The organism is Aquabacterium sp., assembly GCF_049274795.1.
Classification (GTDB): Bacteria; Pseudomonadota; Gammaproteobacteria; order Burkholderiales; family Burkholderiaceae_C; genus Aquabacterium.
In genome coordinates this window covers 112,277-167,315 of sequence record NZ_JBASTH010000073.1, presented here as the reverse complement: position 1 = coordinate 167,315, position 55,039 = coordinate 112,277, and the positions used below count along the sequence as shown (strand labels likewise).

54 protein-coding genes and 1 pseudogene (2 of these 55 cut by a window edge) are annotated in these 55,039 nt (G+C 66.8%); 23 read left to right on the top strand and 32 right to left on the bottom strand.

The annotated features are described in order from the left end of the window. Both WAQ08_RS11775 and dbpA read right to left on the bottom strand, forming a co-directional pair. Positions 1-418, bottom strand: the 5' portion of a protein-coding gene (locus WAQ08_RS11775) for a diacylglycerol/lipid kinase family protein (protein ID WP_422191765.1). Its footprint begins 578 nt before the window's first position; only the first 418 of its 996 coding nucleotides appear in the window; the start codon lies at positions 416-418; its stop codon lies off the left edge, out of view. Positions 419-520: 102 nt separating this feature from the next. Next, complete coding sequence (gene dbpA, locus WAQ08_RS11770) at positions 521-2,026, bottom strand: ATP-dependent RNA helicase DbpA (RefSeq protein ID WP_422191764.1); 1,506 nt, start codon at positions 2,024-2,026, stop codon at positions 521-523. Positions 2,027-2,138: 112 nt separating this feature from the next. On the opposite strand from dbpA, the gene WAQ08_RS11765 reads away from it, so the two are divergent. Then, positions 2,139-3,101, top strand: coding sequence for a Tim44 domain-containing protein (locus WAQ08_RS11765; RefSeq protein WP_422191763.1), 963 nt, complete (start codon positions 2,139-2,141; stop codon positions 3,099-3,101). 277 nt (positions 3,102-3,378) lie between these two features. Here the strand turns inward: WAQ08_RS11765 and WAQ08_RS11760 are convergent, their stop codons facing one another. Together WAQ08_RS11760 and ppk2 are read right to left on the bottom strand one after the other, a co-directional pair. Next, the gene (locus WAQ08_RS11760) at positions 3,379-5,208 is read right to left on the bottom strand and encodes an ABC transporter ATP-binding protein (protein WP_422191762.1); all 1,830 of its coding nucleotides are present in this window, start codon (positions 5,206-5,208) and stop codon (positions 3,379-3,381) included. A gap of 114 nt (positions 5,209-5,322) precedes the next feature. Next, complete coding sequence (gene ppk2 / locus WAQ08_RS11755) at positions 5,323-6,237, bottom strand: polyphosphate kinase 2 (RefSeq protein ID WP_422191761.1); 915 nt, start codon at positions 6,235-6,237, stop codon at positions 5,323-5,325. 93 nt (positions 6,238-6,330) lie between these two features. Here ppk2 and WAQ08_RS11750 point away from each other — a divergent pair. After that, positions 6,331-6,807 (top strand): annotated as a pseudogene (locus WAQ08_RS11750) (NAD(P)H-dependent oxidoreductase); the annotation flags it as partial. A 56-nt stretch (positions 6,808-6,863) separates the two neighbouring features. Next, positions 6,864-7,745, top strand: a complete 882-nt coding sequence (locus WAQ08_RS11745) for an acyltransferase (RefSeq protein WP_422191760.1) — start codon at positions 6,864-6,866, stop codon at positions 7,743-7,745. Here the strand turns inward: WAQ08_RS11745 and WAQ08_RS11740 are convergent. From WAQ08_RS11740 to WAQ08_RS11730, 3 genes are all read right to left on the bottom strand, one after another. Next, a complete protein-coding gene (locus tag WAQ08_RS11740; RefSeq protein ID WP_422191759.1) occupies positions 7,717-8,499 on the bottom strand; it encodes a hypothetical protein in 783 nt (260 codons plus the stop codon). The genes WAQ08_RS11745 and WAQ08_RS11740 overlap by 29 nt on opposite strands. A gap of 14 nt (positions 8,500-8,513) precedes the next feature. Next, positions 8,514-9,278 (bottom strand): class II aldolase/adducin family protein, encoded by a 765-nt coding sequence (locus WAQ08_RS11735; RefSeq protein WP_422191758.1) that lies wholly within the window; start codon positions 9,276-9,278, stop codon positions 8,514-8,516. A gap of 73 nt (positions 9,279-9,351) precedes the next feature. Next, on the bottom strand, positions 9,352-9,897 hold the full coding sequence (locus WAQ08_RS11730; protein WP_422191757.1) for a TetR/AcrR family transcriptional regulator: 546 nt from the start codon (positions 9,895-9,897) through the stop codon (positions 9,352-9,354). Between the two features lie 296 nt (positions 9,898-10,193). Here WAQ08_RS11730 and WAQ08_RS11725 point away from each other — a divergent pair, with 296 nt between their 5' ends. The 3 genes from WAQ08_RS11725 (at position 10,194) to WAQ08_RS11715 (ending at position 14,017) form a co-directional block, all read left to right on the top strand. Further along, positions 10,194-12,020 (top strand): CocE/NonD family hydrolase, encoded by a 1,827-nt coding sequence (locus tag WAQ08_RS11725; protein WP_422191756.1) that lies wholly within the window; start codon positions 10,194-10,196, stop codon positions 12,018-12,020. Positions 12,021-12,112: 92 nt separating this feature from the next. Then, the gene (locus tag WAQ08_RS11720) at positions 12,113-13,480 is read left to right on the top strand and encodes a porin (RefSeq protein ID WP_422191755.1); all 1,368 of its coding nucleotides are present in this window, start codon (positions 12,113-12,115) and stop codon (positions 13,478-13,480) included. A gap of 120 nt (positions 13,481-13,600) precedes the next feature. Further along, positions 13,601-14,017, top strand: a complete 417-nt coding sequence (locus tag WAQ08_RS11715; RefSeq protein WP_422191754.1) for a hypothetical protein — start codon at positions 13,601-13,603, stop codon at positions 14,015-14,017. On the opposite strand, the gene WAQ08_RS11710 is transcribed toward WAQ08_RS11715, so the two are convergent. The 5 genes from WAQ08_RS11710 to WAQ08_RS11690 form a co-directional block, all read right to left on the bottom strand. After that, on the bottom strand, positions 13,977-15,278 hold the full coding sequence (locus WAQ08_RS11710) for a solute carrier family 23 protein (RefSeq protein WP_422191753.1): 1,302 nt from the start codon (positions 15,276-15,278) through the stop codon (positions 13,977-13,979). The genes WAQ08_RS11715 and WAQ08_RS11710 overlap by 41 nt on opposite strands. Positions 15,279-15,288: 10 nt before the next feature. After that, the gene (locus WAQ08_RS11705; protein ID WP_422191752.1) at positions 15,289-16,833 is read right to left on the bottom strand and encodes a malonate--CoA ligase; all 1,545 of its coding nucleotides are present in this window, start codon (positions 16,831-16,833) and stop codon (positions 15,289-15,291) included. Continuing rightward, entirely contained in the window at positions 16,830-17,696 is an 867-nt protein-coding gene (gene fghA / locus WAQ08_RS11700) for an S-formylglutathione hydrolase (protein ID WP_422191751.1), read from the bottom strand. The genes WAQ08_RS11705 and fghA overlap by 4 nt, the downstream gene beginning before the upstream one ends. Before the next feature lie 77 nt (positions 17,697-17,773). Further along, complete coding sequence (locus WAQ08_RS11695; RefSeq protein WP_422191750.1) at positions 17,774-18,892, bottom strand: S-(hydroxymethyl)glutathione dehydrogenase/class III alcohol dehydrogenase; 1,119 nt, start codon at positions 18,890-18,892, stop codon at positions 17,774-17,776. Positions 18,893-19,039: 147 nt separating this feature from the next. Then, positions 19,040-19,927: an ion transporter gene (locus tag WAQ08_RS11690; RefSeq protein WP_422191749.1), complete on the bottom strand. Its 888-nt coding sequence runs from the start codon at positions 19,925-19,927 to the stop codon at positions 19,040-19,042. 102 nt (positions 19,928-20,029) lie between these two features. Here WAQ08_RS11690 and WAQ08_RS11685 point away from each other — a divergent pair, with 102 nt between their 5' ends. Next, positions 20,030-20,569, top strand: coding sequence for a DUF302 domain-containing protein (locus tag WAQ08_RS11685; protein ID WP_422191748.1), 540 nt, complete (start codon positions 20,030-20,032; stop codon positions 20,567-20,569). An 85-nt stretch (positions 20,570-20,654) separates the two neighbouring features. On the opposite strand, the gene WAQ08_RS11680 is transcribed toward WAQ08_RS11685, so the two are convergent. Together WAQ08_RS11680 and WAQ08_RS11675 are read right to left on the bottom strand one after the other, a co-directional pair. Then, complete coding sequence (locus WAQ08_RS11680) at positions 20,655-22,307, bottom strand: acyl-CoA synthetase (RefSeq protein WP_422191747.1); 1,653 nt, start codon at positions 22,305-22,307, stop codon at positions 20,655-20,657. A 173-nt stretch (positions 22,308-22,480) separates the two neighbouring features. Then, positions 22,481-22,726, bottom strand: a complete 246-nt coding sequence (locus WAQ08_RS11675; protein WP_422191746.1) for an RNA-binding S4 domain-containing protein — start codon at positions 22,724-22,726, stop codon at positions 22,481-22,483. Positions 22,727-22,865: 139 nt separating this feature from the next. Here WAQ08_RS11675 and WAQ08_RS11670 point away from each other — a divergent pair, with 139 nt between their 5' ends. The 6 genes from WAQ08_RS11670 to WAQ08_RS11645 all read left to right on the top strand — a co-directional run bounded on the left by WAQ08_RS11670 (position 22,866) and on the right by WAQ08_RS11645 (position 28,362). After that, positions 22,866-23,207: a hypothetical protein gene (locus WAQ08_RS11670; RefSeq protein ID WP_422191745.1), complete on the top strand. Its 342-nt coding sequence runs from the start codon at positions 22,866-22,868 to the stop codon at positions 23,205-23,207. A gap of 2 nt (positions 23,208-23,209) precedes the next feature. Beyond that, entirely contained in the window at positions 23,210-24,682 is a 1,473-nt protein-coding gene (locus WAQ08_RS11665) for an aldehyde dehydrogenase family protein (RefSeq protein ID WP_422191744.1), read from the top strand. 139 nt (positions 24,683-24,821) lie between these two features. Further along, entirely contained in the window at positions 24,822-25,745 is a 924-nt protein-coding gene (locus WAQ08_RS11660) for a branched-chain amino acid ABC transporter permease (RefSeq protein WP_422191743.1), read from the top strand. A 15-nt stretch (positions 25,746-25,760) separates the two neighbouring features. Next, a complete protein-coding gene (locus tag WAQ08_RS11655) occupies positions 25,761-26,825 on the top strand; it encodes a branched-chain amino acid ABC transporter permease (RefSeq protein ID WP_422191742.1) in 1,065 nt (354 codons plus the stop codon). Next, positions 26,822-27,640 (top strand): ABC transporter ATP-binding protein, encoded by an 819-nt coding sequence (locus WAQ08_RS11650; RefSeq protein ID WP_422191741.1) that lies wholly within the window; start codon positions 26,822-26,824, stop codon positions 27,638-27,640. Before WAQ08_RS11655 ends, WAQ08_RS11650 begins: the two co-directional genes overlap by 4 nt. Next, on the top strand, positions 27,637-28,362 hold the full coding sequence (locus WAQ08_RS11645; RefSeq protein ID WP_422191740.1) for an ABC transporter ATP-binding protein: 726 nt from the start codon (positions 27,637-27,639) through the stop codon (positions 28,360-28,362). The genes WAQ08_RS11650 and WAQ08_RS11645 overlap by 4 nt, the downstream gene beginning before the upstream one ends. Positions 28,363-28,377: 15 nt before the next feature. On the opposite strand, the gene WAQ08_RS11640 is transcribed toward WAQ08_RS11645, so the two are convergent. From WAQ08_RS11640 to WAQ08_RS11630, 3 genes are read right to left on the bottom strand one after another with little or no spacing between them, the layout of a single operon-like run. Next, positions 28,378-29,181: a DUF817 domain-containing protein gene (locus WAQ08_RS11640; protein ID WP_422191778.1), complete on the bottom strand. Its 804-nt coding sequence runs from the start codon at positions 29,179-29,181 to the stop codon at positions 28,378-28,380. Positions 29,182-29,230: 49 nt separating this feature from the next. Beyond that, positions 29,231-30,016: a GNAT family N-acetyltransferase gene (locus tag WAQ08_RS11635; RefSeq protein WP_422191739.1), complete on the bottom strand. Its 786-nt coding sequence runs from the start codon at positions 30,014-30,016 to the stop codon at positions 29,231-29,233. 5 nt (positions 30,017-30,021) lie between these two features. Beyond that, the gene (locus WAQ08_RS11630) at positions 30,022-31,086 is read right to left on the bottom strand and encodes a CDP-6-deoxy-delta-3,4-glucoseen reductase (RefSeq protein WP_422191738.1); all 1,065 of its coding nucleotides are present in this window, start codon (positions 31,084-31,086) and stop codon (positions 30,022-30,024) included. Positions 31,087-31,144: 58 nt separating this feature from the next. On the opposite strand from WAQ08_RS11630, the gene WAQ08_RS11625 reads away from it, so the two are divergent. The 5 genes from WAQ08_RS11625 (at position 31,145) to WAQ08_RS11605 (ending at position 34,772) form a co-directional block, all read left to right on the top strand. Then, complete coding sequence (locus WAQ08_RS11625) at positions 31,145-32,059, top strand: NAD-dependent epimerase/dehydratase family protein (protein WP_422191737.1); 915 nt, start codon at positions 31,145-31,147, stop codon at positions 32,057-32,059. A gap of 108 nt (positions 32,060-32,167) precedes the next feature. Further along, a complete protein-coding gene (locus WAQ08_RS11620) occupies positions 32,168-33,160 on the top strand; it encodes an SGNH/GDSL hydrolase family protein (RefSeq protein ID WP_422191736.1) in 993 nt (330 codons plus the stop codon). 84 nt (positions 33,161-33,244) lie between these two features. Continuing rightward, complete coding sequence (locus WAQ08_RS11615) at positions 33,245-33,553, top strand: alkaline phosphatase PhoX (RefSeq protein ID WP_422191735.1); 309 nt, start codon at positions 33,245-33,247, stop codon at positions 33,551-33,553. Further along, complete coding sequence (locus WAQ08_RS11610; protein WP_422191734.1) at positions 33,507-34,046, top strand: alkaline phosphatase PhoX; 540 nt, start codon at positions 33,507-33,509, stop codon at positions 34,044-34,046. The genes WAQ08_RS11615 and WAQ08_RS11610 overlap by 47 nt, the downstream gene beginning before the upstream one ends. 99 nt (positions 34,047-34,145) lie before the next feature. Beyond that, positions 34,146-34,772 carry an FxDxF family PEP-CTERM protein gene (locus WAQ08_RS11605; protein ID WP_422191733.1) on the top strand — a complete coding sequence of 209 codons (627 nt, stop codon included), beginning with the start codon at positions 34,146-34,148 and terminating at the stop codon, positions 34,770-34,772. Positions 34,773-34,831: 59 nt separating this feature from the next. Here the strand turns inward: WAQ08_RS11605 and nth are convergent, their stop codons facing one another. The 12 genes from nth to WAQ08_RS11545 all read right to left on the bottom strand — a co-directional run bounded on the left by nth (position 34,832) and on the right by WAQ08_RS11545 (position 47,543). Further along, the gene (nth, locus tag WAQ08_RS11600; protein ID WP_422191777.1) at positions 34,832-35,476 is read right to left on the bottom strand and encodes an endonuclease III; all 645 of its coding nucleotides are present in this window, start codon (positions 35,474-35,476) and stop codon (positions 34,832-34,834) included. An 82-nt stretch (positions 35,477-35,558) separates the two neighbouring features. Next, the gene (locus WAQ08_RS11595) at positions 35,559-36,188 is read right to left on the bottom strand and encodes a DUF3617 domain-containing protein (RefSeq protein WP_422191732.1); all 630 of its coding nucleotides are present in this window, start codon (positions 36,186-36,188) and stop codon (positions 35,559-35,561) included. 100 nt (positions 36,189-36,288) lie between these two features. Continuing rightward, positions 36,289-36,816, bottom strand: coding sequence for a TPM domain-containing protein (locus WAQ08_RS11590; RefSeq protein ID WP_422191731.1), 528 nt, complete (start codon positions 36,814-36,816; stop codon positions 36,289-36,291). 8 nt (positions 36,817-36,824) lie between these two features. Beyond that, positions 36,825-37,745: a TPM domain-containing protein gene (locus WAQ08_RS11585; RefSeq protein ID WP_422191776.1), complete on the bottom strand. Its 921-nt coding sequence runs from the start codon at positions 37,743-37,745 to the stop codon at positions 36,825-36,827. Positions 37,746-37,801: 56 nt separating this feature from the next. After that, on the bottom strand, positions 37,802-38,422 hold the full coding sequence (locus WAQ08_RS11580; RefSeq protein ID WP_422191730.1) for a LemA family protein: 621 nt from the start codon (positions 38,420-38,422) through the stop codon (positions 37,802-37,804). Positions 38,423-38,550: 128 nt separating this feature from the next. Further along, positions 38,551-38,772, bottom strand: a complete 222-nt coding sequence (locus WAQ08_RS11575) for a hypothetical protein (protein ID WP_422191729.1) — start codon at positions 38,770-38,772, stop codon at positions 38,551-38,553. A gap of 195 nt (positions 38,773-38,967) precedes the next feature. After that, the gene (locus WAQ08_RS11570) at positions 38,968-40,050 is read right to left on the bottom strand and encodes an alkene reductase (protein WP_422191728.1); all 1,083 of its coding nucleotides are present in this window, start codon (positions 40,048-40,050) and stop codon (positions 38,968-38,970) included. A gap of 127 nt (positions 40,051-40,177) precedes the next feature. Beyond that, positions 40,178-40,960 (bottom strand): PEP-CTERM sorting domain-containing protein, encoded by a 783-nt coding sequence (locus tag WAQ08_RS11565; protein ID WP_422191727.1) that lies wholly within the window; start codon positions 40,958-40,960, stop codon positions 40,178-40,180. A gap of 38 nt (positions 40,961-40,998) precedes the next feature. Beyond that, the gene (locus WAQ08_RS11560; RefSeq protein WP_422191726.1) at positions 40,999-43,836 is read right to left on the bottom strand and encodes an ExeM/NucH family extracellular endonuclease; all 2,838 of its coding nucleotides are present in this window, start codon (positions 43,834-43,836) and stop codon (positions 40,999-41,001) included. Between the two features lie 148 nt (positions 43,837-43,984). Then, on the bottom strand, positions 43,985-44,653 hold the full coding sequence (rsxB, locus tag WAQ08_RS11555) for an electron transport complex subunit RsxB (protein WP_422191725.1): 669 nt from the start codon (positions 44,651-44,653) through the stop codon (positions 43,985-43,987). 151 nt (positions 44,654-44,804) lie between these two features. Then, complete coding sequence (locus tag WAQ08_RS11550; protein ID WP_422191724.1) at positions 44,805-46,097, bottom strand: polyhydroxyalkanoate depolymerase; 1,293 nt, start codon at positions 46,095-46,097, stop codon at positions 44,805-44,807. 243 nt (positions 46,098-46,340) lie between these two features. Beyond that, complete coding sequence (locus tag WAQ08_RS11545) at positions 46,341-47,543, bottom strand: amino acid aminotransferase (protein WP_422191723.1); 1,203 nt, start codon at positions 47,541-47,543, stop codon at positions 46,341-46,343. Positions 47,544-47,954: 411 nt separating this feature from the next. On the opposite strand from WAQ08_RS11545, the gene WAQ08_RS11540 reads away from it, so the two are divergent. From WAQ08_RS11540 to WAQ08_RS11520, 5 genes are all read left to right on the top strand, one after another. Continuing rightward, positions 47,955-48,848, top strand: a complete 894-nt coding sequence (locus tag WAQ08_RS11540; protein WP_422191722.1) for a phosphatase PAP2 family protein — start codon at positions 47,955-47,957, stop codon at positions 48,846-48,848. Positions 48,849-48,925: 77 nt separating this feature from the next. Continuing rightward, positions 48,926-50,572, top strand: a complete 1,647-nt coding sequence (locus WAQ08_RS11535; RefSeq protein WP_422191721.1) for an isovaleryl-CoA dehydrogenase — start codon at positions 48,926-48,928, stop codon at positions 50,570-50,572. Between the two features lie 155 nt (positions 50,573-50,727). Further along, entirely contained in the window at positions 50,728-51,027 is a 300-nt protein-coding gene (locus tag WAQ08_RS11530; protein ID WP_422191720.1) for an iron uptake protein, read from the top strand. A gap of 23 nt (positions 51,028-51,050) precedes the next feature. Then, entirely contained in the window at positions 51,051-52,724 is a 1,674-nt protein-coding gene (locus WAQ08_RS11525) for a PepSY-associated TM helix domain-containing protein (RefSeq protein WP_422191719.1), read from the top strand. Further along, a complete protein-coding gene (locus WAQ08_RS11520; RefSeq protein ID WP_422191718.1) occupies positions 52,717-53,040 on the top strand; it encodes a DUF3325 domain-containing protein in 324 nt (107 codons plus the stop codon). The genes WAQ08_RS11525 and WAQ08_RS11520 overlap by 8 nt, the downstream gene beginning before the upstream one ends. Positions 53,041-53,068: 28 nt before the next feature. Here WAQ08_RS11520 and WAQ08_RS11515 read toward each other — a convergent pair whose 3' ends face one another. The 3 genes from WAQ08_RS11515 to WAQ08_RS11505 form a co-directional block, all read right to left on the bottom strand. Continuing rightward, positions 53,069-53,824 (bottom strand): hypothetical protein, encoded by a 756-nt coding sequence (locus WAQ08_RS11515; protein ID WP_422191717.1) that lies wholly within the window; start codon positions 53,822-53,824, stop codon positions 53,069-53,071. A gap of 93 nt (positions 53,825-53,917) precedes the next feature. After that, positions 53,918-54,148, bottom strand: a complete 231-nt coding sequence (locus tag WAQ08_RS11510) for a hypothetical protein (protein WP_422191716.1) — start codon at positions 54,146-54,148, stop codon at positions 53,918-53,920. Between the two features lie 135 nt (positions 54,149-54,283). Next, a protein-coding gene (locus tag WAQ08_RS11505) for a galactose oxidase-like domain-containing protein (protein ID WP_422191715.1) crosses the window boundary here: on the bottom strand, positions 54,284-55,039 show its 3' portion. It continues 744 nt past the right edge of the window; 756 of the gene's 1,500 nt are visible here — the last part of the coding sequence; its start codon lies off the right edge, out of view; the stop codon is at positions 54,284-54,286.

Below are 55,039 nucleotides of genomic sequence, written 5' to 3'. Positions count from 1 at the left end.
TGTCGTTGACCAGCCCCACCTGCACCGGGTAGGCCTCGCGTGCGTTGAGCAGCAGGCGGATGGCCTCGGTGGCGTCGGTGGGGATGTGGTGGGTGCGCCCGAAGTAGTTGAAGGTGCCTTGCGGCAGCACCGCAAAGGCGCAGCCATGGCCCAGTGCGGCCTGCGCCACGGCGTTGATGGTGCCGTCGCCGCCGGCGGCGACGATCACGCCGTGGTGCTCCACGGCCTGCTTCACGGCGCGTTCGGCCACTTGTGTCAGGTTTTGGCCGGGCTCAATCATCCGGAAGAACACGCTGCGCCCGGCACGGTGCACCTCGTGCTCGATCACGCCCTTCACGGTCTGCGTGTCCTGGCTGCCGGAGGCCGCGTTCATCACGACGAACAGCGGGGCGTAACGGTGGATTTCGAACGGTTGCATGGTGATGCTGATCTCACCATGCAGGGGCCGCTCCGGGCCAGCCGGCAATGCCGCATCCTGCTGTAGGACGAGGCTGACAGGGGCAGCGGGGCGTGGGCTGCCTCAGGCGTCCTTGCCGTCGCGGATCACGTCTGCCAGCATGCGGGCCTTGACCTTCTTGCCCTTGACCTTCACCGAAGCCAGCTGGCGCAGCGCCTCTTGCGCGATGCCGCGCTCCACCGCCACATAGGTGTGGAAGTCGGTCACGTTGATCTTGCCGATGCGCGAGCCTTCCAGCCCGGCCTTGCCGGTGAGCGCGCCCAGCACGTCACCCGGGCGGATCTTTTCCTTGCGGCCACCCAGGATCTGGATGGTGACCATGGGCGGGCTCAGGGGCTCGCGGCTGGCAGGTGTCAGGCTGTCCAGCGGCTGCCAACTCACCTCGCGGCCCTGCAGCACCTCGATGCGGCCCACGCGGCCCATCTCGTCCATGCTGGCCAGGTTCAGGGCCAGGCCGTCCTGGCCAGCGCGGCCCGTGCGGCCGATGCGGTGGATGTGCACCTCGGCATCAGGGGTCACGTCCACGTTGATCACGGCTTCGAGCTGGGCGATGTCCAGGCCGCGCGCAGCCACGTCGGTGGCCACCAGCACGGACAGGCTCTTGTTGGCGAACTGCAGCAGCACCTGATCGCGCTCGCGCTGTTCCAGCTCGCCGTGCAGGGCCTGGGCCTCGATGCCCTCCGCACTGAGCACGTCGACCAGATCACGGCACTGCTGGCGGGTGTTGCAGAAAGCGATGGTATTGGCCGGGCGGTGATGGGCCAGCAGGCGCGAGACGGTGTGCAGGCGCTCGGTGTCGGCCACCTCGTACCAGAGCTCGCGGATGGTGCTGGCCTCGTGCACGGTCTGCACCTTGACCTCTTTCGGGTTCTTGAGGAACTGCTGGCTGAGCTTGCCGATGCCTTCCGGGTAGGTGGCCGAGAACAGCAGCGTCTGGCGCTCCTTGGGGCACTGGCGGGCCACGGCGACGATGTCGTCGAAGAAGCCCATGTCCAGCATGCGGTCGGCTTCGTCCAGCACCAGGGTGTTCAGGTTCGACAGGTCGAGCGTGCCGCGCTCGAGGTGGTCCATCAGGCGGCCGGGCGTGCCGACGACGATGTGCGCGCCGTGCGCCAGGCTGGCGATCTGCGGACGCATGGTGGCGCCGCCGCACAGGGTCAGGATCTTAATGTTGTTCTCGGCGCGGGCCAGGCGGCGGATCTCCTGCGCGACCTGATCGGCCAGCTCGCGGGTGGGGCACATCACCAGGGCCTGTACCGCGAACCAGCGGGGATTCAGCCGCGACAGCAGGGACAGCGCGAAGGCGGCGGTCTTGCCGCTGCCGGTCTTGGCCTGGGCGATCAGGTCGTGGCCGGCCAGTGCCAGCGGCAGGGCGGCGGCCTGGATGGGCGTCATGTGGTGCAGCCCCAGGGCCTGCAGGTTCTCCAGCAGGGTGGGGGCCAGGGGCAGGGCGCTGAAGGGCGTCTGCGAGGTGGCGGGGGAGGCTGGCGAGGGGGCGCCAGCAGCCTTGGCAGGGGGCTGGGCGGGGGCCGCGGCCTGGGAATTGCCCGGGTTGGAATCGGATTTCATGACCGAATTAGGCCTGAACTTTGAATATGAATGTAAACTGAACTTCGTTGGCGATATCGGATCACACTTCCGGTCAAAGCCACGATTGGTTTTCTACGACGGAGATTTCTTCTTGAAAAAATTTCTTCTTGCGGTGTCGCTGGCCCTGGTCGGACTGTCCACCACGGTGGTGTCCTTCGAGGTTGAGGCCAAGCGCCTTGGCAGTGGCCGCCCTGCCGGCATGCAGCGTCAGGCGCCTGATCGCGCCCCTGATGCCCCGCCGGCCAAGCCCGGCCAGCCCACCAACGCGAATGCCCCTGCGCAGAACGCGGCTCCGGCAGCGGCCGGCGCGGCTGCCAACGCGGGCAAGCGCTCCTGGATGGGCCCGATCGCCGGCCTCGCCGCCGGCTTGGGCATTGCCGCGCTGATGAGCCACCTGGGCATGGGTGAAGCCTTCGGCAACTTCCTGATGATGGCGCTGCTGGCGCTGGTCGCGGTGATCGCCATCCGCTTCCTGATGAACCGCTTCCGCCAGAACAACAACGGTGGTGCCGCCCGTGGCGCCGGCCCGCAGCTGGCGGGTGCCGGTGCGCCCTGGCCCCAGCAGGGCAACCAGGCCCGTTCGGCTGACAACCTGAGCCCGATGCAGCGTGAGGCCCAGCAGGCGTTCTCGCCGGCGGCTCCCGTGGCTGCTTCGGCAGGCCCGGCGGTGTCGGCTGTGCCCGCAGGGTTCGACGCGGCTGGTTTCGAGCGCATCGCCAAGATGATCTTCATCCGCCTGCAGGCCGCCAACGACGAGGCCAATGTCGAGGATCTGCGCAAGTTCACGACGCCGGAGCTGTTCGCGTCGCTGCGTCTGGATCTGCAGGAGCGTGGTCAGTCGGCTCAGCAGACCGATGTGATGCAGCTGGATGCGCAGCTGGTGGACACGGCCCAGGAGAACGGGCAGTGGATCGCTTCGGTGCGTTTCAGCGGGTTGATCCGCGAGGCGGCGGATCAGAATGCCGAGCCGTTCACCGAGCTGTGGCATCTGGTCAAGCCGGTCGAGGGTGACCGCGAGTGGGCGATTGCCGGGATCACGCCGCTGGAAGGTTGATCTTTCCCGGTTGATTGGCGCCTGAATGGGGCGGGGGATCCTTCGTGGATCTCCCCGCCCTTTCTTGTTTTTGGGGCGTTGGTTTGGTTCTTTGCCTTTTGCAGGTGGGTGCTTTGGCGGGGAGCGCGGGGCGGGGGCCAGCCACCCCCACATCCCGCGCCCCGCGTTGCCCCGACAAAGCGCCCCACCGACCGCAGGACTGTCAAGCAAGAAGGCGGAAAACAGGAGGTGGACGACGCAGGACCAGCAGAGACGCCTTCAGAAGGCGCCCGGTCCCTCAAGCCTCTTCGCCCAGGAACCCCCCACTCTGATGCGCCCACAGCCGCGCATACAGCCCGCCTCGGGCCAACAGCGCAGCATGATCTCCTTCTTCCACGATCCGCCCCTGATCCAGCACGATCAAGCGGTCCATCGCCGCGATCGTCGACAGCCGGTGCGCAATCGCCACCACCGTCTTGCCCTCCATCAGCCGGTACAGACTCGCCTGGATCGCCGCTTCAACTTCAGAATCCAGCGCACTCGTCGCCTCGTCCAACAACAGGATCGGCGCATCCTTGAGCATCACCCGCGCGATCGCGATCCGCTGCCGCTGCCCGCCCGACAGCTTCACCCCGCGCTCACCCACATGCGCGTCATACGCCACGCGCCCCTTCGGATCGCTCAACGTCTGGATGAAGTCATGCGCCTCCGCACGCCGCGCCGCCGCCTCCATGTGTTCATCGCTCGCATTGGGGCGCCCGTACAAGATGTTGTCGCGCACCGAACGGTGCAGCAGCGACGTGTCCTGCGTGACCATGCCGATCTGTGCGCGCAGGCTGTCCTGCGTGGCCTGGCTGATGTCCTGCCCATCGATCAGGATCCGCCCCTTCTCGACGTCGTAGAAGCGCAGCAGCAGGTTCACGATGGTGGATTTGCCCGCGCCCGAGCGCCCCACCAGCCCGATCTTCTCTCCCGGCCGGATGCGCAGCGAGAGCTCGTCCACCACCGTGCGCGTGCCGCCGTAGGCAAAGCTCACCTTGTCGAACACCACCTCGCCCTGTGTCACCGCCAGCGGCTGGGCGCCGGGCTTGTCCACCACCGTGTGCGGGCGTGACAGCGTGTTGATGCCGTCCTGCACCGTGCCCACGTGCTCGAACAGCGAGGCCACCTCCCACATCATCCAGTGCGAGATGCCGTTCAGGCGCAGCGCCATGGCGGTGGCGGCCGCCACCGCGCCCACGCCCACCTGGCCCTGCGTCCACAGCCACAAGGTGGCGCCGGCCGTGGACAGGATCAGCAGCATGCTCAAGCTGTGGTTGACCACCTCGAAGCCGCTGACCAAGCGCATCTGGCCGTGCACGGTCAGCATGAACTCGCGCATGGCCGAGCGGGCATAGTCCGCCTCGCGCCGCCCGTGCGAGAACAGCTTGACGGTGGCGATGTTGGTGTACGCATCGGTGATGCGGCCCGTCATCAGCGAGCGCGCATCGGCCTGCGCGCGGGCGCGCGTGGCCAGGCGCGGCACGAAGTACCACACGGCCAGCGCGTACAGCACCAGCCAGCCGATGAAGGGCAGCAGCAGCCAGGCATCGAAGCTGCCCACCACGGCCGTCATCGTCACGAAGTAGATGACGACGAACACCAGGATGTCCATCACGATCATCACCGTGTCGCGCACCGCCAGCGCCGACTGCATCACCTTGGTGGCCACGCGGCCGGCGAACTCGTCCTGGTAAAAGCCCATGCTCTGGCCCAGCATCAGCCGGTGGAAGTTCCAGCGCAGGCGCATCGGGAAGTTGCCAGCCAGGGTCTGGTGCTTGAACAGGGTCTGCAGCAGCACGGCCAGCGGGCTGATCAACAGGATGGCGACCAGCAGCCACAGGTGCCCGCCTTCGCGCGCCCACAGCTGGGCGGGGGGCACGCTGCCCAGCCAGTCCACGATGGAGCCCAGCATGCTGAAGAGCAGCGCCTCGAAGGCGCCGATCAGCGCCGTCAGCAGGGTCATGCCCAGGATGTAGGGGCGGGTGCCCTGGGTGCAGGCCCACAGGAAGGCCATGAAGCCCTTGGGGGGCGGGGCGGGATCCTCAGCGGGGTAGGGATCAACCAGTTGTTCGAAAAAGCGCAGCACGCACGGGGCTCCCGTTAAGAGCCCGCCTTGAGGGTCAAAGCGGACAGATCCGGCGCCAGACCGGACGAAACCCTCAAGCGTAGCTGAATGCGGGCCGGCGTGCCCAGCCCGCGCTCAGTACACCTCGGGCACGAACATGGTGTCGGGCACCGGGCGGCGGATGTAGTCCTCGTGGCGTTCACGCGAGGGCAGGTACACGGGCGTGTGCTCCACCTCGTGGTAGGTGACCTGGCTGAGCAGGTGATGGATCAGGTTCAGGCGCGCGCGCTTCTTGTCCACGCCCTGCACCACCCACCAGGGTGCCTCGGGGATGTGGGTGCGCTCCAGCATGGTTTCCTTGGCGCGCGTATACGCTTCCCAGCGGCGGCGGCTTTCCAGGTCCATGGGGCTGAGCTTCCACTGCTTGAGCGGGTCGTTGATGCGGGCGATGAAGCGCGCGTTCTGCTCTTCGTCGGTGATCGAGAACCAGTACTTGAACAGGCGGATGCCGCTGCGCACCAGCATCTTCTCGAACTCGGGCACGGAGCGGAAGAACTCTTCGTACTCGTCGTCGCTGCAAAAGCCCATCACGCGCTCGACGCCGGCGCGGTTGTACCAGCTGCGGTCGAACAGCACGATCTCGCCAGCGGCGGGCAGGTGGCTCACGTAGCGCTGGAAGTACCACTGCGTTTTTTCGCGGTCGTTGGGGGCGGGCAGGGCGGCCACGCGGCACACGCGCGGGTTCAGGCGCTGCGTGATGCGCTTGATGGCGCCGCCCTTGCCGGCCGCGTCGCGGCCCTCGAACAGCACGACGATGCGCTCGCCGCTGTGCACCACCCAGTCCTGCAGCTTGACCAGTTCGCCCTGCAGGCGAAACAGCTCGCGGAAGTACATACGGCGCGCGTCGCGGCTCTCGTCGTCATGGACCGCGTCGCCATCGAGCAGGCGGTCGTCGATCTCCATCTCGAGTTCTTCGTCGTAGCTGTCGAGCACGTCGTCCTGCAGGCGGCGCAGCAGTTCGGGATCGATGGGGCCGGTGGGTTGGGTCATGCGGGCACTCGCGAGATCGGGCAATCTGATGAAAACGCAAAGCGCCGAGCATGCCCGCCGAGTGTGTCAGTTTGATGAGCGCGTGCCGCTCGCCAGGCCGGGCACGAGGTCAAGCTCTTTCGCCTGGGCGACATTGCCTTCGACCCGGTGCTGCACCACGGCTACCGCCAGATCCAGCCGTTGGAGCCCGGCCTGGTCGAGGTGCGGGAGGCCATCACCTGGGCCGAGCACATCGTCTTGGTGTTCCCGCTGTGGTGGGGTGGGCTGCCAGCGCTGCTCAAGGGCTTCTTCGACCGGGCCTTCCTGCCGGGCTATGCCTTCAAGTACCGGCCCAACTCGCAGCTGTGGGACAAGCTGCTGGCAGGCCGCAGCGCGCAGGCCTTCGTCACCGCCGACACGCCCAACTGGTTCTACACGCTGGCCTACTGGCGCCCGCTGCACCTGCAGTTGCGCCGGACCATCCTGGGCTTTTCCGGCATCAAGCTGTTCGCGCCGGTGCGCTTTGCCAGCGAGCCGCAGCGCGCCAAATGGCTGGCGCAGGTGCGCCGTGCCGGCACGCTGGGCCGGTGAGCGGATAATCGCGCCTGTCCCAGACACAAGGTCGCCCGCGGCCAACCCTTCGAGACATGTCCAATCCCGTGATTTCCGCCGTCAAGGGCGTCCTGGCCAGCGCGCAGTTGCTGGTCGGTACCTTCGTGTTGTTCTTCGGCCTGATGGTGCCGGTGGCGCTGGTCAAGCTGCTGGTGCCGATCAAGCCGGTGCGCAAGGTGGCCGACGTGCTGCTCAACTTCATCGCCGAGACCTGGATTCTGAACAACAACCTGTGGGTGCGCTGGGTCAACCGCAAGCCCTGGCACCTGCCCGACGCCAGCCACCTGAGCCGCAAGGGCTGGTACCTGGTGTCGTGCAACCACCAGAGTTGGGCGGACATCCTGGTGCTGCAGCGCGTGTTCAACCGCCGCATCCCCATGCTCAAGTTCTTCATCAAGCACGAGCTGATCTACGTGCCCATCCTGGGCCTGGCCTGGTGGGCGCTGGATTTCCCCTTCATGCGCCGCAAGGGCGGTGCCAGCGTGGCGCAGGATCTGGCCGTGGCCCGCAAGGCCTGCGAGAAGTTCCGCGTGATCCCCACCTCGGTGATCAGCTTCCTGGAAGGCACGCGCTACACCCAGGACAAGCACGACAAGCAGAAATCACCCTACCAGCACCTGCTGCGCCCCAAGACGGGCGGCATCGCGATGGCGCTGGAGACGCTGGGCGACCAGTTCGATTCATTGCTGGACGTGACCATCGTCTACCCCAAGGGCGTGCCTGAGTTCCACCACCTGCTGCTGGGGCAGGTCGATGACGTGGTCGTGACCTTCCGGGAAGTGCCGATCCCGAAGTCGCTGCAGATGCCGGAGGACTCCACAGCCTTGGCCTACCGCGCCGAGCTGCAGGCTTGGATGGGCGAGATGTGGGCCCGCAAGGACGCCGAGATCAGCGAGTTGCTGGCGAAGCACCGCTGAGCGGTGCTGATGACGAGGCGGCTGCCGCTGCGGAGGCCGCCTGCGCCGCCACCAGCGGCGCGCGCAGTTCATTGAAGCGCGCGGGCGCCACGTACTGGATCAGGTCACGTCCCTTGGGCGCGATGACCACGTCCACGCCCTGCTCGGGGTAGAGCAGGTGCTCGCTGTCCCCGCTGCCGGGCAGGCGCTGGGCGGGCTGGCCGAAGCGGCCGATCACCGTGTCGGCATCCAGTTGGGCCTGGGGCACGAAGGCCGCGGCCACGATGGGGGCCGTCTTGGCCGCCTCCAGATCATCGGTCGAGAGCGTGAACTTGCGCGTGGTGCTCTCCATGAAATCGACCTTGGCCGCGCGCCGCTTGAAATCGGCGATGCGCAGCGGGTCCATCTGCAGGCTCAGCACCAGCTTGCCGCCCACGAAGCCCAGCATGGCCGGGTCGATGAAGGCTTCCAGCGCGCCGACCTCGTCGGGCGAGGCCACCACGGCCACCTGGGTCTTGTCGGGCCACAGGCGCAGCACGTCGGCCAGGGTGCCGTCACCCGTTTGAGGCTGGCCCGGCAAGGCCAGCACCAGACCGGCCACACGCGTGCGGCCCTCTGCCACCTGATCGATCTGCCAGGGCGTGCCCACGTCGGCACCGGAGGCGGCATTGGCCTTCGGGTCGTAGCCCTTGACCATGTCGCCGCCCACCACGATCAGCGTGGACAGGCCCAGCGCCGCGATCACCAGGGTGATGATCACCCACAGCTTGTTCATGCGTGCCGGCCCGCTCAGTTCTTGTAGTCAGGCGCCTGCCGCTCGACCTTGCGCAGCAGCGAGGGCCACACGAAGGCGCCGCCCATGCCGCCGGTCTGCACCTTCATCGCATGGCCCACGCCTTCGACGATCTGCGGGTGCACCTGCGTGAGCTCAGCATCGCCCGATTGCGCGGCCAGCTGGATCTGGCAGGTGCTCTCGAAGATGTACATGGCCAGGAAGGCATCGGCCACGGTGCGGCCCACGGTCAGCAGGCCGTGGTTGCGCAGCATCAGGAAGTTGGCCGTGCCCAGGTCGGCCTGCAGGCGCGGCTTTTCATCTTCGCGGAAGGCCACGCCTTCGTACTCGTGGTACGCCAGCGAGGCCAGCACGAAGGTGCTTTGCTGCGAGATGGGCAGCACGCCGGCCTTCTGCGCCGACACGCCCACGCCGGCGCGCGTGTGCGTGTGCAGCACGCAACCGGCGTCTTCGCGCACGGCGTGCACCGCGCTGTGGATGGTGAAGCCGGCCGGGTTCACGGGGAAGGGCGAGTCGCTGAGCTTGTTGCAGTCCTGGTCGACCTTGACCAGGCTGGACGCGGTGATCTCGTCGAACATCAGCCCGTAGGGGTTGATCAGGAAGTGGTGCTCCGGCCCCGGGATGCGCGCCGAGATGTGCGTGAAGACCAGATCGCTCCAGCCGTACAGGGCGACCAGGCGGTAGCAGGCGGCCAGGTCGGTGCGCAGTTGCCACTCTTCGGGGCTGACCTTGTCCTTGAGGGAGGGGATGTTCAGACTCATGGCGGGGCTCCTCGGTCGCTCGTGGCGATCCTTGTGTGGTTGTGGGGAGGCGCTTAACTTAGCAGCGAATTCCTCATCCGGGTTGATGCGGGACAGCTTTTGTGTGACGCAAGCCTGGCGGCTGAGGCAGCACCTGGGCCACGACCCTGTCGATCAGCGCGTCGTCGATGGGGCGGTTGCTGATGTAGCGGCGCACGTACAGCGGGCCGATGGCCATCTCGATGAGCTCCTCGAAATCGGCCTGGTCGTCCATTTCGCCCCTCAGGCAGGCGCGCTTGAACATGGGGGTGCGCTTTTCGGCACGGGCGGCCCAGTAGATCCGTTTCAGCTCGGCGATTTCCGGCGCGTTGCCAGAGGCGAACGCGATGGCCACGAGTGCTGCGCCGCCCTCGCTTTCAAGGAAGGTCCGCAGGTTGCGGAGCATGGCGCGCAGATCGCCTTCGAGTGATCCCGTGTCCTGCGGAGGCATGAGGCCTGTGGCCATGCGGCCCCCGGCGAAGGCAATGAGCGCGGCCTGCGTCTCCCAGCGCCGGTAGATCGTGGCGGTGTGCACGCCTGCGCGCTTGGCCACGCGGGGGACCGAAAAGGCGCCGATCCCATGTTCGCGCAGCTCGTCCATGACGGCCTGGGCCACGGCTTCCACCACCCGTGCGCTGCGCCCTCCCACGCGAGGCTTTTTGGCGCGATCAGGGGGCGATGTAGGGGTTTGTTCTAGCTTGGTCACGCCTTGATTAAAGCAGAAGTGCGTGCTTTAATTTTCTTTAACGCACAAAACTTTGCGTTAAAGAAGGAGTCTGAATGTCTGTTGAATTGAGCAGCGCCCCCGGCCTTTGCGGGTCCTTGAGGTGCCTGGGCCGTGACAAGGCCGGTCGTCGTTTCTTGGGGGCCGCCGCGGCCATGGGCTTGACGGGTCTGATGTCCTGGGGCGCCCCGGTGTGGGCCGGCGAAGCCCCGAACAAGGCCATCCGGGCTGAGGCGAGTGCGGATGCCGGCGAAGTGCGACCGTCCCCGAAGCCAGGCATGGTGTTCGAGTACAACCGTGGCATCGAGATGAGCGATGGGTTGGCCTTGCGTGCCAACGTCTTCCGGCCCTCGGGCAAGGGGCGGTATCCAGTCATCATCACCCACGGCCCCTATGGCAAGGACGTGGCCTGGCAGACGGGCGAGCCCTACCGCGCAGCGTGGGACAAGGTGAAGGCGAAGGTTCCCGACATCTGCAAGGCGTCGAGCTGCAGCTTCATGCGCTGGGAAACGCCTGATCCCGAGCGTTGGGTACCGTCGGGCTATGTGGTGATCCACGCCGATTCGCGCGGATCGGGCAAGACGGCGGGCTTGCTGGACATCCTGGGCGCCCGCGAGACGCAGGATTACAAGGAACTGATCGAGTGGGCGGCGCAGCAGCCCTGGTCCAACGGCAAGGTAGGCCTGCTCGGCATCTCCTACTATGCGATCAACCAGTGGCAGGTGGCCTCGCTTCAGCCCAAGGGGCTGGCGGCCATCATCCCGTGGGAAGGCGCGCTGGACGCCTACCGGGACATCTCCTACCACGGGGGCATTCCCAGCACCATGTTCACCAGGAACTGGACCTTGCGCCAGGTCTTTCCGAACCAGCATGGCAATGGCGCCACGCCCTTCCGCGATGCCGTGACGGGCGAATCGGCGGTAGGCCCGGCTCTGCCGCCCACGGTGCTGGCGGCCAGCCGCCGGACCATTCTGGACGATGTGCTTGCGCATCCCTTCAATGGCGCGTACCACGTGCAGCGCTCGGGCGATCCGTCACGCATCCACATCCCGGTGCTGTCAGTGGGCAACTGGGCGGGTGGTGGCCTGCACCTGCGCGGCAACATCGAAGGCTTTACGCAGGCGGCCACGTCGAACAAGTGGCTGCGCATGCACACGGGCGATCACTTCTCTCCCTTCTACCGCGACACCTCCCTGCAGTTGCAGAAGGCCTTCTTTGATCGCTTCCTGAAAGGCGATCCCAAGGCTTTCCGCCAGGAGCCGCGCGTGGTGGTCACGGTGCGTGATCCTGTCGGCGGAGATCGCCTGCGCGCTGAGAACGCCTGGCCGCTGGAGGGCACGCGCTTCGAGCGCTGGTACCTGCAGGCCGATGGCCAGGGCCTGGCCAAGGAGCAGCCCGGCACGGTGGCCAAGGCCGACTACGAAGCCCGTTCCGAGGGGGTGACCTTCCGCCTGCCCGCATCGACCGAGGCACGCGAGTTCACGGGGCCGCTCATGGCACGCCTGTGGGTCAGCTCGTCCACCACGGATGCCGACCTGTACCTTACGGTGCGCCTGCTCGATCCGAGTGGCAGGGATGTGACCTTCGAGGGGTCCAACGCGCCGGCCGTGCCGGTGGCCCAGGGCTGGCTGCGCCTGTCGCACCGCGAGCTGGATGTGGCGGCCAGCACACCGGGGCGCCCGGTTCACCCGCACCGGGTGCCGATGGCGGTCGAGCCTGGCAAACCGTACGCGGCCGATGTCGAGATCTGGCCGACGAGCATCGTGGTGCCGGCAGGCCATACGCTGGCATTGACCGTCGGCGGGCAGGACTTCGCCTTCCCGCACCTGACCAGCGGCGTGTACCGCGGCTCGGCGCCGTTCATGCATGACGGCAGCGACCCCAAGGTGTTCGGTGGCCGCCAGACCCTGTACACGGGCGGCGACTACGACAGCTACCTGTTGCTGCCGGCGATCCCTGCGGATCGGCCCGTCGCTACCGCCATCCCTGCCAAGCGCTGAGGCCACAGCGGCCTCCTGCACCGGCCCGCCTGCGGCCGGTGGCGGAGCCCTGCGCATCGCACCTTCAACCGTGAGACAACGACATGATCCCCATGAAACACTCCATGCGCCTTTCCATGGCCTGCTGTGCCATCGCCGCCTTGTCGGCCAACACCGCCATGGCCCAGTCGAGCCTGAAGATCTACGGCAACCTGGATGTGGCCGTCACCAACGTCAACAAGCAGCGCGGCCATACCGCAGGCACCGTGTTCCAGGCCAGCCCACTGTTTACCGCGCCATCGACGGTCAACAGCGTCGTGTCCAGCCTGTCATCCCAGAACGCGCTGGGCTTCAGCGGCACGGAGGAGCTGGGCGGCGGCTACAAGGCCGGCTTTATCCTGGAATCACAGTTCGCGCTCGACACCGGTGCCCAGAACGGGCAGGACGGCCGGATGTGGGGGCGGCAAGCCTTCGTCAGCCTGACCACGCCTTATGGCGAAGTGCGCATGGGGCGGCAGTACGCCTCGATGTTCTATGCCTTCGCGATGACGACCACCGAGTCGGTGGGCGGCTCCGACATCCAGGCCACGGGCATGGCATTGAACAACCTGCAGATCCGGCAGGACAACCTGATCAGCTACTGGCTTCGATCCGGTGGCTTGATGGCGACCATTTCCTACTCACCCAATGCCGGTGTCGCGGAGCGGGTCAGCTCGACACGTTCGGCATCTGTCGTCCCGGGCGCCACGGGCACCGGGCAGACGCTGTCGGGGCTGACGGCAGGCACGGAGAGCACCGATGGCCGTGGCCGCACCGTGGGCCTGATGCTGGGCTACACCTTCCCGTTCGGCCTGCTGCTGGCCGGGGCCTACAACCACACTGATTTTGCCGGTGTGCCTGTAGGCCTGGGCACTGCCACCACCGTGGGAGGCACGACGTTCTATCCCAACTTCTTCAATGCCGAGAAGTACACATCCTTCGCGTTCAGCGGCAAGTACACGGTGCCTGGTCAGGGAACGACGATCAGCGCCCAATGGCACGAGGGCAGCATGGCCACCAGCCCCACCGCGGCGCAGGGGCCGCTCTCGGCCGGCCTGGACCTGGGTGACATCAAGACACGCACCTTCTCCGTCGGTGTCAAGCAGCCCATTGGTGACTTTGCCGTGGGGTTTCAATTGGCACAGGCAGCGTTCACGAACTTCACCAAGGGTAAGAGCCGGGCGTTCATGCTGGCGGGGGACTACAACTTCTCCAAGCGCACCAAGCTCTACATCCGCGCAGGCCAGATGAAGGACGATCGCGGTGATGTTGTGGCCACCCATGCGGGCAGCACACCGGCGTCTGCGCTGCCACTGGCCGGTGGGCCATTCAACCTGAAGTTTGGCCTGGGCAATGTCGATTCGCCCTTCTTCAGTGGCGGGGGCTCCACGATGGATGCCCGCACCAACGTGGTCGGCATCGGTATCCGCCATCAGTTCTGACCCCTACCTTCTCTCCACTTTGCGGTTGACTCGCTCCCTGTCACCAAGGGGCAAGTCACTTTGGTGGGCGGGGGTTCAAGGACGACTGCCCACTTTTTTTGGCCACTTTAAGGTGCGAACTTGCTGGATTGGCGTTGGCGGCGGATGGATGACGTCGTGGTCAAGCTGACCGAAGGTGGTGTCCGCACCGTCGTCACCTGCCCGGCACACCCCTGGTTCGCATCGACCTGGGGCCATGTGCTCAGGGGGTACAGCGCAAAGCGTGTCGTGGCCTTGCTGGGGAGTGTTCGCCATGAGCATGCCGACATCCTGTTCAGTGTGTGGCTGCATCACCTGCCTTGCACGCGCACTGCGGTGCGCAGGCCGGCATGGGCGGCCTTGCTGGCCCATGCGCCAGACGACACCACGCGGTTGGCGTGGATCCGCCGTCTGGCCAAGGAGGCGCCGGCCCTGCACGCGGAGCTGGGCCTGGGCAGGCCCGAGACTTCGGCAAAACCTAGGCGTGGGGCTCCGTTGCAGCGCGCTTGCCCAGGCTGAGCAGCGCATACAGGATGATGGCCGCGAAGGTGGCCGTGCCAATGCCGCCCAGCTCGAAGTTGCCGAAGTGCAGGGCGAAGCCGCCGGTGCCCAGCACCAGCGGGATCGCCGCCACCATCAGGTTGCGGTTGTCCGAGAAGTCCACTTTGTTGTCGACCCAGATCTTGGCGCCGGCCGCGGCGATCAGCCCGAACACCACGATGGAGACGCCGCCCATCACCGGCAGCGGGATCGCCTGGATGACGGCGCCGAACTTGGGCGAGAAACCCAGGGCGATGGCGACCAGCGCGGCCACCACGAACACGGCGGTCGAGTAGATCTTGGTGGCGGCCATCACGCCGATGTTCTCGGCGTAGGTGGTGACGCCGGTGCCTCCGGCCGAACCGCTGACCATGGTGGCCACGCCATCGCCGATGAAGGCGCGGCCCATGTACTGGTCGATGTCCCGGCCTGTCATGGCCGTGACGGCCTTGATGTGCCCCAGGTTCTCGGCCACCAGGATGACCACGACCGGCACGATCAGCAGGGCCGCGCTGCCCGTGAACACGGGCGCGTGGAAGGTGGGCAGGCCGAACCAGGCCGCTGCGGCGATGCCGCTGAGGTTCACCGGCTTGCCCAGCCCCAGCCCGTTGGTGAGCACCACGTAGACCAGGCTGGCCAGGATCAGGCCCACCAGGATCAGCAGGCGCTGCAGCATGCCGCGCGTGAAAACGGCCACCAGGGCCACGCAGGAGAAGCTCACAAGTTGCATCCAGGCATCGAAATGGCTGGCGGCCATGTTCTTGATCGGGATCGCGGCCAGGTTCAGCCCGATCACGGCCACGATGGTGCCGGTGACCACGGGCGGCGTGAAGCGCTCTATCCAGCCGGAGCCGGCCACCTGCACGGCAAAGCCGATGAGCGTGTAGACCAGCCCGCACAGGATGATGCCGCCCAGCGCCGGGCCGATGTTGGTATTCGGCCCCGTGCCGGCATAGCCCGTGGCTGCGATGACCACGCCGATGAAGGCGAAGCTCGAACCCAGGTAGCTGGGCACCTTGCCCTGGGTGATCAGGAAGAAGATGAGCGTGCCGATGCCGCTCATCAGCACCGCGATGTTCGGGTCGAAGCCCATCAGGATGGGCGCCAGCACCGTGGCACCGAACATGGCCACCACGTGCTGGATGCCCATGGCGATGGTGGGCGGCCAGGGCAGCCGTTCGTCAGGCGCGACGACCGTCCCGTCGGACGGCCGTGGGGTCCAACTGAAGAATCTCAGCATGTGGCGGGCCTCAGTCGAAGGTGTGGTTGTATTGCTGGCGCAGCAGGTTTTTCTGCACCTTGCCCATCGCATTGCGTGGCAGCTCGTCCGTGAAGATCAGGCGCTTGGGCACCTTGAAGCCGGCGATGGTGTCCTTGAGCGAGGCCAGCAGCGCGGCCTCATCGAGCGCCACGCCCTTGGGCGTGACCAGCACGCCGACCACGCCTTCGCCGAAATCCGGGTGCGGCACGCCGATCACGGCCGATTCGATCACGCCGGGCAAGCGGTCAAGGTGGGTCTCCACCTCGGCCGGGTAGACGTTGAAGCCGCCGGTGATGATCAGGTCGCGCGCGCGGCCGACCAGGTGCACGTAGCCGTTCTCGTCGATGCGGCCGACATCGCCCGTGCGGAACCAGCCGTCGGGGGTGAAGGCCTCGCGGGTCTTGTCGGGCATGCCCAGATAGCCCTTGAACACGTTGGGGCCGCGCACTTCGACGTGGCCAGCATCGCCCTGTGGGCAGGGCTGGCCGTGGTCGTCGGTGATGCGCACGCCCACGCCGTGCAGGGCCGGGCCCACGCTGCCGGGCAAGCGCGATCCCTCCGCGCTGCGGCAGGGGTTGGAGCACAGCATGCCGGTTTCGCTCATGCCGTAGCGCTCCAGGATGGCGTGGCCCGTAGCGTGCACGAAGGCGTCGGCCGCTGTGGCCGACAGCGGCGCCGAGCCGCTGATGAACACACGCATGTGCGCCGTGGCTTGGGGCGTGAGGCCGCCATCGGCCAGCAGGCGGCCGTACATCGTGGGCACGCCCATGAACACGCTGGCGCGCGGGCCTTGCGTGTCCTTGATCTGCGCGATCACCTTGGCGGCATCGAACTTGCCGATCCAGCGCATGGGCGTGGCCGACAGCAACGCGCAGTGCCCGGCCACGAACAGGCCGTGGATGTGGAAGATGGGCAGGGCGTGCACCAGCACGTCGTCGGTGCGCCAGTCCCAGTGGCGCAGCAGCGTGCGCGCGTTGCTCAGCAGGTTGCCGTGCGTGAGCAGGGCGCCCTTGCTGCGGCCTGTGGTGCCGGAGGTGTAGAGGATGGCAGCCAGGTCGTCGGTATCACGCGTGGCCACAGTGTGCTGCGCGGGCATCTGCGCGGCGTGCGTGAGCAGGCTGCCGCTGCGGCCGTCGTTCAGCGTGAACAGGTGGCCCACGTTGCGGTGGGCGGCCAGGGGCGTCACCCAGTCCAGATCCTCGGAGCGGCACACCAGCACGGCGGGCTGCGCATCCTCGACGAAGTAGTCCAGCTCGGCGGCGCGGTAGGCCGGATTCAGCGGCAGGAAGACGGCGCCTGCGCGCAGCGTGGCCAGGTACAGCATCAGCGCTTCGACGGATTTGTCGACATGCGCCGCCACCACCGGCGGGCGGCCGCCCTTGCCACGCAGCTTGAGGCTGTCCAGCAGGTTGGCCAGCATGGCCGTGGCCTGGTCCAGGTCGCGCCAGGAATAGCTCAGCCCGCCATCGGCGAGGATGGCGGACTCGTCTGGCTGGGCCGGCAGTGCGGCCTGGATGGCGGTGTAGAGGTTCATGGCGTGGCGTTGAGCGTGGCGTTGAGCGTGGCCGCGTGGTGCTCGATGTGGTCGCGCACGAAGGTCGAGATGAAGTAGTAGCCGTGGTCGTAGCCGGCATGGCGGCGCAAGGTGAGCGGCTGGCCCATCTGCTTGCAGGCGTTCTCGAACAGATGCGGGTGCAACTGGTCGGCCAGGAATTTGTCGCTCAGGCCCTGGTCGATCAGGATGGGCGGGCAGTAGCCGCCATCGTTGACCAGCTCGGTGGCGTCGTGCTTGCGCCAGGTGCTGGTGTCTTCGCCCAGGTAGCCGGTGAAGGCCTTGCGGCCCCAGGGGCACTGGCTGGGCGCGGCAATCGGCGCGAAGGCCGACACGCTGTGGAACAGCTCGGGGTACTTCAGTGCCAGGGTCAGTGCGCCGTGGCCGCCCATCGAGTGGCCAAAGATGCCGACGCGGTCCTCACGGCCCTTGAAGCGGTCCAGCACCAGGGACAGCAGCTCCAGCGTGAGGTAGCTCTCCATGCGCCAGTGCGTGTGCCATGGGCCCTGGGTGGCGTCGATGTAGAAGCCGGCGGCGGTGCCGAAGTCCCAGGCCGCGTCAGCCTCGGCGATGCCGGTGTCGCGCGGGCTGGTGTCGGGTGCCACCAGGATCAGGCCGTGCTGGGCGGCGTACTGCTGCGCGCCGGCCTTGATCGGGAAGGTCTCTTCGGTGCAGGTCAGGCCTGCCAGGTAGAGCAGCACGGGCAGGGGCCTGGCGCCTTCTTCCAAGGCTTGCGGCGGCCGGTAGACCGAGAACTTCATCGGCAGGCCGATGGTGCTGGAACTGTGGCGATAGAAGCCCTGCACGCCGCCGTGGCAGCCGTGTTCGCTGAGGGTTTCGATCATGGTGCTGTCTCCTTCAGGACACCGGGCGGGTACAACAGGCCTGCGCGAATCGTCTCGCGCAGGCAGTGCCAGTGATCTCAGTAGATCACGACCGAGCGGATGGATTCGCCCTTTTTCATCAGGTCGAAGCCTTCGTTGATCTGCTCGAGCTTGAGCTTGTGTGTGATCAGGTCGTCGATGTTGAGCTTGCCGTCCATGTACCAATCGACGATCTTGGGCACGTCGGTGCGGCCGCGGGCGCCGCCGAAGGCCGAGCCCTCCCACTTGCGGCCCGTGACGAGCTGGAAGGGGCGGGTGCTGATCTCGGCTCCGGCCTCGGCCACGCCGATGATGATGCTGCGGCCCCAGCCCTTGTGCGTGCACTCCAGCGCCTGGCGCATCACCTTGGTGTTGCCGATGCACTCGAAGCTGTAGTCCGCGCCGCCATCCGTCAGCTGCACGATGGCGTCGACGATGTTGCCGCCGGCAGCTTCGATGTCCTTCGGGTTCAGGAAGTGCGTCATGCCGAACTGGCGGGCCATGGCCTCGCGCGCGGGGTTCAGGTCCACGCCGATGATCTTGTCGGCGCCCACCATCTTGGCGCCCTGGATCACGTTCAGGCCGATGCCGCCCAGGCCGAACACGACCACGTTGGCGCCGGCCTCGACCTGCGCGGTGAACAGCACGGCGCCCACGCCGGTGGTCACGCCGCAGCCGATGTAGCAGACGGTCTCGAAGGGCGCGTCTTCACGGATCTTGGCCAGGGCGATCTCGGGGGCCACGATGTGGTTGGCGAAGGTGGAGGTGCCCATGTAGTGCAGCAGCGGTTCGCCGTTGAGCGAGAAGCGCGAGGTGCCGTCGGGCATCAGGCCCTTGCCCTGCGTGCTGCGGATCTTCTGGCACAGGTTGGTCTTGCGGCTCAGGCAGAACTTGCACTGGCGGCATTCCGGTGTGTAGAGGGGGATGACGTGGTCGCCCTTTTTCAGCGAGGTCACGCCGGGGCCGACATCGACCACCACGCCGGCGCCTTCATGGCCCAGGATGGCGGGGAACAGGCCCTCCGGGTCCGCGCCGGAGAGGGTGTAGTAATCGGTGTGGCAGATGCCGGTGGCCTTGATTTCCACCAGCACTTCGCCTTCGCGCGGACCTTCCAGGTCGACGGTTTCAATGGTCAGGGGTTGGCCGGCTTTCCAGGCCACGGCGGCGCGCGTTTTCATGGGCTTGTCCTTGTGGGATTCGAGGGGGGTTCAGGGTGTGGCGCCATCATAAGCACCATCGGGTGCGCCACCGGCCGGGAAGACCCAAGATCGTCAGGGTGGTTCGCAAAAGCGGAAACGGTGGCAGACAACCTATCTGCCAGGCATTCAGGTTTTGGGCGGGATGTCCATCGGGTCGGGCAGGGCGGCGCCGCAGCGCCAGCAGAAGCTGGCGTAGATCGGGTGGCCTTCGGTCGAGCAGGGCTGGCAGGTCCGTGTTGGCACAGGCACGCCGTTGGTGGTCTGCTGGCGCTGGGCCGTCATTTCGGCTGTGACGATGCCGGTGGGCACGGCCAGCACGCCCCAGCCCAGCAGCATCATCAGCGAGGAGATGAAGCGGCCCAGGTCGGTGCGTGGCGTGATGTCGCCAAAGCCCACCGTGGTCATCGTGGTCACGGCCCAGTACATGGAGGTGGGGATGCTGGTGAAGCCGTGCTGCGGCCCCTCGACCACGTACATCAGCGAGCCCATCACCAGCACCACCATCAGGACGAAGGACAGAAACACCAGGATCTTGCGCCGGCTGGCCGTCAGGGCCCGGCCCAGCGAGGTGTACTCGGCCACGTAGCCCGTGAGCTTGAAGATGCGGAACACGCGCAGCAGCCGCAGGATGCGCACGTCGATCAGCGCATGCGCCTCGGGCACCAGCAGCGCCAGGTAGGCCGGCAGGGTGGACAGCAGGTCGATGATGCCGAAGAAGCTGGTGGCGTAGGCCATAGGGCGGCGCACGCACAGCAGGCGCAGCACGTACTCGGTGGTGAAGATCACCGTGAACAGCCATTCCAGCGAGGCGAAGGGCAGCTCCAGCCGGCCGCCGTAGGGCTTGATGCTGTCCAGGATCACCACGGCCACGCTGAGCAGGATGGTGGCGATCAGGATCTGGTCGAAACGCCGGCCGGCGGTGGTGTCCGCCTCGAAGATGATGATGTAGAGCTTTTCGCGCCACCCGCCCTCGGGTTTGTCCAGCGCGCTGTCCGGGAATGAGCCTCTGTTCATGGTGCGGGTCATCTACGGGGTCATTTACGTAATGAAACGAGGATAGCCTTGAACTTCCGTTGATCGCCTCCATCTACTGAACTTGTAGCATGGAGGTGCCCGATGCGCATGTCGAGATACTGGATGAGCGGTTGCATGGCCCTGGTGCTGATGGCGGCAGGGCAGTGGCCGGCCGCTGCCCGGGAGGCCGTGGACGGGGATCTGGAGCGCGAGGGCTGGGTCTCCGTGACCAGCCGCCTGCCGCTGGACCAGGCGGTGAAACAGTTGCAACGCGCTGCCCGTGCCAAGGGCATGCCGGTGGTGGCCGATGTGACGTCGGCTTCGGCACCTGGGGCAGCTTCCCATGAACTGAGCGCCGGTGCGGCCGCGGCCGGAACGCGCGTGCTGGTGCTGGGCCGTCATGATGGTCATACGCCCATCTTCCAGGCGGCCGATTCCGGCACCATGGATTTGCCGTGGCGCGTGCTGCTGCAGAGTCTGCCGGATGGCTCCACCCGTGTGCTGTTCAATGACCCGGCGCACATCGCCGCCCGCATCGACCATGCGGATCCGGCGGATGGTGCCCTGGCCAGCCTGGGCGCGCTGCCCGAGGTGGTCACGGCGGCGCTGAGCCGGCCTGGGGCCCGGGTGACGCAGACCTGAGCCTTGCGCGGGCCTTGTCGTCCACGGTGATCCAGCCCCGGCCTTGACCGGGGCTTTTTTGTGGGTGTTGCGGCCCGGGCGCTGCTCAGGCGTCGATCGCCGACTGGGAGCTGGCCTGCTTGCGCAGTTCGAACTTCTGGATCTTGCCGGTCGAGGTCTTGGGCAGTTCGCCGAAGACGATGGCGCGCGGCACCTTGAAGCCGGCCAGGTGCTGGCGGCAGTGGGCGATCAACTCCTCGGGCGTGGTGGTGGCGCCGTTCTTGAGCTCCACGAAGGCGCAGGGCGTCTCGCCCCATTTCGCGTCGGGCTTGGCCACCACGGCCACGGCCAGCACGGCGGGGTGGCGGTAGAGCACGTCCTCCACCTCGATGGACGAGATGTTCTCGCCGCCCGAGATGATGATGTCCTTGCTGCGGTCCTTGATCTTGACGTAGCCGTCCGGGTACATCACCGCCAGGTCGCCTGAGTGGAACCAGCCGCCGGAGAAGGCCTCCTGCGTGGCGCGCGGGTTCTTCAGGTAGCCCTTCATGGTGATGTTGCCGCGGAACATGATCTCGCCCATGGTCTCACCGTCGGCCGGCACGGGCTTCATCGTCAGCGGGTCCATCACGGTCACGCTGCGCTGCAGGTGGTAGTTCACCCCCTGGCGGGCGTTCAGGCGGGCGCGGTCGCCCACGTCCAGTGCGCCCCAGGCCTCGTGCTTCACGCACACGGCGGCCGGGCCGTAGACCTCGGTCAGGCCGTACACGTGGGTCAGGTCGAAACCCATGTGCTCCATGCCTTCGATCATCGCGGCGGGTGGGGCGGCGCCAGCCACCATGGCCTTGACGGGGTGGTCGATGCCTTGCTTGAGTTCGTCCGGCGCGTTGACCAGGCCGGCGTGCACGATGGGCGCGCCGCAGTAGTGGGTCACGCCATGCTCGCGGATGGCGTCGAACACGGCCTTGGGCTCGACCTTGCGCAGGCATACGTTCACGGCGGCGCGGGCGGCCACCGTCCACGGGAAGCACCAGCCGTTGCAGTGAAACATCGGCAGCGTCCACAGGTAGATCGCGTGCTTGGGCATGTCCCACTCCAGGATGTTGGAGATGGCGTTGCTGGTGGCGCCCCGGTGGTGGTAGACCACGCCCTTGGGGTTGCCGGTGGTGCCGGAGGTGTAGTTCAGGCTGATGGCGTCCCACTCGTCTTCGGGCAGCAGCCATTGGAAGGTGGGATCGCCTTCGGCCAGCAGCGCCTCGTAGTCGAGCGTGCCGATGCGCTCGCCCGGGCCGGTGTAGACGGCGTCGTCGGCATCGATCACCAGCAGCGGCTCGGTGCGGGTGCGCAGGGCGATGGCACGGGCCACGACGCCGCTGAACTCGCGGTCGACGATGATGGCGCGTGCTTCGCCATGGTCCAGCATGAAGGCCAGGGCTTCGGCGTCCAGCCTGGTGTTCAGGGTATTGAGCACAGCGCCGGCCATCGGGATGCCGAAGTGGGCTTCGGCCATCGGCGGGGTGTTGGGCAGCATCACGGCCACCGTGTGGCCCCGCTCAATGCCGCGCTGGTGCAGGGCGCTGGCCAGGCGGCGGCAGCGTGAGTAGGTCTGGGCCCAGGTCTGGCGCAGCGCGCCGTGGATGATGGCCAAGCGGTCCGGGTAGACCAGGGCGGTGCGCTCCAGGAAGGTCAGCGGCGTCAGGGCAGCGAAATTGGCCTCGGTGCGGGGCAGATCCTGGGTGAATATGTTCTGGGAGGACATGGCGGGCGTTCTTCTATCGATACGCTCGCATCTTGCGCCCGCAGCCCCCTCAGGGGATCCGGGTTCCCCCTGTGTCAGGGCGGCGCACTGGTGTGCCGTTGTGCGATCAACATGGTGTGCAGGTGTGGACGCCCCTGCGAACCGGTTGGCGACGTGCCGCCAGACTTAATCTGTCAATCCGCGTCGCCCTGGCCCTCGGGCACCACACGGATGCGCGCGCCCTGGACGCTCACCACCTGGCCGGCCCGGATCTTGGCGGTCTTGCGCATCTCGTCCTGCCCATCCACCTGCACCCGGCCTTCGGCCACCATGGTCTTGGCGCGCCCGCCGCTGTCGGCCAGGCCCGTGGCCTTGAGCAGGCTGTCCAGGGTGATGAACTCGCCGCGCAGTTCGAAGGTGATCTGTTGCAAGGGGGGCATGGAAAGTCTATTGTGGAAATTATTGTTTTCAGATGGAACGATGGAGTACCATCGCGTTTGTGACGCTTGTGCGCGCGTTTCCGAAGGATTATGGTCCTCGCACCGCCAGGCGCTGAGACGATGGGATTGAACGATGTCGATGAAAAAAACAGATCTGGCCAAGAACCTGGGCTTGAAGGTGGCTGGCCAGATGCGCCAGGCGGGCTCGCCCGGGCGTTTCGGCCAGGCTTCCAGCCAGGTGCCGGATCGGCGCGAGCAGCGCAAGCTGGACCAGGCCGCTGGTCTGGTGCCTTTTGCCGCCAAGCTGCACGCGGATCTGATCAAGGAACTGCAGGAACTGGCCGCCGCGAGCGGGCAGAGCCTCAATGAGGTGGCTGATCGGGTGATCCGTGCCGGCCTCAAGCAAGAAGAGAAGCAAGATGCGCCCGCCAAGCCGGCAGCCAAGCCTAAAAGGCCCACCAAGCAAGCCAAGGAGACCTGAGGATGAACCGCCCCATGATGCACGTCGTCGACCCCTCCACCGGCGAGGCTGATCCCGCCGCCATCCAGCGCGCCTTCGATGCCCAACTGAGCACCTCGCTGGCTTGGCGCACCTCGACCGCGGCCGAGCGGATCACGCGCCTCAAGAAGCTGCGTGAGGCCATGCTGGCCCGCCGGGAAGATTTCTACCAGGCCTTCCAGGCCGACTATCACAAGCCCGCCTCGGAAGTCGAGGGCACCGAGTTCATGCCCGTGCTGGACGAGGTGCGCCACGCCATCGGTGACCTGCGCAAGTGGATGCGCCCCAAGCGCGTGTGGCCCACGATGACCACCGGCGGCACCTCCGCCTGGATCGAGGCGCAGCCGCGCGGCCGCTGCCTGATCGTGGCGCCCTGGAATTTCCCGCTCAACCTGTGCTTCGGCCCGCTGGTGTCGGCCCTGGCGGCGGGCAACACGGTGATCCTCAAGCCCTCGGAGATGACGCCGCGCGTCAGCGCCGTGATGGTGTCCATCATCCGCGAGCTGTTCCGCGAGGATGAAGTGGCCGTGTTCGAAGGCAGCCTGCCCACGTCGAACGTGCTGCTGTCGCTGCCCTTCGACCACATCTTCTTCACCGGCTCGCCCGCCGTGGGCAAGGTGGTGATGGCGGCTGCCGCCAAGCACCTGACCAGCGTCACGCTGGAGCTGGGCGGCAAGTCGCCCGTGATCATCGACGAGACGGCCGACCTCAAGACGGCAGCCGAGACCCTGATGTGGGGCAAGCTGGCCAATTGCGGACAGACCTGCGTGGCGCCCGATCACATCTACGTGCATGAGTCGGTCAAGGATGCCTTCGTGGCCGAGTGCCAACGCGTGATCGGCGAGCGTTATGGCCGCACGGCCGACGAGCAGAAGGCCTCGCCGCACTTTGCCCGCGTGGTCAACCAGCGCCACACCCAGCGCATCGCCGGCCTGCTGGACGATGCCCGTGCGCGCGGCGCCCGCATCCTGCAAGGTGGTGAGGTCGACATCGGCACCGCCTTCATCGCGCCCACGCTGCTGGACAACATCCCGCTTGACGCGACCATCATGAGCGAGGAGATCTTCGGCCCCGTGCTGCCCATCATCGCCTGGCGCGATCTGGATGCCGTGGTGCGCGAGATCAACGCCCAGCCCAAGCCCCTGGCCCTGTACATCTGGAGCCACAACAAGGACCGTACCCGCCGCATCATGGCCCAGACCAGCTCGGGCGGCGTGGGCATCAACCACTGCGTGCTGCACTACGCGCACGGCAACCTGCCCTTCGGCGGCGTGAACAACTCCGGCATCGGCAGCGCGCACGGCATCTACGGCTTCAAGGCCTTCTCGCACGAGCGGGCGGTGCTCAAGTCCGGCCCGGTGATGGTGGCCAAGCTGTTCTTCCCGCCGTACACGGGCTTCAAGCCCAAGCTGATCCGCACGGTGGTGGACATGCTCAAGCTGCCCAAGCTGTTCTAAGGCACTCTGTTACCTCTGAGGGATGCAGCTTCCGGAAATGCCCGGATAATGCCGATCCCAGGGCATCAGCCCGCCTCGCATACGCTGCGTGGCGGGCTTTTTGCATGAGATCAGTCAACGACGTAGACGCATCGCGCCTGTGGACATCTTCATTCAACAAATCATCAATGGCCTGGTGCTGGGCAGCATGTATGCCCTGGTCGCATTGGGCTACACCATGGTGTACGGCATCATCAACCTGATCAACTTCGCGCATGGCGAGGTGCTGATGGTGGGGGCCCTGGTGGCCTGGACGGTGGTGACCTGGCTGGGCGATGCTGGCATGCCGGGCTGGGCTCTGTTGCTGCTGGCGCTGCTGGTGGCCATGGCGGCGTGCATGTTGCTCAACTACGTGATCGAGAAGCTGGCCTACCGGCCGCTGCGCAACGCGCCACGGCTGGCGCCGTTGATCACGGCCATGGGCGTGTCGCTGCTGCTGCAGACACTGGCCATGATCATCTGGAAGCCGGACTACAAGCCCTTCCCGATCCTGCTGCCCGACGAGCCGTATGAGTTCATGGGTGCCACGATCAACCTGGTCCAGATCCTGATCCTGGTGGTGGCCGCGGGCACCATGGCCGGGCTGCTGGCGCTGATCCACTTCACGCCGCTGGGCCGGGCCATGCGCGCCACGGCCGAGAACCCGCGCGTGGCCCAGCTGATGGGCGTGCAGCCCGACAAGGTGATTTCGGCCACCTTCGTGATCGGTGCGGCGCTGGCCGCGCTGGCCGGCGTGATGTGGGCGGCCAACTACGGCTCGGTGCAGCACACCATGGGCTTCCTGCCCGGGCTCAAGGCCTTCACGGCGGCGGTGTTCGGCGGCATCGGCAACATGGGCGGCGCCATGCTGGGTGGCATCCTGCTGGGCCTGATCGAGGCGCTGGGGGCCGGCTACATTGGTGACCTCACCGGCGGCGTGCTGGGCAGCCATTACCAGGACATCTTCGCCTTCGCGGTGCTCATCCTCGTGCTGACTTTGCGGCCTCAAGGTCTGCTGGGTGAGCGCGTGGCCGACCGGTCTTGAGGGAGGGTGACTGACATGATGCTTCGCCAGAAGACCTGGACCTTCCTGATCTGTGCCGCCTTGCTGCTGGTGCTGCCCCTGGCCTTGCAGAATGTGGGCCAAGCCTGGGTGCGCATCCTCGACATCGCGCTGCTGTACATCCTGCTGGCGCTGGGCCTGAACATCGTGGTGGGCTTCGCCGGCCTGCTGGATCTGGGCTACATCGCCTTCTATGCAGTGGGGGCCTACATGTTCGCGCTGCTGGCCTCGCCGCACCTCACGGACAACCTGCCGGCATTGGCCGCCATGTTCCCCAACGGCCTGCACACCCCGATCTGGCTGGTGATTCCGCTGGGGGCAGGGCTGGCGGCCATCGCTGGCGTGCTGCTGGGCGCGCCCACGCTCAAGCTGAGGGGCGACTACCTGGCCATCGTCACCCTGGGCTTCGGCGAGATCATCCGCGTGTTCCTCAACAACCTGAACGCGCCCGTCAACCTAACCAATGGCCCCAAGGGCATAGACAGCATCGATCCGCTCACCTTCTTCGGCGTGAGCCTGGGCGAGCCCTGGCACATCGGCGGCTTCACCTTGCCGCCCGTCACCTTGCACTACTACCTGTTCCTGGCGCTGGTGGTGCTGGCCGTGGTGGCCAGCGTGCGCCTGAACGATTCGCGCACGGGCCGGGCCTGGCGCGCCATCCGCGAGGACGAGATCGCGGCCAAGGCCATGGGCCTGAACACCCGCAACCTCAAGCTGCTGGCCTTCGGGCTGGGGGCCACTTTCGGTGGTGTGGCGGGTGTGCTGTTCGCCAGCTTCCAGGGTTTCGTCTCGCCTGAATCCTTCAGCCTGAACGAATCGATCATGGTCGTGGCCATGGTGGTGCTGGGTGGCCTGGGCCATGTGCCCGGCGTGATCCTGGGCGCCTTCCTGCTGGCGGCGCTGCCCGAGGTGCTGCGCCATGTGGCCGGGCCACTTCAATCAATGACGGATGGTCGGCTGGATGCCGCCATCCTGCGGCAACTGCTGGTGGCGCTGGCCATGATCGGCATCATGCTGACGCGGCCGCGCGGGCTGTGGCCTTCGCCGGAGGGCAGGGCATGAGCACCGGCGTCGTGACCCCGCTGACCGAGCCGGGCGTGCCCATGCTGCACGTCGACGGCGTCAGCAAGCGCTTCGGCGGCGTGCAGGCGCTCAGCGAGGTCGGCCTGCGCATCGCGCCTGGCAGCGTGCACGGCCTGATCGGCCCCAATGGCGCGGGCAAGACCACCTTCTTCAACGTGATCACCGGCCTGGTGCTGGCCGACAAGGGCCAGTTCGAGCTGAGCGGCCTGCGCTACAAGCCCTCGGCCGTGCACAAGGTGGCCCAGGCCGGCATCGCGCGCACCTTCCAGAACATCCGCCTGTTTGCGGACATGAGCGTGCTGGACAACGTGCGCGTCGGTCGCCATGTGCGCACCAGCATCGGCTGGTGGCAGGCGCTGCTGCGCACGCGGGCCTTCAAGCGCGAAGAGTCCGCTATCGCGGGCGATGCCATGGCCTTGCTGGAGTTCGTCGGCCTGGCCCATCAGGCCCACCGCGCCGCCCGCACCCTGAGCTATGGCGACCAGCGCCGCCTGGAGATCGCCCGCGCACTGGCCACCGAGCCTCGCCTGCTGGCGCTGGACGAGCCCGCCGCCGGCATGAACGCCACCGAGAAGGTGGCCTTGCGTGCCTTGATCGAGCGCATCCGCGACCAGGGCCGCACCGTGCTGCTGATCGAGCACGACGTGAAGCTGGTGATGGGGCTGTGTGACCGTGTCACCGTGCTGGACCAGGGCCGCCTCATCGCCGAGGGCTCGCCCGCCGACGTGCAATGCAACCAGGCCGTGATCGAGGCCTACCTGGGCAGCGCCGCCCACGCCACTCACGCGCCATGACGACGACTGACAAGAAGCCGCTGCTGTCCACCCATGGTCTGAGCGTCGCCTACGGCGGCATCCAGGCCGTCAAGAACCTGTCCATCGAACTGTACGAGGGCGAACTGGTCAGCCTGATCGGCGCCAACGGTGCGGGCAAGACCACCACGCTCAAGGCCATCTGCGGGCTGCTCAAACCGCAGGCTGGCGAGGTGCAGTACCTGGGCCGCAGCATCGCGGGGCAGGGCGCCTGGACGCTGGTGGAGCAGGGCCTGGTGATGGTGCCCGAGGGCCGCGGCATTTTTACCCGCATGTCCATCGACGAGAACCTGCGCATGGGCGTGTACCTGCGGCGCGATGCCCAGATCGAGGCTGACATCGACGCGGTGTACCTGCGCTTCCCGCGCCTGAAGGAGCGTTCGAAGCAGCTGGCCGGCACCTTGTCCGGCGGCGAGCAGCAGATGCTGGCCATGGGCCGAGCCTTGTTGGCGCGCCCCAAGCTGCTGCTGCTCGACGAGCCCTCCATGGGCCTGTCGCCGATCATGGTCGACCAGATCTTCTCGGTGGTGTCGGACGTGTCCAGGCAGGGCGTGACCGTGCTGCTGGTGGAGCAGAACGCCCACCGCGCGCTGGAGATGGCCGACCGTGCCTACGTGATGGAATCCGGCGAGATGACGCTGAGCGGCCCGGGGCGCGAACTGCTGGGCAACCCGCAGGTGCAGGCGGCTTACCTGGGGGCTTGAGCAAGGCCTTGCGCTTCAGTCAGGCACGTACACGCGTGCCTTCACATGCTTGAGGTGCGTGACGATGGTGAAGGTCATGATCACCAGCAGCGACCAGGCGCTCCATTTGCTCACGTGCACCGTGGTCCAGGCGCCCATCTGATTCGGGTACTTCCAGATGCCCATGAAGGTGCTGATGTTCTCGGCCAGCCAGATGAAGAAGCCGATCAGCACGAAGGCCAGCAGCAGTGGCATGCGCAGGGGCCGCTGACGTGGCGTGAACTCCACCGTGGCGCGGGCGTACAGGCCCAGTGTGCAGGCGGCCAGGTACCAGCGGTAGTCACCGATGAAGTGGTGGGTGAAGAAGTTGGCGTAGATGGCGCAGGCCAGCAGCGTGGCCATCCAGTAGGGCGGGTGGTGCAGCACGCGCAGGTCGAACAGCCGCCAAGCCTGGATGATGTAGCTGCCCACCGCCGCGTACATGAAGCCCGAGAACAGCGGCACGCCCAGCACCTTGGTGTAGCCCGGATCGGGGTAGGACCAGGATTGGATGTGCGACGAGGTCTTGAATACCTCCAGCGCGAAGCCGACCACGTGGAAGAGGCTGATGGCCTTGAGCTCGTCCCAGGTCTCCAGCTTGGTCCACACCATCACCGCCTGAATGCCCAGTGCGATCACCAGCAGCAGGTCATAGCGGGGGATGCCCGCCCAGCCGGTCTTGGGCACCAGGAACACCGACAGGAAGAACAGGCCGGCGAACAGGCAGGCGCGGGCCTCCTTCAGGCCGAAGGCCCAGAAATCCAGCAGGGCGTCTCGCGGTGTGTAGGGTGTCTTGGCGATGGGCGCCCCGTCGGTGGGCGATGAATGCGCGAGGGCGGTGGAAGCGTGCTCAGCCACGGGTGCGGTACCAGTATCGATAGCGCTCTTCGAAGCCCAGGCGCCGATAGAGTTCCACGGCCCCGTGGTTGTCGGCCACCACCTGAAGGTAGGCGGTATGCGCGCCTTGTTCGCGCCCCCATGCCATCAACCCCTGGCACAAGGCTGTGCCTAAGCCCTGGCGCCGGTGCGTGCTGTCCGTGGCGATGTCGAACAGGCCCAGGTGGCCGCCGGACACCACGCCCAGGCCGCAGCCCTGGGGCTCACTGTCGTCTGCTTGAACCACGGCGAATGCTGCAGGCTGTGTGAGGGCCCGCAGCATGGCCAGGTGGATCTTCTGGTGCGGGCCGTCGTCGTCCTTGATGCGGATGAACTCGCACAGCCACGTGGCGGCGTCGGGCAGCAGGGCGAACCGATGGGGTGGCCCCGGCTGGCGCGGCGTATCACCGGCATCGCCATCCAGGGGGCGGGCCATCACCGAGCACGGGTCCTCGCACAAGCGATAGCCGCGCTGCGCCAGCATGCGGTCGATGGCCAGGTCGTCGGGCGTGGACAGCAGGCGCAAGGTCGGTGGCAGTCCGCGCTGTGTGAAGAAGCGCTCGATCAAGGGCAGGTCATCCGCCAACTGCCCGGTGTGTGCGCCTGCCGTGTTGGCCGAATTGGTCCGCCGCGTGTAGCCATCCGAGGCCCTGAGCAGCCAGCCTGCGATGCGCTGTTCCTCCAGCGCGGGCCATGAGGCCAGCCCCGCCTGTTCGATCGCCTCGATGGCGGCCTGGGCGGGCGTGGGCGCTGTGGCCACGATGCTCAAGCCTGGCTGGCGGGCACGCTCTGCCCGTGCTTGTCGGCCTCGCTGGTGAAGGCGTCGGCGTAGAAATAGTCCTCCGGCAGGCCAGCCTGCGCTACGAAATCACGCTTGGCCGATTCGACCATGATGGGCGCGCCACAGGCGTAGACCTCGTGCCCCGACAGATCGGGCAGATCCTCCAGCACGGCCAGGTGCACCAGGCCTTGTCGGCCTGTCCAGCCGTCTTCCGGCTTGGCATGCGAGAGCACGGGCACATAGCTCAGCCACGGCAGTTCATCGGCCTGGGCCTGGGCCCAGTCGTGCAGGTACAGGTCGTTGCGCGAACGGCAACCCCAGTACAGCGCCACCGGCCGCGTGTTGTGCTTGAAACGCAGGTGCTCGATGATGGCCTTGATCGGCGCGAAGCCCGTGCCCGAGGCCAGCAGCACGATGGGCCGCTCGGAATCCTCCCGCACGAAGAAGGTACCCAGCGGGCCTTCCATGCGCAGGATTTCCTTTTCCTTCATGGCCGTGAACACGTGGTCGGTGAACAGGCCGCCAGGCATGTGGCGGATGTGCAGTTCGATGCCGTTGACGCCCGGGTCCTTGGCGGTGTGCGGCGCGTTGGCCATGGAGTAGCTGCGCCGACTGCCGTCCTTCAGGATGAACTCGACGAACTGCCCGGCGCGCCAGCCGAAGTTGGCCGTGGCCGGCAATTGCAGGCGCAGGATGGCCACATCAGGGGCGGGGCGGTGGATGCTGGTCAGGCGCGTGGGCATCTTCATCACCGGGAAGTCGCCCAGGCCCACCACCTGGCGTGATTCCAGCACCAGATCGGTCTGCGGCGTGGCGCAGCAGGTCAGCATGTAGCCGGCGGCTTCATCGGCTGGCGACAGGGCCTTGAGCTGGTGCGCGCCATGGATCACGCGGCCTTCGAGCAGCTTGCACTTGCACGAGCCACAGGCGCCGTCCTTGCAGCCATAGGGCAGGCCCACGCCGGCGTGCAGGGCCGCGCCCAGCACGGTCTCGTCGCGCTGCATGGTGAAGTGACGGCCACTGGGTTGAACGGTGACGGAAAAACTCATGGGAACGGCCTTGGGAGCGGTCAGAATCGTCAATCCTGAGATTGTCCCCCAAGCCGCCATGTTCAACCCCGCACCCGCCCGATGCCGCCAGTTCCGACAAAGCCGTGTGCTGATCGTGGGGTGCGGCGATGTGGGCCTGCGTGCCGCCAAGGCACTGCTGCCGCGCTGCCGGATGCTGGCGCTCACCACATCGGCCGAGCGGGCCCAGGTGCTGCGCGCACACGGCCTGCGGCCGGTGCTGGGCAACCTGGATGCGCCGGCCACACTGGCACGTCTGGCCGGCCTGGCACCACGCGTGCTGCACCTGGCGCCGCCACCCGGCAGTGGCCACCAGGATCCGCGCACGGCGCACCTGCTCCAGGCGCTGTCACGGCGTGGCGCGGTGCGGGCCTTGGTGTACGGCAGTACCTCGGGTGTCTATGGCAATGCGGGTGGCGCCCGTTTCGACGAGACACGGCCCGTGGCGCCGGCTTCCGACCGGGCCCGGCGCCGTGTGCATGCCGAGACCCTGGTGCGCTGGTGGGGCCGCCGGCACGCGGCTGTCGGCACGCACGCCTGCGTGCTGCGCATCCCGGGCATCTACGCGCTGGACCGCGAAGGGGGCGACCCGCGCGAGCGTGTGTGCAAGGGCACGCCCGTGTTGGCTGCGCAGGACGATGTCTACACCAACCACATCCATGCCGACGACCTGGCCCGTGCCTGCGTGGCCGCCTTGTGGCGCGGCAAGCCTCAGCGCATCGTGCACGCCAGCGACGACACCGAACTGAAGATGGGCGATTACTTCGATCTGGTGGCCGATCTGTGGTCGTTGCCCCGCCCGCCGAGGCTGGATGCCGAGCAGGCCCGCGCCACCCTGAGCCCCGTGCAGTGGTCCTTCCTGAGCGAATCGCGCCGGCTGGACAACCGGCGGCTCAAGCAGGAACTGCGGGCAAGCTTGCGTTATCCCACGGTGCGCGAGGGCCTGCGTGGCTGATCCAGTGTGACCTCCCTCTTAGGAGGGTGGTGTGCTGCCCAGGCCACAGCGACCCGGCGCATGGTGATAAGTTCCCGGCATCCGAAATTCTTCAAGAGGGGACAGACCATGCCGATGCTTTCCAATTCCTTTGTTGTCCGCTGGCGCAGTGTGCCGGCCGCCGCCTTGCTGGTGGCTTGTACCGCAGCCCAGGCCGCCCCCAGCAAGCTGGTGGTGTTCGGTGACAGCCTGTCCGACAACGGCAATGCCTCGGCCCTGGTCGGCCGGTACGGCATCGACCTGCCCGCAGAGCCCTATTACGAAGGCCGCTTCAGCAACGGTCCCGTGGCCGTGGAGGTGATGGCGGCGCAACTGGGCCTGAACCTGGAGAACCATGCGTTCGGTGGTGCCCTTTCCGGCGTCAACAACCGCATCAATGCCTTTGGCCTGCTCGACGGCACAGGCCTGCAGGGCCAGATCACCGACTACCTGGGCGATACCGGCGGCACCACGGATGCGTCGGCCTTGTACGTGGTCTGGGGCGGTGCCAACGATCTGTTGTCCTCGCCTACCGCAGCCACGGTCACCACGGCGGTCAACAACCTGGCCTACAACGTGAACCTGCTCTACCAGGCCGGTGCCCGCGATTTCTTCATCCCCAACCTGCCTGACCTGGCCACCACCGCCAGCGCCATCGCCGCTGGCGGTGCGCAGCAGGCCGGGGCGCATCAGCTCTCGCTGTCCTTCAACGCGGCGCTGGCCCAGGCCATGTCTACGCTGCAAGGCAGCCTGCAGGGCGCGCGCATCCAGGTGTTCGACACCTTCGGCACTCTGGCCGGCTTGCGTGCGGACTATGTGGCCCAGGGTTACAACGTGACGCAAGGTTGCTGGGATGGCGACATGCTCGGCCAGGGCGCCCTGTGTGCCGATCCTTCCAAGTACTACCTGTGGGATGGTCTGCACCCGACTGCGGGCGTGCACCAAGCCGTGGGCCAGGCCTTCGCGCAGGCGGTGGCTGTGCCCGAGCCCGCCGCCTGGGCCTTGTCGCTGGTGGGCGTGGGACTGGTCGGGCTGATGGCGCGTCGCCGCCAGGTGTCTGGTTCTGCCGCGCTGGCTGGCTGATTGGCTGTTGCTCCTTGATCAAGGGGATATGAGCCGTGCCCCAGGGCCTGCGTTCGCGCAGGCCCTTTTGGCGCTTCAAACGAGGTGCTGGCCAAGATCCTGATCAAGACCCGCATGGCTGCCGATGCCCTGGGCGCCACGATGATGGACCGCCCCGAGTGGACGGGCGCTCGCCCCAAGGTCTTCGGCTTCGACGAGATCGAGGTGTACTGCACACCGACCAACAACCGCCGCGGCACCACGCCGGTGTCGTCGAACCTGGCTGATGGCTCTATGGCGGCCGCCAGCGCCCGCCCGCCGGTCGATGCGGTCAACCCCTGCGCCGACAACGTCTACGGCGCACATCGTGCGCTGGCGCGAAGCCGGCAAGAACGTCACGGCCACCGGCTTTGAGTGGGATCTGTTCGTGCAGTGTGGTGACACCGCCGCCACCAAGACGCCCGCCTCGCGCTACGTAGGCAACGTCAATGACGCGCCCAATGGTTCGGCCGACTTCGGCGCGCCCGATGGCCTGTGGTTCGACCAGTTCGGCCGCCTGTGGGTGCAGACCGACCAGGCCGGCACGGCCTCGGGTGACGGGGTCAACATCGGCGCCACCTGCATGGTCTGCGCCGACCCGGTCACGGGCGCCATCAAGCGTTTCCTGACCAGTCCCATGCAGTCCGAAGTGACCGGCATCGCGATGACGCCGGACGGCAAGAGCATGTTCGTCGGCATGCAGCATCCGGGTGAAGAGGCCGCCAACCCGGCCAACCCGACCCAGTACTCGAACTGGCCTGCCAGCCAGTTCAGCACCAATTCGGCCGGTCAGGCCGTCGTGGGTGGACGTCCTCGTTCCGGCGTGGTGGTGATCATCAAGACCGGCGGCAGCATCGTTGGCAACTGATCGACATCGACCATCGCACAAGGAGTTTCACATGCGTCGCTATTCTCCGCAATCATCGCCCTGGGCCTGGCCTCGCTGGGCTTCCAGGCGCAAGCCGCCGTGATCACCAACCCTGCACAGGTGCCTGGCACCCAGCAGATGATCGATTTCAACGGTGAAGACGGCCTGTCCATCGGTGCCGGTTCGTCGTGGACCACGGGCACCCCGGCCGTGACCTTCAGCTCGCTCGACGGTGATGTCACCGTGGGCCAGCGCTGGGCCACCGACCTGGGCATCAATGGCAGCTGGGGCGCCGGCAAGTCTTTCCTGTCGTTCGACACGATCGGCGATATGACCGTGCGCATCGACTTTGGCAACCTGCGCACCCGTGCGTTCACGGCTGACTTCAGCCTGTACCAGGAATCCGGCACGCGCAGCCTGTTGACCGTCACCGCCTACGGCGTGGATGGCAGCTCCAGCTCGTTCACGCTGGGCTCGTTCAGCACCTCGCTGGATGGTGTCGCCCTGGACGACAGCGCGCTGATCGATTCGACCAACTACGCGATCACGCAGGGCCTGCGCCTGGCCCATGCCGACATCGCCTACATCACCATCAAGGGTGATGGCGTGGTGACGGACAACCTCACCTTCACGACGCCCGTGCCCGAGCCGCAGACCTATGCGCTGATGCTGGCGGGTCTGGGTGTGGTGGCCTTCGCGGCCCGTCGCCGTCTGCACAAGGCCTGAGCCTGATCGAGAAGGCGCCTGGTCAAAGGCGCTTCGACGGCCCCGCGTGGTCCTGCTGGTCAGGCCGTCGGGGCCGTTGTCTTTGGCTTGAACTTGCACCAGGGCGTCACGCTGCACTCCCAGCAGCGCGGCTTGCGCGCCTGGCAGATGTAGCGGCCATGCAGGATCAGCCAGTGGTGGGCGTGCTGCATGTACTGGGCGGGTACGCGCTTGAGCAGCTTGATCTCCACCGCCAGCGGTGTCTTGCCGGGCGCCAGGCCCGTGCGGTTGCCCAGGCGGAAGAGGTGCGTGTCCACCGCCATGGTGTGCTCGCCGAAGGCCACGTTGAGCACCACATTGGCTGTCTTGCGGCCCACGCCGGGCAGGGCTTCCAGCGCCTCGCGCGTGCGGGGCACCTCGCCGCCATGCTGCGCCAGCAGGATGCGGCAGGTCTCCATCAGGTGCTTGGCTTTGCTCTTGTACAGGCCGATGGTCTTGATGTAGTCGCTCAGGCCATCGATGCCCAGATCGAGGATGGCCTGCGGCGTATTGGCCACCGGGAACAGCTTGCGGGTGGCCTTGTTGACGCCCACGTCCGTGGCCTGCGCCGACAGCAGCACGGCGGTCAGCAATTCGAAGGGCGTGGTGTATTCCAGCTCGGTTTCGGGGTGGGGGTTGGCGGCTTGCAGGGTCGCGAAGAAGGCTTCGATCTCCGCGGGCTTCATCAGGGGGCTGCTCATGGGGGGCGGGCAAGGGAACGGTGGTGCGGGGCCTGCAGCAAAAGGCAAGGCCCCGCGATGGGGCGCCTCAGCGTTTGGCGGGTTGCGGGGGCTTGAGGCCGCCGCAGTCGGCCGAGATCCAGCGGGCGCGGTGCTTCATGGTCATCACCTGGGGCTTGCCGCCTTCCTGGGAGGTCATGCGCACTTCACCGCTGTAGCTCTCGGGGTTGGCGAAGGTGGTACTGCCTTCGCCCTGGGCGGGCGGCTTGGTGCAGGCCAGGGTCCATTTCCAGGTGCTGCCGCTGCGGCTGGTGACTTGGCTCTTGCAGTCGCCTTCGGATTGCTGCCAGCGGTTCTGCTCCAGCATGTCCTTGGTCAGGCACATGCGCGCGGCCATGCCGCCACCGGCGTCGGCCGGGTTGATCTGGATGCCCTGGGCCTTCATCTGCGCTTCGATCTGCTTGCGCATTTCGGGCGGCATGTTCTTGAGCTGGGCGGCCATCTGAGCGGATTGATCGGGCACGGGCTTGCCGTTGAGCTGCTGCGATTCCGACGTCATCTCCCACAGGCCGGGCTTGATCGGCGGCGGGGTGTCGGCGGCCTGGGCCAGGCCCATGGCCAGCAGGCCTGTCAGCGCGAACGTGGCGTGGCGGGCCATACGGGGCAGGGACAGGCCTGAACGACGGCCATTGCCGTGACGATGGGCGTGATGGGACATGGTGTGGCTCCTGGGGTGGGTGTTGTCATGCGCCGATCGCGCGTCGGCGCGTGGATGATGACACAGGAGCCCGGCCAGGCGCCATCGGGCGCGGCCGCGCTCAGAGCACGACCACGGCGTCGGGCAGCTCGTTGCGGTCTTGATCGCCCGGCCTGAGCGGGTAGCGCTCTCGCATCAGCGCGCCCACCTGGTCGATGGCGTGGGCCAGGCCTTCTTCGAAGCGGCCCTCGCGCAGCGAACCGGCCAGGGCATCGGTGAGCTGGCGCCAGGTGTCGGGCGGTGTCTGGCTGGCCAGGCCGCGGTCGGCCAGGATCTCGATGCGGTGGTCTGCCAGCAGCAGGTAGATCAGCACGCCGTTGTTCTGCTCGGTGTCCCACACGCGCAGGCGGCCGAACAGGTCGACCGCGCGGCTGTGCGCGTCCACGCCGGCCCACAGGGCGCCGGCGGGCAGGCCGCCTTCCACGCACAGGCGCAGTTCACCGCGGTGCCGCGTTTCGCTCTCGCGCACGCGTGCTTCCAGGCGGCCCAGGCCGGCGGGGGTGAGGGTGCTGCGCACGTTGCCGGCGTCCAGCCAGAGGTGGCGGGCCCAGCGCAGCGGGGATGAGGGGCTTGTGCTTGTCGATGTCATGGCGCTGCTCACCATTTGCCGGAGGCGCCACCGCCCCCGAAGCTGCCGCCGCCCCCGGATGAGAAGCCTCCACCGCCGGACGATCCGCCCCAGCCGCCCATGCCACCTCCCATGCCGCCATAGCCAGCGCCCCAGCGCGAGCCTCGACCGCCGCCACCGCGCCCGCCGCTCCCGATGGCTGCGATCAGCACCATGGCCACCACGGCGGCAATGCCTCCGATCAACAGGCTGCTGGTCCACCACCAGCCCAAAGCCCCGGCCCCGAGCCCCGTGGCCACGGTGCCCAGCTTGCGCCCCAGTACGGCCGTGAGCACGGCCCCGATGACGGGCACGCCCCCGAACAGGAAGATGCCCAGGTCACCCCACTGGATGCCCGTGGTCTGAGCGCTGCGCCGGGCCGTGGCATCGGGTGCGGGCAGTTGCTCGCCTTTGATGAGCGTCTGCAACTGGTCCACCGCGACATTGAGGCCGCCGGCATAGTCCCCTGCCTTGAAGGCTGGGCGGATGGCTTGGTCGATGATGCGGTAGGCGGCCAGATCCGGGATGGCGCCTTCCAGCGCACGGGCCACCTCGATGCGCACCTGCCGGTCGTCCTTGGCGACCAGCAGCAGCACGCCATCGCCCACGTCGCGGCGGCCCACCTTCCACTGGCTGGCCACGCGGTGGGCGTAGGCGGCGATGTCTTCGGGCTTGGTTGTGGGCACCAGCAGGATTACGATCTGCGAGCCCTGCGCCTGCTCGATGGCAGCGAGCTTTTGCTCCAGTGCCTGGCGTTGCGCATCGCCGAGCGTGGCGGTCTGGTCGGTCACGCGCGTGTTGAGCGGTGGCACGGGCAAGGGCTGGCCCGGCGCCCAAGCCGTGTCGGCCCACCCGGGGATGGGCAGCAACACCGTGACCAGCGCGAACAAGGCCACCCAGGCCCAAGCCATCACGTGGTGCGCGCTGCGTGTGGAGGCTGCCATCCACACACGGGGCATGCCCTGCATCACTTGCTGAAATCCACCGAGGGCGGCTTGGATATCTCGGCCTCGTTCTGCACTGTGAAGCCGGGCTTTGCACCGTAGCCGAAGACCATGGCCGTGAGGTTGCTGGGGAAGCTGCGGGCCAGCACGTTGTACTCCTGCACCGTCTGGATGTAGGCGTTGCGGGCCACGGTGATGCGGTTCTCCGTGCCTTCGAGCTGGACGCGCAGATCCTGGAAGCCCTGGTTGGCCTTCAGGTTGGGGTAGTTCTCGCTGACCACCAGCAGGCGCGACAGCGCACCAGACAGTTCACCCTGGGCCTGCTGGAACTTGTTGAAGGCCTCGGGGTTGTTGACCAGCTCCGGCGTGGCCTGGATGCTGGTGGCCTTGGCGCGCGCCTCGACCACGCGGGTCAGCGTGTCGCGCTCGAAGTTGGCCTCGCCCTTGACGCTGGCCACGATGTTGGGGATCAGGTCAGCGCGGCGCTGGTACTGGTTCAGCACCTCGGACCACGCGGCCTTGGATTGCTCATCCAGGCGCTGGAAATCGTTGTACCCGCAGCCTGTCAGTGACAGGGCCGAGGCCACGGCAAGCGCGGCAGCCAAGCGGCGCGCAGTGGGGGCGAGGGGCAGTGAACGGGGCATCGCGGTCCTTTCATCGGTCATCAAGGCGGCAAAGCGGCGATGGGGCCGCAGCCGCAACGATAAATCAGGTCGCGACAGAAAACTTCAAGTCACACCGCCCGCTGTGGGCGATGTGGTGTGTGTGCTCATCAGGCCCAGGCCACCCCGGGCAGGTTGTTGCACGACAGGACTTCGTGGCTGCGGGAACGCGGATAACGCTCCCGCACGATGCGCACGGCCCCCATGGGGGTGTCCGCCAGCACCTTCAGCACGCGCTTGGCAGCGCGTTGCGAGGGATCGATCACCACCATCGCCGACACCTCGAAGAGGCGCAGGGCAGGTTCGATCGCCAGATTCATCAATGCACGCATGGCATTTCTCCTACGTCATGGAATGGTGCGTGAGCGCCGTCCCATGCAACGAGAATGCATTTTGTGGGCCAAGCGTGACACGGTGATGACCCTTGTATGGAGCCCCGAATGGGTCGGAAGGTTCCCTGCCCGTGCATATTGGCATGGGGACAATCCCTGGGATGGTGCCCAGGGACCCAGCACGGGGCGTCGGTGTCAGGCCAGGGTGGGGTAGTCCGTGTAACCCTTGGCGCCGCCGCCGTAGAAGGTTTTCGAATCCGCCGCGTTGAGCGTGGCATGGGTGCGCAGGCGCAAGGCCAGGTCCGGGTTGCCGATGAAGGGGCGGCCAAAAGCCACCAGATCGGCCTGGCCGCGCGCCAGGGCTTGCTGGGCCAGGTTCAGGTCGTAGCCGTTGTTGACCATCCAGGGGGCCTTGGTGCGGGTGCGCAGGGCTTCGTAATCGAAGGGGATGTGGCGCGTGCCGCCGGTAGCACCTTCGATCACGTGCACGTACATCAGGCCGAGCTTGCCCAGTTCGTCGGCCACGTGGTTGAAGAGCGGCTGCGGGTTGCTGTCGCTGGCATCGTTGGCTGGCGTGACAGGCGACAGGCGGATGCCGGTGCGGCCCGCGCCCACTTCGGCCACCACGGCCTGCACCACTTCATTGAGGAAGCGCGTGCGGTTCTCGATGGAGCCCCCGTAGGCATCGGTGCGTTGGTTGGTGCTGTTGCGCAGGAACTGGTCGATCAGGTAGCCATTGGCTGCGTGCACTTCCACGCCATCGAAGCCGGCCTTGAGCGCATTGCGGGCGGCCTGACGGTACTGCGCGACGATGCCTGGGATTTCGCCGATGCCGAGCGCGCGGGGGGCGGACACCGGTGCGAAGCCCGTGCTGATGTAGGTCTTGGTGCGGGCGGGGATGGCCGAGGGCGCTACGGGCACTTCGCCCACGGGCTGCAGCGAGTTGTGCGAGATGCGGCCCACGTGCCACAGCTGGATCACGATCTTGCCGCCCTGGGCGTGCACGGCGTCGGTCACCTTCTTCCAGGCGGCGATCTGCTCGTCGCTGTAGATGCCCGGGGTGTCGAGGTAGCCCTGGCCCTGCTGGCTGATCTGGCTGGCCTCGGTGATGATCAGCGAGGCGCCCGTGGCCGGGTTGGCGCGTTGCGCGTAGTAGGTGATGGCCAGTTCGCTGGGCACCTGGCGTGCGGCCGCCCGGTTGCGCGTGAGCGGGGCCATGACGACACGGGTGGGCAGCGACAGATCGCCGAGGCGGATGGGATCGAACAAACCAGGCATGCAGAACTCCTGTCCATTGAAAAAGAAGCGCCCACCGCCAAGGGTGGGACGCTTCTTCAGGATAGCCTGCCGGCAAAAGGCTTGCGCGCGCAGGGCTGCTGCGCCTTGCGCGGGATCAAGCCTTGGTTCAGGCGCGCGAGCGGCGCCGTGCGGCCACACCCGCGATCGACAGACCCGCCAGCAGCAGGGCGACAGAGCCAGGCTCCGGCACGGCGGTGACGCTCACGTTGCCGATCGACAGCAGCGAGGTGCTGACGTAATCGTTGACATCGCCGATGGCCCAGGCCAGCGAGACGCTGCCGGCTTGCGCGAACGTGATCGACTGCGTGCCGAGCGACGAGGCGTTCCAGCCCTGGCCCACATCCAGCAGCGACAGCGAGGCGGTGTCTCCCAGCTTGGTGAGCTGCGTGCCCGAAGCAGTGGTCAGCACCAGCCAAGCGCTGTCGCCCAGGTTGAGGCCGCCGGCGCCTTCACGGGTGAAGAGCTGCCAGTCGAAGCTCAGGGTGTCGCCGGCCTGCACGTTGAAGGTCTGCGAGGCCGAGGAGCCTTCCATCACGAAGTTGCCGTTGTCGGCGTCGTCCAGCGCACCACCGGCGAGGTTCAGCGAAGACTCCAGTGCCAGGCCGGCGGCCACGGTGTCCTGGCCGGACAGGTTGTAGTGGCCGATGGCGGCGGGGAAGTCGTCCTCGTACAGGCTGCTGGCCGTGCCCAGCAGCAGGCGGGGCGTGTTGCCGATGTTCAGTTCGCTGAACAGCGTGCCCTGGCCGACGATGGCGTCACCGGCGGTGGTCCAGCCGCTGAGGCCGGCGCTGAAATCACCGTTGGTGAGCGGTGCCGCCTGGGCGGTGGCGGCCAGGCCCAGAACGAGGGCGCCGATGGTGGTGCGCAGGGGGGAGTGTGTGCGGTTCATGAGGTACATCCTTGTTGTGTCGGTTGGCTCGGGGCTCATCACAGGCCCAGGTCACGGGCGGCCTGCAACTGGGCGGGTGTGACGCCGCGCAGCAGGGCCAGCGGGCGGGCGGCGGCGGGGCCGGCGCTGCCATCGCTGTCGATCTGCACCTGGGTGCCGGTGCTGATGGGCACCAGCTTGACCACGCCGAGCGACAGTGCCTGGTCGGCCTGCACACCGATCGAGGCCAGCAGGGCACTCAGGTCGATCCGGTCGCTGCCCGGGGTGAAGTCGGTGATGGTGTCCAGGCCGTCGCGCAGGCTGGTGTAGACCAGCACGTCGCGGCCGGTACCGGTGGTGATGGTGTCCGCGCCTTCGCCGCCGTTGATCACATCGTCGCCAGCCGTGCCGGTGATGGTGTCGCGGCCGCTGGTGCCACCCACCTGCTTGAGCAGGTTCAGGCCGACCACGACGGGCTCGTGGTCCGACGAGCGGTAGGGCGTGGCGGTGTAGTAGTCAGGGCCGCAGGTCGCGCAGCCCGGCTGCTTGAACTCCACGTTGTAGTCGATCACCGAAGGCTCGTCGGCGTTGATATGCCAGTGGTGCGCACCGGTGACCTGGGCCGTGAGCGAGGTGCTGGCCAGCGCGTGGTCGATGTAGCCGGCCTCGCCATCGAACACGTACGAATAGTCGCCAGGGCCGTTGAAGTGCGCGCTCAGGTCCACGAAGCCGTTGGAGGTCAGGTCATGGGTCGGGTCTTCCTTTGCGTAGGCGTTCAGATCGCCAATCACCAGCACATCGTTGTCGCCCTGGGCGCTCTGCAGGGTGGTGATGAAGCCGCGCAGCGCCTGGGCCTGCTGCAGGCGGCTGCCGTTGTAGCAGCCTTGGCCATCGCCCTGGTCGGCATTGGTGCCGGTGGCGTCACCACAGCCCTTGGACTTGAAGTGGTTGACCAGCACGGTGAACTTCTCGCCATTGGGCGCGGCGAAGGTCTGCGCCAGCGGTGGGCGGTTGTGCACGCTCGATGCATCGCTGAGCGAGCTGCCCACGCGGCCCAGCTTGCCCGGCTTGTAGATCAGCGCGACCTTGATCTCGTCGGTGCCCGTGCCGGTGGCGGGATCAGGCACCACGGCGTAGGTGCCGGCGCCCATCGCGGCGTTCAGGCCGTTGACCAGGTCCACCACGGCGCTCTCCGCGCCCGTGCCGTCGTTCTCGATCTCCATCAGGCCGACCACATCGGCATCGATGGCCTTGAGTGCGGCGATGATCTTGGCGCGCTGGCGGTTGAACTCGGCCAGCGTGCTGGCACCGCGCGAGGTCGGGAAGCCGGCGCCCAGGCCATTGCCGTTGAAGTAGTTCAGCACGTTGAAGCTGGCCACCTTCACGTTGCCGCCCACATCGGCCGGGGCCGCGGTGCGCGGGTTGGTGCGGGTGAACACCACAGGCTCGGTCGGGTGGATGCGGTAGTCGGCCAGGCCCGTGTTGCTGGCGGTGGCCAGGCCGTAGTCGATCACGCCGGTGATCGAGTCGATGGTGTCACCGGCGCGCTGGGTGTTGTCCTCCAGCGAGAAGTAGGGCGTGGGGTCGGGGTTCTGCAGGCTGCTGCCGTCGTCCAGGATGATGCGGCGGCGGGCGTTGTCCTGGTCCAGCTGCTGGGCCTCGACGCTACCCGGGCGGTGCAGGTTGGTGGCCTTGAGCAGGCGGCCTTCGGCCGACAGCGTGATCTGGCCGTAGCGGCCCAGGAAGTAGTTTTGGCTGGCCGTGAGCTCGGTGGCGATGGTGACCAGCATGCCTTCCACATGCTCCAGGTCATCGTCCTGCAGCTCGGGGAAGGTGATCACCGTGGGTGTGATGCTCTGGTTGCTGGCGAGCACGCTCAGGTTGGAGATGGTCTTGAGTTCGGTGACGGTGTGCGCGGCGGTGAGGGCGTTGCCGGCCGCGCCCACGTTGTATTCATCGACCACGCCGGTCAGTTGCACCAGTTGGCCCTTGCTCACAGTGGGGGCGGTGCTGGTGAACACCAGGATGCCTTCGGAGGTGGTGGGATCGCTGTCGGGGTTGGGCTCCTGCATGAAGAAGCCGTTGTTGAGCAGCTTGGTGACGACGCCGCGCGTGGTCACGGTCTGGCCCACCAACGGGCTGGTATTGCCGCTGCCCTGGATGGTGTGGATGGAGACCTCCGAAGGCGACGGCGAGGGAGAAGGCGACGGTGAAGGGCCGGGCGATGGTGCCGGTGCGCCATTGCAAGGGGCGGGGGCCGTGCTCATGGTGCGGGGGGCGGGCGCCACCAGCGTGAAGTCGGCCTTGTTGTTGTTCGTGTCGGTGCAGCCGCCGGCCAGGCGCAGGGCGGCTGTGCTGTTGGTCAGGGCGTCGGTGGGCGTGCCTTCGGTGGGCGTGCTCGCGCCATAGCTCACGATGTCGACCAGCGCCGCGTGGCTAGGGTTGGTGCCGCTGAGCGTCACGTTGGCATTGGTGAGAGCCACCTTGCCGTTCGCACCGGCCATGGCGATGGTGCCTTCGGCATCGGGCGTGGGCAGATCCTGTGTGCCGCCGTTGCCTGCGGCCTGGCGGATCAGCAGGTACTGGCCCGCTTGCAGGTTCAGGTTGCCCAGCGTGGTCTTGTTGTTCCAGCTGCTGCCGGTGGAGGAGGCGTAGTGCACCGTCCAGCCGCTCATGTTGACGGCCGTGGGGCCGGCGTTGAACAGCTCGATGAAATCGTTCTTGAGCGTGGCACCGGAGTTGCCGCCGCCACCATAGACCTGGCTGATCACCACGGCCGCGTTGGCGCCGGCGCAGGCCAGGCCACCCAGGCCGAGCAGCAGCGCCGCGCACAGCGGGCGCAGGCTCACCGGGTGGTGGGATGAATGGGGCTTGGAGCGGGCTGTCTTGTCGTGCATGTCACACCTCGGTGGTCAGTCGGATCAGAGAATCCGCGAAGTGTGGGCTGCGCGTGTTGCACGGTCATGGGCGCACCACGGCGGGGCGTGGTCCATACGGACTGCGTCTGTGTGACGGTGTCTGGATGCTGCGCTGGTCGCGCGCGCTTCAGTTTCCGCTGGATGGAGCGCGGCGGGCGCGTGCACGCGCCAGCGCGGCTTCGACCACGCTGCGCTTGCGGGCCAGTTCGGCCTCATCGCTGATCTTGGTCAGCTCGGCCAAGTGCTCCAGCTTGTGGCGGGCCTTGGCGGCCAGGCGCTCGTCGTTCTCGGCCTGGGCACGTTGCACACGGGCCTGGCGCTGCATGTAGCGTGTGCGCGCGTCATCCGCATCGGCCTGCGACCACGCGGCCCATCCGGTAAGGCGGGGCGATTGTGCTTGTACGGGCTCCAGGCTGATGCAGTCCACCGGGCAGGCCGGGATGCACAGCTCGCACCCCGTGCATTGCGATTCGATCACCGTGTGCATGTGCTTGGGCGAGCCCACGATGCAATCGACCGGACAAGCCTTGATGCACAAGGTGCAGCCGATGCACCAGCTCTCATCGATCACGGCCAGGTAGCGGGGGCCTTCCACGCCGTACTCAGGGTTCAGCGGGATCACGGGCCGGCCGGTGGCCTGTGCCAGGCGCACAATGCCTTCGGCGCCGCCAGGGGCGCACTGGTTGATCTCCGCACTGCCCTCGGCAATGGCCTCGGCGTAGTGCGCGCAGTCGGCATAGCCGCAGCTGGTGCACTGCGTCTGGGGCAGCAGGTCGTTGATCTGGCGGGCGTCCATGGTGGAGCGGGAGTCTAAGGCACGCAGCGGAGGTGCCTGGAGTGAGGGGCGTGAAACCGCGCCGCAGAGCACGCGTTCAAAAGCACAAAGGCCCGCCATCAAGGCGGGCCATACTGGTATGGCAGCAGAGCTTGGCGGAAGAGCTTGCTGCTTAAGCGGCCTTGGCAGCCTTGGGCTTGCTGCCGGCACGCTGGTTGTGCGCCAGGATGAAATCGCGGATCACCGGGTAGGCCATTTCGCGCCAGCGGCGGCCGGAGAAGATGCCGTAGTGGCCCGCGCCGATCACGTCGTAGTGCTTCTGGCGGCCATCGGGGATGCCGGTGCACAGCTCGTGCGCGGCCTTGGTCTGGCCCGCGCCGGAGATGTCGTCCAACTCGCCTTCCACCGTCAGCAGGGCGGTGGTCTTGATGTCCTGCGGGCGGACCAGCTCGGGCTCGCCTTCCGGGTTGCGCACCTCCCAGGTGCCGTTGACCAGCGAGAAATCCTGAAACACGGTCTTGATAGTGTCCAGGTAGTACTCGGCGGGCATGTCCAGCACGGCGTTGTACTCGTCGTAGAACTTGCGGTGCGCTTCGGCGCTGTCGTCATCGCCGCGGATCAGGTCCAGGAAGAAGTCGTAGTGCGAGGCCTGGTGGCGGTCCGGATTCATGGCCACGAAGCCCGTGTGCTGCAGGAAGCCTGGGTACACCGGCCGGGTGGCGCCGGGGTAGTTGGGCGGCACGCGGTAGATCACATTGTTCTCGAACCACTCGAAGCTCTTGTTCATGGCCAGGTTGTTCACGGCCGTGGGCGATTTGCGCGCGTCGATGGGGCCGCCCATCATGGTCATGGTCAAGGGGGTGGCTTCGCCGCGGCTGGCCATCAGCGAGATGGCGGCCAGCACCGGCACCGTGGGCTGGCACACGGAGATCACGTGCACATCGGGGCCCAGCAGGCGGACGAAGTCCTGCACGTAGTTGATGTAGTCGTCCAGATGGAAGGGGCCGTCCTCCATCGACACCATGCGGGCGTCCACCCAGTCGGTGACGTAGACCTTGTGGCCTTGCAGCAGCGTGCGCACGGTGTCGCGCAGCAGGGTGGCGTGGTGGCCCGACAGCGGCGCAACCACCAGCACGGAGGGCTGCTCACGCATCTTGTCGAGCAGCTTGCTCTCGTCGGTGAAGCGCTTGAAGCGCAGCAGGCGGCAGAAGGGCTTGGCCTCGACCACCTGTTCCTGCACCACCACCTCAGTGCCGTCCACGTTCACGGCGGTGATGTCGAAGGCGGGCTTTTCGTACTCTTTGGTCAGGCGGTGGATCAGCTCGAACCCGGCGGCCACGCGCTGGGCTTGCGGTACATGCGCGAACATGGACAGCGGGTTGCTGTAGAGCTTGGACGCGGCGCTGGCGAACTCCGAGAAGGGGCTCAGCCAGGCGCGGTTGGCTTCATAGATTTGATAGAGCATGTGAACGAACCTTTATAGGTATGACCCGTATCGAGCGGCTGCATGTCACAGGCACTTCGCAGGCTTGTTGCGGTGCAGCATAAATCGTTTTCAAGATCTTTGCATTTCAGACGGGCATCCGAGAAGGGCATTAGCACGGTCCCAATGCGTCTTTTCAAATTCAACAGGCGAAAAAAAGCCCGCCTGGCGCCGGTGAAGGCTGGGCGGGCTTGCGTAGGCTGAATTTGTTCAGCCTGGATTCACTTATTGCGACACCTTGGCGATGGCTTCCGACACGGCCTTGATGTTGCCGTCGTTCAGCGCGGCCACGCAGATGCGGCCCGAATCGACACCGTAGATGCCGAACTCGGCACGCAGGCGCTGCATCTGGGCAGCGTTCAGGCCGGAGTAGCTGAACATGCCCTTCTGGCGGGTGATGAAGCCCAGATCCTGGGTGATGCCGGCGGCCTTGAGGTTGTCGACCAGGGCGGTGCGCATCACCTTGATGCGGTCACGCATCTGGGTCAGCTCGTCTTCCCACAGCTGGCGCAGGGCGGGCGTGGTCAGCACCGTGGCCACCACCTGGGCGCCGTGCGTGGGCGGGTTGGAGTAGTTGGTGCGGATCACGCGCTTGAGCTGGCTCAGCACGCGGGCCGATTCATCAGCCGTTTCGCTGACGATGCTCAGGGCGCCTACGCGCTCGCCGTACAGCGAGAAGCTCTTGGAGAAGCTGGTGGACACGAAGAAGCTCAGGCCGGCGTCCAGGAACTTGATGACCACGGCGCCGTCTTCGGCGATGCCGTTGCCGAAGCCCTGGTAGGCCATGTCCAGGAAGGGCACCAGGCCGCGTTCCTTGGTGATGGCAATCACTTCGTTCCACTGGGCTTCGGTCAGGTCGTAGCCGGTGGGGTTGTGGCAGCAGGCGTGCAGCAGCACGATGGTGCCGGCCGGGGCGGCCTTCAGGGCGGACAGCATGCCGTCCACGTTGATGCCCTTGGCGGCGTCGTCGTAGTAGGGGTAGGTGCCCACGGTGAAGCCGGCCGATTCGAACAGGGCGCGGTGGTTTTCCCAGCTGGGATCGGAGATCAGCACCTGGGCATCCGGGTTCAGGCGCTTGAGGAAATCGGCGCCCAGCTTGAGGCCGCCCGTGCCGCCGATGGCCTGGGCCGTGGCGATGCGGCCGCCCTTGACGGCAGCGTGGTTGGCGCCGAACACCAGGCCCTGCACGGCCTTGTCATAGGCGGCGATGCCGTCGATGGGCAGGTAGCCGCGGGCCTTGGGGGCCTCCAGCAGTTGCTTCTCGGCGGCGGCCACGCACTTGAGCAGGGGCAGCTTGCCTTGTTCGTCGGTGTAGACACCCACGCCCAGGTTGACCTTGTTGGGGTTGGTGTCGGCGTTGAACTGTTCGTTCAGACCCAGGATGGGGTCACGGGGGGCCATTTCAACTTGTGCAAACAACGAGGCCATGGTGCGAGCAATCTCCGGTAGGGGTGGCGGTCAGCTAAAAAGAGGTGTCCCGGTGGGGCGGCGTGCGCTTGTGACGCGCGGCAGCCTGAATCGGGCAAACCCTTTATTTTATCGACCAGTCAGGGCTCCGGTCATGCAACGCATGCCGCAACTTAAAAAATACACCCGCCGGGAGGCGGGTGCAATGCAAGAGCCTCCCGCCCTCACGGAGATCCAGGTTGATCAGACCTTGTTCAGCTTGATGCTGGTGGACGTGGCGGTGAGGTAGCCCACGGCGGCAGCGTAGTTGTCGTCGTAGTTGACCTTGATCGCGGCGCTAAGGGCGGCCTGGGCCGACTACCGATGCCTGATTTCCCCGAAGATCAAGCATTTTTGTTTGTGCCGCCGATCTTGGCGCGCCCTGTGCAGCCCATGCCCCCAGTGCCCATGTCCGCGCTCATGGCCCCGCAAAGCCTTCCCCACGATGGCGACCTGCTTTTGCGCGCGGCCGATTGGACGGGCCAGCACGCATTGGTGCTGTTCCTTGTGTCGCTGATCGGGCTGGTGGCCTTGTCGTGGGGCGTGTGGCGCATGGCATCGCGCTGGGCCGCATCGCGGCGCCCCCTGCTGTCCAACCCCTGGCTGGCGTTTGCCCTGCGCTTGGTCGCGGCGTTCGGTGTCATCGTTGGTGGCGCGGCGGTTTTCGCAGAGATCGCGGACAAGCTGGGCACGGGCAGGCGGATGGGGCTGGCGGACCAGGCCTTCACCGATGCCTTGAGCCGAAGCGTGCCGCTGGAGGCCTTGCAGGTCTTCGCGGCGCTCACACGCCTGGGTGACACGGTCACGCTCGTCGGCCTGTGCGTGCTGGTGGCCTTGCTGCTGTGCTGGCGCGGGCGCATCGGGCTTGCGGTGGCCTGGGTGATGACGGTGGCCGGCGGTGGTTTGCTCAACACCACGCTCAAGCACGTGTTCGCCCGCGTGCGGCCCATCCATGACGATGGCCTGGTCCAGGCCGATGGTTTCAGTTTCCCCAGCGGCCACAGTTCGGGCTCCGTGGTGGTCTACGGCATGTTGGCCTATCTGGCGCTGCGTCTGCTGCCGGCACGCTGGCATGGGCCTGTAGCGCTGCTGATGCTGGCACTGGCCTGCACGATCGGCGCCAGCCGCATGTTCTTGCGCGTGCATTTCGCCAGCGATGTACTGGCCGGCCTGGCCTTGGGGCTGGCCTGGCTGGGCGCAAGCGTAATCAGTATCGAGCTGGCGCGCTGGTGGGGCCGGCGACGCAAGCGGCAGGGCGCGCAAGGTGAACGAGCCATGACTGATTAATTACTTTAATTGACTAAACTATTTTACGAGTGTAATTTTCGGGCATTCGCCTACATTCCTTGTCGCTCAGGTTCGCCATGTCGCTCAAATCCCATTTCGTCACCCATGAGGTGAAGAATCAGCCGCAGCCCCTGCTCAGCCTCAACCTTTGGCTGAGCGACCAGCCCTTGCGTGATGCAGTGGCCTTCAATGGCGGGGATTGGGCGCAGGATCAGCTGTCTCGCCACGGCGCCTTGGCCGGTGGTGAACTGGTGGAGCACGGCGAACTGGCCAACCGCTATCTGCCGCAGTTCCGCGGTTTCGACCGCCACGGGCGCCGTGTCGACGAGGTGGATTTCCACCCCTCGTACCATGAGCTGATGCGCCAGGCCATGCAGGCCGAGGTGCACAGCTTCTCGTGGCGCTATGAGGAGCGCCCTGGCGCGCACGTGGTGCGGGCCGCGCTGATGTACCTCAACAGCCAGCCGGATGCCGGCACGGGCTGCCCGCTGACGATGACGCACGCGGCGATTCCCTCGCTGCGCCATTCGCCCGAGCTGGCCCGCGAATGGATCCCGTTGCTGACGGCCACAGCTTACGACCCGCGCACGCTGCCGGCAGCCCAGAAGACGGCCTGCACCATGGGCATGGGCATGACGGAAAAGCAGGGCGGCTCCGATGTGCGCAGCAACGAGTCGCGCGCACTGCGCCAGGCTGATGGCAGCTACGAGATCGTCGGCCACAAATTCTTCTTCTCCGCGCCCATGTGCGATGCGCATCTGGTGCTGGCGCAGGCCGAGGCGGGCTTGAGCTGCTTCCTGATGCCGCGTGTGCTGCCGGACGGCTCCCTCAACGCCGTGCGCATCCAGCGCCTGAAGGATAAGCTGGGCGACTGGAGCAATGCCTCGTCCGAGGTGGAGTTCCAGGGCGCCACGGCCTACCTGGTGGGGGCGGAAGGGCGGGGGGTGCCGACGATCATCGAGATGGTCAAACTGACACGGCTTGATTGCATGGTGGGCTCCAGCTCGCAGATGCGCCAGGCGCTGGTGCAGGCCATGCACCACACCAGCCAGCGCAAGGCCTTCGGGCGCTTGCTGCTGGACCAGCCGCTGATGCGCAACGTGCTGGCCGATCTGGCACTGGAAAGCGAGGCTTCGGTGGCGCTGACCATGCGCGTGGCGCGGGCGGTCGATGCCGCACCGCGTGATGCCCGTGAAGCAGCCTTTGCCCGCATCGCCACCGCCATCGGCAAATACTGGATCTGCAAGCGTGCCCCAGCCTTCATCAACGAAGCGCAGGAATGCCTGGGCGGCATCGGCTACGTGGAAGAGAACATCCTGCCGCGCCTGTACCGTCAGGCCCCGCTCAACTCCATCTGGGAGGGCAGCGGCAATGTGCAGTGCCTGGATGTGCTGCGGGCGCTGCAGAAGGATCCGGAGGTGCGCGACGCGCTGTTCGCCGAACTCGCGGCCTGCCGTGGTCAGAGCCCCTGGCTGGACAGGCAGGCCCAATGGCTGCTGTCGTCCTTTGATGATCTGGGCACGCTCGAACTCCGCAGCCGTCTGGTGGTCGAGCGCGCGGCGCTGGCGCTGCAGGCGTGCGCGCTGTTCAGCGCGGGGCAGAGCAGGGTGGCCGAGGCGTTCTGCCTGGCCCGTCTGGGCGACGAGCCCGGGCTGGCCTACGGCACGCTGCCCGCCGGTACTCCGCTGGATACCCTGATTGAGCGCGCGAGGCCGCAGGGGTGATGCGCCATCGGGCCCTGGGGGCTTGACCCGGGGCTTTCCGTCTGCGCCGGTCTTCTGGGATAATGAGAATGATTCCCAGTGCCATGCAGGGCGTGCGGTCGCACGCTGAACACGCAGGCACTGCCTCCTTCCCGTTTCCCTGAACTGACCTCCCCATGAGTTCCACGGCTGCAGCCTACCGCTGGCATCTGTTTTCGCGCATCTGCGCTGCCATCCTGGGCAGCTATGCCTTCACCTGGGGCTTCATGGCCCTGGGCATCACGCTGCTGTTCGCGGCCGGCATGGAGTTCCATGACGCGGAGCACCTGAGCGCCATCATCGGTTTCCTGGTGTTCCTGGCACTGTTCCTGTGGGCCTTCTCGGCACGCAGCCTGTGGCGCATCTGGGTGGTGCTGGCCGGTGGCGGCCTGCTCATGGCCGGTGGCGCATCGCTCGTCCAGCGGGCCTTGTTGTAAGCCATCAGGATCAGGAGATACCCATGTTTGCCAATTTCCGCCTGAGCATGGCCTGGCTGCACACCTGGTTCGGCCTGGTGCTGGGCTTCGTGCTGATGGTTGCCTTCTTCTTCGGCGCGCTGTCGGTGTTCGACCGCGAGATCGACCGTTGGGCCAACCCGGCCACGCGCTTCGAGCCGCAACCCATGCCCTCGTTCGACAAGATGCTCAAGCCGGTCTTCGAAGGCATGCAGCCGTCGGCCGACAGCATCAAGGCGATGCGCGATCAGGTCAACGGCCCCATGCCGGAGCGCTTCGACACGCCCAGCACCTGGGGCGCCTACACCACGCACCGGGATCCTGTGCTGGGCCTGTTCGCAGGCTACGAGGTGCCCAATGCCAAGCTGCCCGAGACGAACATCTGGGCCAACCGCACCATCGACCCGCGCAGCGGCGCATCGCTGCCCGATGACCAGCTGAAGATCGGCAACCAGTTCTTCTACCCGCTGCACTACAGCCTGACCTTGCACTGGAAGGACCTGGGCTACTGGATCGTGGGTTTTGCCGCGCTGATCATGCTGGCGGCGCTGGTCAGCGGCGTGGCCATGCACCGCAAGATCTTCCGCGAACTCTTCACCTTCCGCCCCAAGAAGGCCACGCAGCGCAGTGTGCTCGACCTGCACAACCTCACGGGTGTGCTGGCATTGCCCTTCCACTTCTTCTTTGCCTTCACGGGCTTGGTGATCTTCGCGGGCATCTATTTCCCGATCACCCACACCCAGCTGGAGCCGCTGCACGAACTGCATGAAAAGGTCGAGGCCCAGGAGACCGGCCTGCCACATGATCGCGCTGGTGTGGCCGCGCCCATCGCCTCGGTCGATGCGATGGTGGCCGAAGCCCAGCGCCGCTGGGCGGCCAAGGGCATGGCCGGTGAAGTGGGCTTCCTGGCGCTGCGGCACGTGAACGATGCCAACGGCTACGTCAGCATCTACCGTGCTGGCACCGATCGCATCGCCCTGGTGGGTGAGGGCATCCACTTCAAGGCCAGCACCGGAGAGCTGCTCCGTGAGGATCCGCCGCGCACCACGGTCGACAGCATCAACACCTTCCTCACGGGCCTGCACCTGCAGCACTTTCGTCACTGGCTGCTGCGCTGGTTGTACGTATTCGGCGGGCTGATGGGCTGCGTGTGCATTGCCACCGGTTTCATCTTTTTCGTCGAAAAGCGCAAGAAGCAGCACGCCAGGCAAGGCAGCCAGGGCAGCCGCGTGGTGGATGCGATGGCCGTGACCACCGTCACTGGCATGCTGATCGCCACCTTGGGCATCCTGATCGCTAACCGCCTGCTGCCGGAAACGTTGCCTTCAGGCTGGCCGGGCAAAGGGGATCTGGAGCGCTATGTGTTCTGGGCCTGCTGGGCCCTGGCGATGGTGCACGCCTTCGTGCGCAGTGCGCCGGTGGCCAAGGGACTGCTCAACCCGGCCTGGCGTGAGCAGTGCCTGGCAGTGGCGGGCATGGCGGTGCTGGCCGTGGTGCTGAACTGGCTGACCACGGGCGATCACCTGTTCAAGACGCTGGGTGCAGGTTACTGGCCTGTGGCCGGGGTGGACCTGTTCATGCTGGTCAGTGGGCTGCTGGCCCTGCTGGCTGCGCGCCGCTTAAATCGCGGGCAGAGCCGCACGGTGCCTGTCACCACGGTGGAGGCTGCCCATGTCTGAGGGATCGATGGCTGGTGTGTTGCTGCTGGCGGCCTTTGTGGTCACGGTGGCCGGCATGGGATGGCTGGCGCTGCTGCTGGAAGCGCATTGGGAGCAGGTGCGAGGAGCCACTGCCCCTGCACCGTCCGAGGCGGTGCGCTGGCGCCTGCGCCTGCTGGGCAGTGTGGCCTTGCTGGCTTCGCTGGGCCTGTGCCTGAAGGTGGACCACGCCTCGATGGCCGTACTGGTGTGGGTGATGCTGGTGGCTGCGGCCGCCTTGCTGATCACCTTGACGCTCACGTGGCGGGCGCACTGGTTGCGCTGGCTGCCCGCCTGACCCACTGACGTCTACAGGGGCGGGTGGATCAAGCGCCGGGAGACGTGCTGCCGTGAGGCAACAGGGCCTTGGCTGCTTCGATGCGCAAGGCCAGATCGACGCTCGGATCGTTCATCACCCGCAGCAGGAACTCGCGGGGATCCTGGGTGTCCTTGTGGCCTGCTGGTGAGCTTGATGATGGCTCTGCCGCGCTCGGGGCTGGTCCTTCTGGCGGCTGGCTGGCCGGCATCGGGCGCTGCGCCGGCAGCGGCGGAATCATGTCGGCATCACCGCTGCGCAGGGCATTGAGCAAGTCGGCCTGACCGTCGGGGTTGGGCGGGATGTCCAGCCACGGCGTGTTCGCGAACACTGGGGCCAGGTCTCGCGCGACGAAGGCGGCCCACTGGCCCTCCCTGGCCGCGAAAGGCGGGATCGCTCCGAGTTGCCTCAAGGGCTTGAGGCCTTGCCCTCCGTGCCCCGTGAGCGCGGGCATGATGCCGATCCGCTCGGGCGGGATCTCTGCCCAGTAACGCGTGTGCAGCACTTCGAGGAAGGCCACGGCCTGGGGCGTGGTGATCGGAGTTGTCAGGGAGAACCACAGTTGGTAGCCGTCCAGCCCGTTGATGGCAATGCCGGGGGCGGGCAGGCCCATGTCCTCCTGCACCGCTTGCCACAGCCGGGCCACAGCGGGCCAGTCGGCTGGGCGTGACAACTCCAGCACCATCGTGCGTACGCTGGGCGGGGTGGGGCCGTGAGGGGCGGCTGGCTCGTAGAGACGTTGCCACTGGGCTTGGAGTCGGCTCATGGGCGGCGGGCATCAAGCCCGGATCAAGGCAAAGCCTGAGCATAACGGGCCGAGATGGTGGCCCGACATAGCAGCCTGCGGCCGGGCGCGTACTCAGCAGTGCGTGGCAGCGCTTTCAGGCAAGGTGTCCTGACCTTGGCGGACATCGCCTGGCGAGCTGCCGGTACGCGCAGCTTCCTGGTTCAGGGCTTCGGCCGCCCGTTGCGCGGCCAGCCACTCCTGCAGAGCCTGCAGGATGATGGCATTGCGGTTGGCGCCCAGCTTCAATGCGGCCGCGCTCAGATCGCGGCTGGTGTCGTCATCGATGTAGACGGTGTACTGCATTGCTTGGGCTTCCTTCCGATGGCTCCCATCGTAGGAGGCCCGCAGCGTCAGACATTAAGAGGTTCTGAAGCGTTGTTAAAAAAGTGAGAAATCGATTTCACCCCGTGGGAATCGGGCGAAAAATGCAAGCAGCGCTCACCCCAGGCGCAGGATGCGCGCCACCGAAGGCACGCCCGCGCTGTCGAACACGAACAGCATGTAGTAGCCCGGTGGGGCGGTTTCGGGCGTGGCGGGGGCGGTTACGGTTAGGGTCTTGCCGCTGGTGCTGAAGCTCAAAGGCAGGAAGCGCTGGTCGAAATCCACCGTGTGGGTGGCCGAGCCGGTCTTGACCAGCGTGACGCGGCTGACGTTGGCGGCACTCACCTCGACTTTGAAGTTCTGCTTCCAGGTCATGGCGGTGGGCGCATCCGTGATGGACGGGCGTGGGGCCAGCGTGCCGCTCCCGTCCTTCTTGTAGAGGTAGGGCGGGGTGTAGATCTCGGCGTTGAGGTTGGTGACCGGGCCGGGCGCGCCGCCGCCGGCCGTGAGTACGGTGGCATCGGGCAGCAGCAGCGACACCGAGTGGTATAGGCGCATGCGCTTGGCGGTGGCGGTGGGCGTCCACTTGCCGGTGGCCGGATCCCAGATCTTGCCGGCGTAGGCCACGCCGAAGGCCACGTTCGACCAGATCGAGCCGCCGTTGACGTAGACCTTGCCATCGGGCAACACGGTGGCCGAGGCATGGAAACGGTCCTGGCCGACGCCGGCGGTGGCCTTGGCGGTGGGCTGGCTGCCGTTGAGGTCGATCACCTGGGCGCTGTTGTACTTGCGCAGGGTCAGGATCTTGCCGGGCGCGAACATCACGCTGGGCAGGTAGTAATCGCCCGCAGGCAGGTTGAGCGGGGCCTTGGT

Excerpts from the sequence above, each read along its gene's own strand:
- WAQ08_RS11545 (WP_422191723.1), bottom strand. The coding sequence starts at position 47,543 with ATGGCCTCGTTGTTTGCACAAGTTGAAATGGCCCCCCGTGACCCCATC.
- WAQ08_RS11690 (WP_422191749.1), bottom strand. The coding sequence starts at position 19,927 with ATGAACAGAGGCTCATTCCCGGACAGCGCGCTGGACAAACCCGAGGGC.
- WAQ08_RS11550 (WP_422191724.1), bottom strand. The coding sequence starts at position 46,097 with ATGCTCTATCAAATCTATGAAGCCAACCGCGCCTGGCTGAGCCCCTTC.
- WAQ08_RS11695 (WP_422191750.1), bottom strand. The coding sequence starts at position 18,892 with ATGAAAACGCGCGCCGCCGTGGCCTGGAAAGCCGGCCAACCCCTGACC.
- WAQ08_RS11570 (WP_422191728.1), bottom strand. The coding sequence starts at position 40,050 with ATGCCTGGTTTGTTCGATCCCATCCGCCTCGGCGATCTGTCGCTGCCC.
- WAQ08_RS11560 (WP_422191726.1), bottom strand. The coding sequence starts at position 43,836 with ATGCACGACAAGACAGCCCGCTCCAAGCCCCATTCATCCCACCACCCG.
- WAQ08_RS11565 (WP_422191727.1), bottom strand. The coding sequence starts at position 40,960 with ATGAACCGCACACACTCCCCCCTGCGCACCACCATCGGCGCCCTCGTT.
- WAQ08_RS11515 (WP_422191717.1), bottom strand. The coding sequence starts at position 53,824 with ATGAGCCGACTCCAAGCCCAGTGGCAACGTCTCTACGAGCCAGCCGCC.
- WAQ08_RS11520 (WP_422191718.1), top strand. The coding sequence starts at position 52,717 with ATGTCTGAGGGATCGATGGCTGGTGTGTTGCTGCTGGCGGCCTTTGTG.
- WAQ08_RS11630 (WP_422191738.1), bottom strand. The coding sequence starts at position 31,086 with ATGAGTTTTTCCGTCACCGTTCAACCCAGTGGCCGTCACTTCACCATG.
- WAQ08_RS11710 (WP_422191753.1), bottom strand. The coding sequence starts at position 15,278 with ATGCTGAGATTCTTCAGTTGGACCCCACGGCCGTCCGACGGGACGGTC.
- WAQ08_RS11745 (WP_422191760.1), top strand. The coding sequence starts at position 6,864 with ATGTCCAATCCCGTGATTTCCGCCGTCAAGGGCGTCCTGGCCAGCGCG.
- WAQ08_RS11725 (WP_422191756.1), top strand. The coding sequence starts at position 10,194 with ATGTCCTGGGGCGCCCCGGTGTGGGCCGGCGAAGCCCCGAACAAGGCC.
- WAQ08_RS11740 (WP_422191759.1), bottom strand. The coding sequence starts at position 8,499 with ATGAACAAGCTGTGGGTGATCATCACCCTGGTGATCGCGGCGCTGGGC.
- WAQ08_RS11540 (WP_422191722.1), top strand. The coding sequence starts at position 47,955 with ATGCCCCCAGTGCCCATGTCCGCGCTCATGGCCCCGCAAAGCCTTCCC.
- WAQ08_RS11685 (WP_422191748.1), top strand. The coding sequence starts at position 20,030 with ATGCGCATGTCGAGATACTGGATGAGCGGTTGCATGGCCCTGGTGCTG.
- WAQ08_RS11530 (WP_422191720.1), top strand. The coding sequence starts at position 50,728 with ATGAGTTCCACGGCTGCAGCCTACCGCTGGCATCTGTTTTCGCGCATC.
- WAQ08_RS11645 (WP_422191740.1), top strand. The coding sequence starts at position 27,637 with ATGACGACGACTGACAAGAAGCCGCTGCTGTCCACCCATGGTCTGAGC.
- WAQ08_RS11675 (WP_422191746.1), bottom strand. The coding sequence starts at position 22,726 with ATGCCCCCCTTGCAACAGATCACCTTCGAACTGCGCGGCGAGTTCATC.
- WAQ08_RS11575 (WP_422191729.1), bottom strand. The coding sequence starts at position 38,772 with ATGCGTGCATTGATGAATCTGGCGATCGAACCTGCCCTGCGCCTCTTC.
- nth (WP_422191777.1), bottom strand. The coding sequence starts at position 35,476 with ATGAAGCCCGCGGAGATCGAAGCCTTCTTCGCGACCCTGCAAGCCGCC.
- WAQ08_RS11590 (WP_422191731.1), bottom strand. The coding sequence starts at position 36,816 with ATGACATCGACAAGCACAAGCCCCTCATCCCCGCTGCGCTGGGCCCGC.
- WAQ08_RS11655 (WP_422191742.1), top strand. The coding sequence starts at position 25,761 with ATGATGCTTCGCCAGAAGACCTGGACCTTCCTGATCTGTGCCGCCTTG.
- fghA (WP_422191751.1), bottom strand. The coding sequence starts at position 17,696 with ATGATCGAAACCCTCAGCGAACACGGCTGCCACGGCGGCGTGCAGGGC.
- WAQ08_RS11730 (WP_422191757.1), bottom strand. The coding sequence starts at position 9,897 with ATGGACGAGCTGCGCGAACATGGGATCGGCGCCTTTTCGGTCCCCCGC.
- WAQ08_RS11535 (WP_422191721.1), top strand. The coding sequence starts at position 48,926 with ATGTCGCTCAAATCCCATTTCGTCACCCATGAGGTGAAGAATCAGCCG.
- ppk2 (WP_422191761.1), bottom strand. The coding sequence starts at position 6,237 with ATGACCCAACCCACCGGCCCCATCGATCCCGAACTGCTGCGCCGCCTG.
- WAQ08_RS11585 (WP_422191776.1), bottom strand. The coding sequence starts at position 37,745 with ATGGCTTGGGCCTGGGTGGCCTTGTTCGCGCTGGTCACGGTGTTGCTG.
- dbpA (WP_422191764.1), bottom strand. The coding sequence starts at position 2,026 with ATGAAATCCGATTCCAACCCGGGCAATTCCCAGGCCGCGGCCCCCGCC.
- WAQ08_RS11735 (WP_422191758.1), bottom strand. The coding sequence starts at position 9,278 with ATGAGTCTGAACATCCCCTCCCTCAAGGACAAGGTCAGCCCCGAAGAG.
- WAQ08_RS11650 (WP_422191741.1), top strand. The coding sequence starts at position 26,822 with ATGAGCACCGGCGTCGTGACCCCGCTGACCGAGCCGGGCGTGCCCATG.
- WAQ08_RS11525 (WP_422191719.1), top strand. The coding sequence starts at position 51,051 with ATGTTTGCCAATTTCCGCCTGAGCATGGCCTGGCTGCACACCTGGTTC.
- WAQ08_RS11510 (WP_422191716.1), bottom strand. The coding sequence starts at position 54,148 with ATGCAGTACACCGTCTACATCGATGACGACACCAGCCGCGATCTGAGC.
- WAQ08_RS11680 (WP_422191747.1), bottom strand. The coding sequence starts at position 22,307 with ATGTCCTCCCAGAACATATTCACCCAGGATCTGCCCCGCACCGAGGCC.
- WAQ08_RS11665 (WP_422191744.1), top strand. The coding sequence starts at position 23,210 with ATGAACCGCCCCATGATGCACGTCGTCGACCCCTCCACCGGCGAGGCT.
- WAQ08_RS11625 (WP_422191737.1), top strand. The coding sequence starts at position 31,145 with ATGTTCAACCCCGCACCCGCCCGATGCCGCCAGTTCCGACAAAGCCGT.
- WAQ08_RS11705 (WP_422191752.1), bottom strand. The coding sequence starts at position 16,833 with ATGAACCTCTACACCGCCATCCAGGCCGCACTGCCGGCCCAGCCAGAC.
- WAQ08_RS11670 (WP_422191745.1), top strand. The coding sequence starts at position 22,866 with ATGAAAAAAACAGATCTGGCCAAGAACCTGGGCTTGAAGGTGGCTGGC.
- WAQ08_RS11620 (WP_422191736.1), top strand. The coding sequence starts at position 32,168 with ATGCCGATGCTTTCCAATTCCTTTGTTGTCCGCTGGCGCAGTGTGCCG.
- WAQ08_RS11595 (WP_422191732.1), bottom strand. The coding sequence starts at position 36,188 with ATGTCCCATCACGCCCATCGTCACGGCAATGGCCGTCGTTCAGGCCTG.
- WAQ08_RS11720 (WP_422191755.1), top strand. The coding sequence starts at position 12,113 with ATGAAACACTCCATGCGCCTTTCCATGGCCTGCTGTGCCATCGCCGCC.
- WAQ08_RS11580 (WP_422191730.1), bottom strand. The coding sequence starts at position 38,422 with ATGCCCCGTTCACTGCCCCTCGCCCCCACTGCGCGCCGCTTGGCTGCC.
- rsxB (WP_422191725.1), bottom strand. The coding sequence starts at position 44,653 with ATGGACGCCCGCCAGATCAACGACCTGCTGCCCCAGACGCAGTGCACC.